55 protein-coding genes and 1 pseudogene are annotated in these 56,512 nt (G+C 74.7%); 34 read left to right on the top strand and 22 right to left on the bottom strand.

Going from position 1 to position 56,512, the window contains the following annotated elements:
* Positions 1–518: 518 nt before the first annotated feature.
* The 6 genes and pseudogenes from glgB to ABD160_RS32680 form a co-directional block, all read right to left on the bottom strand.
* A pseudogene (gene glgB, locus ABD160_RS32705) lies at positions 519–2,756 on the bottom strand (1,4-alpha-glucan branching protein GlgB); the annotation flags it as partial.
* Between the two features lie 103 nt (positions 2,757–2,859).
* On the bottom strand, positions 2,860–3,981 hold the full coding sequence (locus tag ABD160_RS32700) for a glycosyltransferase family 4 protein (protein ID WP_344030437.1): 1,122 nt from the start codon (positions 3,979–3,981) through the stop codon (positions 2,860–2,862).
* Positions 3,978–4,856, bottom strand: coding sequence for an alpha/beta fold hydrolase (locus ABD160_RS32695; protein WP_344030434.1), 879 nt, complete (start codon positions 4,854–4,856; stop codon positions 3,978–3,980). The genes ABD160_RS32700 and ABD160_RS32695 overlap by 4 nt, the downstream gene beginning before the upstream one ends.
* Positions 4,853–6,091, bottom strand: a complete 1,239-nt coding sequence (locus ABD160_RS32690; protein ID WP_344030431.1) for a glycosyltransferase — start codon at positions 6,089–6,091, stop codon at positions 4,853–4,855. Before ABD160_RS32690 ends, ABD160_RS32695 begins: the two co-directional genes overlap by 4 nt.
* Complete coding sequence (locus tag ABD160_RS32685) at positions 6,079–6,762, bottom strand: DedA family protein (RefSeq protein WP_344030428.1); 684 nt, start codon at positions 6,760–6,762, stop codon at positions 6,079–6,081. The genes ABD160_RS32690 and ABD160_RS32685 overlap by 13 nt, the downstream gene beginning before the upstream one ends.
* Positions 6,763–6,837: 75 nt before the next feature.
* The gene (locus ABD160_RS32680) at positions 6,838–8,205 is read right to left on the bottom strand and encodes a maltokinase N-terminal cap-like domain-containing protein (protein WP_344030425.1); all 1,368 of its coding nucleotides are present in this window, start codon (positions 8,203–8,205) and stop codon (positions 6,838–6,840) included.
* A 360-nt stretch (positions 8,206–8,565) separates the two neighbouring features.
* Here ABD160_RS32680 and treS point away from each other — a divergent pair, with 360 nt between their 5' ends.
* Together treS and ABD160_RS32670 are read left to right on the top strand one after the other, a co-directional pair.
* On the top strand, positions 8,566–10,827 hold the full coding sequence (gene treS / locus ABD160_RS32675; RefSeq protein ID WP_344030423.1) for a maltose alpha-D-glucosyltransferase: 2,262 nt from the start codon (positions 8,566–8,568) through the stop codon (positions 10,825–10,827).
* Between the two features lie 31 nt (positions 10,828–10,858).
* Positions 10,859–11,284, top strand: a complete 426-nt coding sequence (locus ABD160_RS32670; RefSeq protein WP_344030468.1) for a TA system VapC family ribonuclease toxin — start codon at positions 10,859–10,861, stop codon at positions 11,282–11,284.
* 67 nt (positions 11,285–11,351) lie between these two features.
* Here the strand turns inward: ABD160_RS32670 and ABD160_RS32665 are convergent, their stop codons facing one another.
* Entirely contained in the window at positions 11,352–13,343 is a 1,992-nt protein-coding gene (locus tag ABD160_RS32665) for an alpha-1,4-glucan--maltose-1-phosphate maltosyltransferase (RefSeq protein WP_344030421.1), read from the bottom strand.
* Positions 13,344–13,592: 249 nt separating this feature from the next.
* Here ABD160_RS32665 and glgP point away from each other — a divergent pair, with 249 nt between their 5' ends.
* Entirely contained in the window at positions 13,593–16,175 is a 2,583-nt protein-coding gene (gene glgP, locus ABD160_RS32660; protein WP_344030419.1) for an alpha-glucan family phosphorylase, read from the top strand.
* Positions 16,176–16,182: 7 nt separating this feature from the next.
* Here the strand turns inward: glgP and ABD160_RS32655 are convergent, their stop codons facing one another.
* The 4 genes from ABD160_RS32655 to glgX all read right to left on the bottom strand — a co-directional run bounded on the left by ABD160_RS32655 (position 16,183) and on the right by glgX (position 20,215).
* A complete protein-coding gene (locus tag ABD160_RS32655) occupies positions 16,183–17,001 on the bottom strand; it encodes a hypothetical protein (protein ID WP_344030417.1) in 819 nt (272 codons plus the stop codon).
* Positions 16,986–17,219, bottom strand: a complete 234-nt coding sequence (locus tag ABD160_RS32650; RefSeq protein WP_344030415.1) for a zinc ribbon domain-containing protein — start codon at positions 17,217–17,219, stop codon at positions 16,986–16,988. Before ABD160_RS32650 ends, ABD160_RS32655 begins: the two co-directional genes overlap by 16 nt.
* A gap of 151 nt (positions 17,220–17,370) precedes the next feature.
* Positions 17,371–18,078: a hypothetical protein gene (locus tag ABD160_RS32645; protein ID WP_344030412.1), complete on the bottom strand. Its 708-nt coding sequence runs from the start codon at positions 18,076–18,078 to the stop codon at positions 17,371–17,373.
* An 88-nt stretch (positions 18,079–18,166) separates the two neighbouring features.
* A complete protein-coding gene (gene glgX, locus ABD160_RS32640; protein WP_425563703.1) occupies positions 18,167–20,215 on the bottom strand; it encodes a glycogen debranching protein GlgX in 2,049 nt (682 codons plus the stop codon).
* A 76-nt stretch (positions 20,216–20,291) separates the two neighbouring features.
* Between glgX and ABD160_RS32635 the strand changes: the two genes are divergently transcribed.
* Positions 20,292–21,062: an ABC transporter ATP-binding protein gene (locus ABD160_RS32635; protein WP_344030465.1), complete on the top strand. Its 771-nt coding sequence runs from the start codon at positions 20,292–20,294 to the stop codon at positions 21,060–21,062.
* A gap of 115 nt (positions 21,063–21,177) precedes the next feature.
* On the top strand, positions 21,178–21,957 hold the full coding sequence (locus ABD160_RS32630) for an enoyl-CoA hydratase/isomerase family protein (RefSeq protein ID WP_344030406.1): 780 nt from the start codon (positions 21,178–21,180) through the stop codon (positions 21,955–21,957).
* 9 nt (positions 21,958–21,966) lie between these two features.
* On the opposite strand, the gene ABD160_RS32625 is transcribed toward ABD160_RS32630, so the two are convergent.
* The gene (locus ABD160_RS32625; RefSeq protein WP_344030403.1) at positions 21,967–22,464 is read right to left on the bottom strand and encodes a Uma2 family endonuclease; all 498 of its coding nucleotides are present in this window, start codon (positions 22,462–22,464) and stop codon (positions 21,967–21,969) included.
* Between the two features lie 160 nt (positions 22,465–22,624).
* On the opposite strand from ABD160_RS32625, the gene ABD160_RS32620 reads away from it, so the two are divergent.
* From ABD160_RS32620 to ABD160_RS32575, 10 genes are all read left to right on the top strand, one after another.
* Complete coding sequence (locus tag ABD160_RS32620) at positions 22,625–23,581, top strand: class I SAM-dependent methyltransferase (protein ID WP_344030401.1); 957 nt, start codon at positions 22,625–22,627, stop codon at positions 23,579–23,581.
* Positions 23,578–24,762 (top strand): MacS family sensor histidine kinase, encoded by a 1,185-nt coding sequence (gene macS / locus ABD160_RS32615; protein ID WP_344030397.1) that lies wholly within the window; start codon positions 23,578–23,580, stop codon positions 24,760–24,762. The genes ABD160_RS32620 and macS overlap by 4 nt, the downstream gene beginning before the upstream one ends.
* Positions 24,759–25,424, top strand: a complete 666-nt coding sequence (locus ABD160_RS32610) for a response regulator (RefSeq protein WP_344030396.1) — start codon at positions 24,759–24,761, stop codon at positions 25,422–25,424. The genes macS and ABD160_RS32610 overlap by 4 nt, the downstream gene beginning before the upstream one ends.
* Before the next feature lie 82 nt (positions 25,425–25,506).
* Positions 25,507–26,115 (top strand): DedA family protein, encoded by a 609-nt coding sequence (locus tag ABD160_RS32605; protein WP_344030394.1) that lies wholly within the window; start codon positions 25,507–25,509, stop codon positions 26,113–26,115.
* Between the two features lie 99 nt (positions 26,116–26,214).
* The gene (locus tag ABD160_RS32600) at positions 26,215–26,835 is read left to right on the top strand and encodes a helix-turn-helix transcriptional regulator (RefSeq protein ID WP_344030391.1); all 621 of its coding nucleotides are present in this window, start codon (positions 26,215–26,217) and stop codon (positions 26,833–26,835) included.
* Positions 26,836–26,844: 9 nt separating this feature from the next.
* Positions 26,845–27,006 carry a hypothetical protein gene (locus ABD160_RS32595; protein ID WP_344030389.1) on the top strand — a complete coding sequence of 54 codons (162 nt, stop codon included), beginning with the start codon at positions 26,845–26,847 and terminating at the stop codon, positions 27,004–27,006.
* 136 nt (positions 27,007–27,142) lie between these two features.
* Complete coding sequence (locus ABD160_RS32590; protein WP_344030387.1) at positions 27,143–27,922, top strand: FadR/GntR family transcriptional regulator; 780 nt, start codon at positions 27,143–27,145, stop codon at positions 27,920–27,922.
* A 194-nt stretch (positions 27,923–28,116) separates the two neighbouring features.
* The gene (locus ABD160_RS32585; RefSeq protein ID WP_344030385.1) at positions 28,117–29,346 is read left to right on the top strand and encodes a dienelactone hydrolase family protein; all 1,230 of its coding nucleotides are present in this window, start codon (positions 28,117–28,119) and stop codon (positions 29,344–29,346) included.
* A 26-nt stretch (positions 29,347–29,372) separates the two neighbouring features.
* Positions 29,373–29,567: a ferredoxin gene (locus ABD160_RS32580; RefSeq protein ID WP_344030382.1), complete on the top strand. Its 195-nt coding sequence runs from the start codon at positions 29,373–29,375 to the stop codon at positions 29,565–29,567.
* A complete protein-coding gene (locus ABD160_RS32575) occupies positions 29,564–30,781 on the top strand; it encodes an NAD(P)/FAD-dependent oxidoreductase (protein WP_344030380.1) in 1,218 nt (405 codons plus the stop codon). The genes ABD160_RS32580 and ABD160_RS32575 overlap by 4 nt, the downstream gene beginning before the upstream one ends.
* Before the next feature lie 14 nt (positions 30,782–30,795).
* Here ABD160_RS32575 and ABD160_RS32570 read toward each other — a convergent pair whose 3' ends face one another.
* From ABD160_RS32570 to ABD160_RS32545, 6 genes are all read right to left on the bottom strand, one after another.
* Positions 30,796–31,620 carry an IclR family transcriptional regulator gene (locus ABD160_RS32570; RefSeq protein ID WP_344030378.1) on the bottom strand — a complete coding sequence of 275 codons (825 nt, stop codon included), beginning with the start codon at positions 31,618–31,620 and terminating at the stop codon, positions 30,796–30,798.
* Between the two features lie 23 nt (positions 31,621–31,643).
* Positions 31,644–32,471: a mycofactocin-coupled SDR family oxidoreductase gene (locus ABD160_RS32565; RefSeq protein ID WP_344030376.1), complete on the bottom strand. Its 828-nt coding sequence runs from the start codon at positions 32,469–32,471 to the stop codon at positions 31,644–31,646.
* Positions 32,472–32,552: 81 nt separating this feature from the next.
* Positions 32,553–33,266 carry a class II aldolase/adducin family protein gene (locus ABD160_RS32560; RefSeq protein WP_344030374.1) on the bottom strand — a complete coding sequence of 238 codons (714 nt, stop codon included), beginning with the start codon at positions 33,264–33,266 and terminating at the stop codon, positions 32,553–32,555.
* Between the two features lie 24 nt (positions 33,267–33,290).
* Positions 33,291–33,536 carry a hypothetical protein gene (locus ABD160_RS32555; protein WP_344030372.1) on the bottom strand — a complete coding sequence of 82 codons (246 nt, stop codon included), beginning with the start codon at positions 33,534–33,536 and terminating at the stop codon, positions 33,291–33,293.
* Positions 33,533–34,051, bottom strand: a complete 519-nt coding sequence (locus ABD160_RS32550; RefSeq protein ID WP_344030462.1) for an aromatic-ring-hydroxylating dioxygenase subunit beta — start codon at positions 34,049–34,051, stop codon at positions 33,533–33,535. Before ABD160_RS32550 ends, ABD160_RS32555 begins: the two co-directional genes overlap by 4 nt.
* An 11-nt stretch (positions 34,052–34,062) precedes the next feature.
* A complete protein-coding gene (locus ABD160_RS32545; protein ID WP_344030370.1) occupies positions 34,063–35,430 on the bottom strand; it encodes an aromatic ring-hydroxylating oxygenase subunit alpha in 1,368 nt (455 codons plus the stop codon).
* A 314-nt stretch (positions 35,431–35,744) separates the two neighbouring features.
* Here ABD160_RS32545 and ABD160_RS32540 point away from each other — a divergent pair, with 314 nt between their 5' ends.
* From ABD160_RS32540 to ABD160_RS32480, 13 genes are read left to right on the top strand one after another with little or no spacing between them, the layout of a single operon-like run.
* Entirely contained in the window at positions 35,745–36,647 is a 903-nt protein-coding gene (locus ABD160_RS32540; RefSeq protein ID WP_344030368.1) for a VOC family protein, read from the top strand.
* Entirely contained in the window at positions 36,644–37,648 is a 1,005-nt protein-coding gene (locus tag ABD160_RS32535) for a dihydrodipicolinate synthase family protein (RefSeq protein WP_344030365.1), read from the top strand. Before ABD160_RS32540 ends, ABD160_RS32535 begins: the two co-directional genes overlap by 4 nt.
* Positions 37,641–38,642 carry an ABC transporter substrate-binding protein gene (locus ABD160_RS32530; RefSeq protein WP_344030364.1) on the top strand — a complete coding sequence of 334 codons (1,002 nt, stop codon included), beginning with the start codon at positions 37,641–37,643 and terminating at the stop codon, positions 38,640–38,642. The genes ABD160_RS32535 and ABD160_RS32530 overlap by 8 nt, the downstream gene beginning before the upstream one ends.
* Positions 38,639–39,850 (top strand): Gfo/Idh/MocA family protein, encoded by a 1,212-nt coding sequence (locus ABD160_RS32525; RefSeq protein WP_344030362.1) that lies wholly within the window; start codon positions 38,639–38,641, stop codon positions 39,848–39,850. The genes ABD160_RS32530 and ABD160_RS32525 overlap by 4 nt, the downstream gene beginning before the upstream one ends.
* A gap of 41 nt (positions 39,851–39,891) precedes the next feature.
* Positions 39,892–41,424 (top strand): aldehyde dehydrogenase family protein, encoded by a 1,533-nt coding sequence (locus tag ABD160_RS32520; RefSeq protein ID WP_344030360.1) that lies wholly within the window; start codon positions 39,892–39,894, stop codon positions 41,422–41,424.
* 3 nt (positions 41,425–41,427) lie between these two features.
* Entirely contained in the window at positions 41,428–41,724 is a 297-nt protein-coding gene (locus tag ABD160_RS32515) for a Dabb family protein (protein ID WP_344030359.1), read from the top strand.
* 52 nt (positions 41,725–41,776) lie between these two features.
* Positions 41,777–42,853, top strand: a complete 1,077-nt coding sequence (locus ABD160_RS32510; protein ID WP_344030357.1) for an ABC transporter substrate-binding protein — start codon at positions 41,777–41,779, stop codon at positions 42,851–42,853.
* Positions 42,854–42,856: 3 nt separating this feature from the next.
* Positions 42,857–43,675 carry an ABC transporter permease gene (locus ABD160_RS32505; protein WP_344030354.1) on the top strand — a complete coding sequence of 273 codons (819 nt, stop codon included), beginning with the start codon at positions 42,857–42,859 and terminating at the stop codon, positions 43,673–43,675.
* Positions 43,672–44,442, top strand: a complete 771-nt coding sequence (locus tag ABD160_RS32500; protein ID WP_344030351.1) for an ABC transporter permease — start codon at positions 43,672–43,674, stop codon at positions 44,440–44,442. The genes ABD160_RS32505 and ABD160_RS32500 overlap by 4 nt, the downstream gene beginning before the upstream one ends.
* A complete protein-coding gene (locus tag ABD160_RS32495) occupies positions 44,439–45,263 on the top strand; it encodes an ABC transporter ATP-binding protein (protein WP_344030348.1) in 825 nt (274 codons plus the stop codon). The genes ABD160_RS32500 and ABD160_RS32495 overlap by 4 nt, the downstream gene beginning before the upstream one ends.
* Entirely contained in the window at positions 45,260–46,090 is an 831-nt protein-coding gene (locus ABD160_RS32490; RefSeq protein WP_344030346.1) for an MBL fold metallo-hydrolase, read from the top strand. Before ABD160_RS32495 ends, ABD160_RS32490 begins: the two co-directional genes overlap by 4 nt.
* Positions 46,087–46,872, top strand: a complete 786-nt coding sequence (locus ABD160_RS32485) for an MBL fold metallo-hydrolase (protein WP_344030343.1) — start codon at positions 46,087–46,089, stop codon at positions 46,870–46,872. The genes ABD160_RS32490 and ABD160_RS32485 overlap by 4 nt, the downstream gene beginning before the upstream one ends.
* Positions 46,873–46,892: 20 nt before the next feature.
* On the top strand, positions 46,893–47,312 hold the full coding sequence (locus ABD160_RS32480) for a TIGR03618 family F420-dependent PPOX class oxidoreductase (RefSeq protein ID WP_344030341.1): 420 nt from the start codon (positions 46,893–46,895) through the stop codon (positions 47,310–47,312).
* A gap of 70 nt (positions 47,313–47,382) precedes the next feature.
* Here ABD160_RS32480 and ABD160_RS32475 read toward each other — a convergent pair whose 3' ends face one another.
* Positions 47,383–48,234 carry an IclR family transcriptional regulator gene (locus tag ABD160_RS32475; RefSeq protein WP_344030338.1) on the bottom strand — a complete coding sequence of 284 codons (852 nt, stop codon included), beginning with the start codon at positions 48,232–48,234 and terminating at the stop codon, positions 47,383–47,385.
* A gap of 78 nt (positions 48,235–48,312) precedes the next feature.
* Between ABD160_RS32475 and ABD160_RS32470 the strand changes: the two genes are divergently transcribed.
* Genes ABD160_RS32470 through ABD160_RS32455 form a run of 4 tightly spaced genes read left to right on the top strand, consistent with a single transcriptional unit; the run spans position 48,313 to position 52,139 of the window.
* Entirely contained in the window at positions 48,313–49,437 is a 1,125-nt protein-coding gene (locus ABD160_RS32470) for a cupin domain-containing protein (RefSeq protein WP_344030335.1), read from the top strand.
* Positions 49,434–50,279 carry a fumarylacetoacetate hydrolase family protein gene (locus ABD160_RS32465; protein ID WP_344030332.1) on the top strand — a complete coding sequence of 282 codons (846 nt, stop codon included), beginning with the start codon at positions 49,434–49,436 and terminating at the stop codon, positions 50,277–50,279. The genes ABD160_RS32470 and ABD160_RS32465 overlap by 4 nt, the downstream gene beginning before the upstream one ends.
* Positions 50,276–50,965, top strand: a complete 690-nt coding sequence (locus ABD160_RS32460) for a maleylpyruvate isomerase family mycothiol-dependent enzyme (RefSeq protein WP_344030329.1) — start codon at positions 50,276–50,278, stop codon at positions 50,963–50,965. The genes ABD160_RS32465 and ABD160_RS32460 overlap by 4 nt, the downstream gene beginning before the upstream one ends.
* A 10-nt stretch (positions 50,966–50,975) precedes the next feature.
* Positions 50,976–52,139, top strand: a complete 1,164-nt coding sequence (locus ABD160_RS32455) for an FAD-dependent oxidoreductase (protein WP_344030328.1) — start codon at positions 50,976–50,978, stop codon at positions 52,137–52,139.
* On the opposite strand, the gene ABD160_RS32450 is transcribed toward ABD160_RS32455, so the two are convergent.
* Positions 52,127–53,083 carry a LysR family transcriptional regulator gene (locus ABD160_RS32450; protein ID WP_344030326.1) on the bottom strand — a complete coding sequence of 319 codons (957 nt, stop codon included), beginning with the start codon at positions 53,081–53,083 and terminating at the stop codon, positions 52,127–52,129. The two genes, ABD160_RS32455 and ABD160_RS32450, sit on opposite strands and share 13 nt — an antisense overlap.
* A gap of 131 nt (positions 53,084–53,214) precedes the next feature.
* Here ABD160_RS32450 and ABD160_RS32445 point away from each other — a divergent pair, with 131 nt between their 5' ends.
* Positions 53,215–54,480: an MFS transporter gene (locus ABD160_RS32445; RefSeq protein WP_344030324.1), complete on the top strand. Its 1,266-nt coding sequence runs from the start codon at positions 53,215–53,217 to the stop codon at positions 54,478–54,480.
* Between the two features lie 9 nt (positions 54,481–54,489).
* Here ABD160_RS32445 and ABD160_RS32440 read toward each other — a convergent pair whose 3' ends face one another.
* Positions 54,490–55,404 (bottom strand): nucleoside hydrolase, encoded by a 915-nt coding sequence (locus ABD160_RS32440; protein ID WP_344030321.1) that lies wholly within the window; start codon positions 55,402–55,404, stop codon positions 54,490–54,492.
* A 16-nt stretch (positions 55,405–55,420) separates the two neighbouring features.
* On the bottom strand, positions 55,421–55,639 hold the full coding sequence (locus tag ABD160_RS32435) for a hypothetical protein (RefSeq protein WP_344030318.1): 219 nt from the start codon (positions 55,637–55,639) through the stop codon (positions 55,421–55,423).
* Between the two features lie 76 nt (positions 55,640–55,715).
* Between ABD160_RS32435 and ABD160_RS32430 the strand changes: the two genes are divergently transcribed.
* Complete coding sequence (locus ABD160_RS32430; protein ID WP_344030315.1) at positions 55,716–56,423, top strand: acyltransferase; 708 nt, start codon at positions 55,716–55,718, stop codon at positions 56,421–56,423.
* Positions 56,424–56,512 lie beyond the last annotated feature (89 nt).

Below are 56,512 nucleotides of genomic sequence, written 5' to 3'. Positions count from 1 at the left end.
GTGCCGGTGTCCGACCGGCCGGTCCCGGAGCTCCCGGTCACGAAGGACCCGTTGCGGACCGCGCGCGCCCCGATCGTCCCGGGCGCCGGGGCCACGCTCTCCGACACCGAGCCGGAGCTGTCGGAGCCCTCGGCACGGCGCGAGTCGTCGGAGCTGACAGTGCCTTCGGTGCCGGGCGGATCGTCGGAGCCGCCTACGGGGCCGTCGCCGGGCGCACCCGTGGAGAGGTCCGGGCTGTCGGCAGCGAGCGGACTGTCGGCAGCGGGAGAGCCCTCGGTGCCGGGCGTGCCGAGCGAGCCGGCGGCGCTGTGGGCGCCGTTGGTCGCCCCGGCCCCGGTGGCCCGGTTCCACGGCCCCGACCGCACCGGATCCGGCGCAGCGGCCCGGTAGCCGTCGTCCGGGGTCGCGGGGGCGTCGACGTCGGTGGTCTCCGGCTCGTCGGGCACCTCACCCGCCGGCAGCGGCGGCGGCACCGAACCGGACACCGCGGCCGGGGCCGAGGTCACCGGCCCGCCGGTCTGCTCCGGCACCAGCCACAGCACGCCCGACGGCGGCAGCTGCAGGACCGCCGACGCCGGCTGGCCGTGCCACATCTGCTGCTCGGCCCGCACCCGGCCCAGGTTGCCCACCCCGGACCCGCCGTAGCTGGACGCGTCGGTGTTCACCAGCTCGGTCCAGTTCCCGGCGAACGGCAGCCCGACCCGGTAGTCCTGCCGCGGGGCGCCGGCGAAGTTCGCGATGCAGGCCAGCACGGTGGGCCGGCCGTCGGCGTCGACGCCGTGCCGCAGGAACGAGAAGACGTTGCCGGTGGCGTCGTTGGCGTCGATCCAGGAGAAGCCCTCCGGCGTGGTGTCGTGCGACCACAGCGCGGAGTGCCCCCGGTAGGCCCGGTTCAGGTCGCCGACCAGTGCGGTGATGCCGCCGTGCAGCGGATCGGTCTCCTGCAGGTGCCAGTCCAGCGAGCGCTGCTCGGACCACTCCCGGGGCTGGCCGAACTCGCCGCCCATGAACAGCAGCTGCTTGCCCGGGTGCGCCCACATGTAGGCGAGCAGGGCGCGGACGCCGGCCGCCTTCTTCCAGTCGTCCCCGGGCATCCGGGTCCACAGCGAGCCCTTGCCGTGCACGACCTCGTCGTGGCTGATCGGCAGCACGTAGTTCTCGCTGAACGCGTACATCAGCGAGAACGTCATCTGGTTGTGGTGGTAGCTGCGGTGGATCGGGTCACGCCCGGTGTAGTCGAGCGTGTCGTGCATCCAGCCCATGTTCCACTTCAGGCCGAAGCCCAGGCCGCCCATGTAGGTGGGGCGGGTGACGCCGGGCCAGGCGGTGGACTCCTCGGCGATCGTGACGACGCCGGGGTGCTCCCGGTAGACGGTGGCGTTCATCTCCTGCAGGAAGGCCACCGCGTCCAGGTTCTCCCGGCCGCCGTGCACGTTCGGCAGCCACTGGCCGTCGGCCCGGGAGTAGTCCAGGTAGAGCATCGAGGCGACCGCGTCCACCCGCAGGCCGTCGATGTGGAACGACTCCAGCCAGTACAGCGCGTTCGCGACGAGGAAGTTGCGCACCTCGTTGCGGCCGAAGTCGAACACCAGGGTGCCCCAGTCCGGCTGCTCGCCGCGGCGCGGATCGGCGTGCTCGTAGCAGGCGGTGCCGTCGAACTTGGCCAGCGCCCACTCGTCGCGCGGGAAGTGCGCGGGCACCCAGTCGACGATGACGCCGTACCCGGCCCGGTGCAGCCGGTCGACGAACCAGCGGAAGTCGTCCGGGGTGCCGAACCGCGAGGTCGGCGCGTAGTACGAGGTGACCTGGTAGCCCCAGGACCCGCCGAACGGGTGCTCGGCCACCGGCAGCAGCTCGACGTGGGTGAACCCGGTGGTGTCCAGGTAGGCGACCAGCCGCTCGGCGATCTCCCGGTAGTCCAGGCCCGGGATCCACGAGCCGAGGTGCAGCTCGTAGACGCTCATCGGCTCCTGGTGCGGCCTGCGGTCCGCGCGCGCCGCCATCCACTCCTGGTCGCCCCACTCGTGCACCGGGGTGGTGACGACGGAGGCGGTCTGCGGCGGGATCTCGGTCGCGTACGCCATCGGGTCGGCCTTGTCCCGCCAGCGCCCGTCCGGGCCGAGCACCCGGAACTTGTAGCGGGCACCGACCCCGACGCCGGGCAGGAAGATCTCCCAGATGCCCGAGCCGCCCAGCGACCGCATCGGCAGCGTCCAGCCGGCCCAGCCGTCGAAGTCGCCGGTCACCCGCACGCCGCCGGCGTTCGGTGCCCAGACGGCGAAGCTGGTGCCGGCCACCGGGCCGGACGCGGTGTCGTACTCGCGCACGTGCGCGCCGAGCACGTCCCACAGCCGCTCGTGGCGTCCCTCGCCGATCAGGTGCAGGTCCATCTCGCCGAGCGTGGGCAGCCAGCGGTACGGGTCGTCGACGATCCGCTCGGCGGCCGGGTCGTCGCCGTGCCGCACGAGCAGCCGGTAGTCGCCGCCGGAACCGGGGACGACCCCGGAGAACAGCCCGGCGTCGTGCACCCGCTCCAGCTCGTGGGCCAGCTCGCGCTCACCGTTCGGCAGCACGGCCACCGAGGTGGCGTGCGGCTGCAGCACCCGGATCACGGTGCCGTCGGCGTGCGGGTGCGCGCCCAGCACCGAGTGCGGGTCGTGGTGGGCCCCGCCCAGCAACCGGTCGATCGTCGCCCGGTCCGGCACGTGCGTCTCCTCCGTCGCCCGCGCCGCCGGGGTCGCTCGCGTCGCTCGCATCTCTTCGGAGGTCACCTGCGGAACCGTACTGGCCTTCGGCAGGAGCCGCCGACCGCGGGGACCCACCGTTGCCCGATCGCAGTGCGGCCGCCTGCGCACGGCGTCAGCGGGGCCCTCCGGCCGGGTGACGCCGACGGGTGACGGTGTCCGTCAGCAGACCCAGCAGGGCGGCCGCGGCGGCGTCCCAGGTCTGGGTCCGGGCGCGCTCCCGCACCGCGTCCGAGCGCTCCGGCCAGCACCCGGCCAGCGAGCGGACGGCGGCGGCGAAACCGGCCGGATCGTCCGGATCGGCGAACAGCCCGGCGTCGCCCGCGACCTCCCGGAAGGCCGCGATGTCGGAGACGACGACCGGGCAGCCGCGGGCCATCGCCTCCAGCACCGGCAGCCCGAAGCCCTCGTCCCGGGAGGCGGACACCAGCGCCGTCGCACCGTCCAGCAGCGCCCGGTAGCCGGCGTCGTCGACACCGTCGTGGAACACCGGGCGGTTCGGGGCGGCCAGCCGGACCAGCTCCTCGCGCACCCCGGGCGGGACCGGCGAGACCAGGTGCAGCTCGTGGTCGTCGAGCAGGGCCGCGGCCCGGGCCAGCGTCGCCACGTTCTTGTACGGCATGAACGACCCGGCGTAGACGATCCGGTTGCCCGCCGGCCGGGTGCGCCGCGGCGTGCCGTCGGGGAGATGGAAGTCGGTGGCGTCCGGGACGACGGCGACCGGCCGCCGGGTGAGCCGGTGCGCGCCGACCAGATCGCCGGTCGCCCGGGACACCACGGCGACCGCGTCGGCCCCGGCCAGCAGCAGCCGCTGCGGCCACCAGGACAGGTGGTAGCCGCGCCACAGCGCGCGGACCGGCGCGGCCAGCCACGGCGGCGGCGTCCGGTGCCGGTAGTAGATGAGGTCGTGCACGGTCAGCACGACGGCGTAGCGCCGCCCGAGCGTGCCCATCGTCTGCATCGGGGAGAACACCACGGTGTCCGGATCGGCGGGTGCACCGCCCGCGCCGCCGAGCAGCCGGTTCACCCGCCGGGCGACGAACGGCTCGCCGGGCCCGGTGGGTGCGGGCAGGGTGTGCGTCGGCCGGTCCGGCAGCCCGTCGCGCTGCCGCGGGTCGGACACCAGCAGCTCGACCGGGTGCAGCCGGTCCAGCGCCCGGACCAGGCCGGTGGTGTAGCGGCCGATCCCGTCCGGCGTGCCGGGCCGGATGTAGCGGCAGTCGACGAGGATCCTCACCGGGGCGATCCGGGGAGCCCGCCGAGGAACCCGGTGATCTCCCGGGCCGCCCACGCCGGGGCCTCGTAGTGCACCAGGTGCCCGGTGCGCGGCAGCAGGACCAGCCGGGCGTCCGGGAACGCGGCGGCGAGCGCGTGCTGCCCGGCGACCGGCGCGACCCGGTCCCGGGCGCCGGCGAGCAGCAGCACCGGGGCGGTCACCCGCGGCGCCCAGGACCGCGCCGAGCCGGAGCCGGCCGCCCGGAACGCCTCCAGCAGCGACCGGACGTCGGCGAAGGTGCCGAACCGGGCCCGGTGCTCGTCGGCGATCCAGTGCCGCAGCAGCGGATCGGTGGTGGTGGCCATGGTGGCCGTCGCGGCGTCGGCGAGCAGCCGGTGCCGCAGCACCCCGTCGAGCCGCAGCCGGGCGGCGCCCTCGTGCAGCAGCGCGGTCAGCCGGGTCCCGGCACCGGTCACCCCGCCCGCCGCGGAGGCGGGCTCGGCGATCGGGTTGAGGAGCACCAGCGCGCGCGGTGCCGCGGTGGCGGCGGTGGCGGTCGCCACGACCGAGCCGAACGAGTGGCCGAGCAGCGCCGCGCCCGGCCCGAGATCGCGCAGCAGCGCGGCCGCCCAGCGGGCGTACCCGGCGACGTCGTGCGCGCGGTCGGTGAACGGCGGCGACGCGCCGAACCCGGGCAGGTCCGGTACGACGACCCGGAGGCCGGGCAGCCGCGCCGCCAGCGGTGCCAGCCCGTGATGGCTGCCGCGCAGCCCGTGCAGCGCCAGCAGCGGCGGCGCCGCCGGGTCGCCGACGGTGTGCACGACGGTCCGGGCGCCGTCGACGGTGCGCTCGGCGCGCCCGGTGCGCGGCGCCCCCACCCGGAGGGCGGCGGTCACCGCCGCGATCCGGTGCGCCGGTCGGCGGTGCGGCGGACCGGCCGCGGGCCGACGATCGGGGCGGCCCGGGAGCGGTACAGCACCTCGAACGCGTCGAGGGTGGCGTCCATCCCGTGCTCGCCGGCGATCCGCAGGCTGGCCTCGCCCATCGACGCGGCGGCGGCCGGGTCGCCGAGCACCCGGACCAGCCGCTCGGCCAGCGCGGGCACGTCGCCGTGCGGGTAGCGGAAGCCGTTCTCGCCCTGCCGCGCCAGGTGCGGCAGCGCGCCGGCGTCGACCGCGACGACCGGCTTCCCGGTCGCCATCGCCTCCAGCGTGACCAGGCTCTGCAGCTCCGCGGTGCCCGCGTTGACGAACACGTCCAGCGCGGCGTAGACGTCCGGGATCTCCTCGTCGGTGATCCGCCCGGTGAAGACGACGGCGTGCCCGACCCCGGCGGCGCGCGCCGCGGCGTGCAGCCGCATCCGCTCCTCCCCGTCACCGACGACGACCAGGCGCGCCTCCGGCAGCGTCTCCCGGACCAGCGGCAGCGCCCGGACCAGCTCGTCGACGTGCTTCTCCCGGTCCAGCCGCCCGACGAACCCGGCGACCGGGGCGGACCCCGGGATGCCGTGGCGGATCCGGAACGCCGTCCCGCGGCCCTCGGTGTCCGGCCGGAACCGGGACAGGTCCAGGCCGTTCGACACCGGCATCACCGGCCCCGGCACCCCGTTGCGCTCGGCCAGCGCCGCGGCCAGCGGGGTGGGGGCGGTGACCAGGCCGGCCCGGGCGAGCACCCGCGCCGCGTCCCGCCAGAACAGCTTCTTCAGCTGCGCCGGTGGCAGGTACAGGAAGCTGATCGCGGGCAGGATGTTCTCCGGGATCATGTGCGTCGTCGCCACCGTGGGGATGCCCAGCTCCTGCGCCGCGGCCAGCAGCGCCCGGCCGAGGATCATGTGGCTCTGCACGTGCACCACGTCCGGCCGGACCCGGGTCAGCAGCCTGCGGGCGGTGTGCCGCAGGGCGAGCGGGACGCAGAGCCGGAAGTCGGGCGGTTTCGGCACCGGGAACGAGCGGATCCGGTGCTCGGTCAGCGGCCCCACCTCCCGGGCGGGCCGGCTGCGCAGGCCGCGGGCGGGTGCCACGACGTGCACGTCGTGCCCGCGCCCGGCCAGCCCGGCGGCCAGCCGGCGGGCGGCGTAGGAGGCCCCGTTGACGTCCGGGACCCAGGTGTCGGCCCCGATCAGGACGCGCACACGTTCTCCTTCCGCGAGGTCGTGGCGCGCACCCACAGTGCGCGCCCGGCCACCAGCCCGAGGCCGACGCCGAGCCCGGCCACCACCAGGATCCACGGCCGGTCCGCCAGCTCGGCGGCGAGCCGGCCGCCGACCGCCCAGCCGATCCCGACCAGCAGCGCTGCCCGGACCACGGTGGCGGGGACGACCCAGGCCAGGAACCGGCGGTAGGACACCCCCGCCAGGCCGGTGGCCAGGAACGCGGGGATGGCTCCGACGTCGACCAGTTTCGCCCCCAGCACCACGTGCCCGAGATTGTCCCCCACCCGTTCCCGCAGCATCTCCCAGCGTCCGCCGGTCAGCCCCAGCTTCACCAGGACGGGTGCCACCCGGGGCCGTCGGCCGGCCCGGCCGAGCAGGTGGAGCGCGGTGTCGGCGACGACGTCGGCGACGACGGCGACCAGCAGCACCGTCCACCAGTCGAGGATCCCGGCACCGGCGAGCGAGCCGGCCACCACGGTGACGACCGGCCCCTCCAGGAACACGCCGACGGCGAGCACCGCGAGGGTCAGGGCGAGCGTGCCCGGCCCGGGCGCGAGCATCAGCCCCAGCACGTCGTCCACGCCCGGGATCATCGGGTCGCCCGGCGTCGTCGTCTCATCGCAGTGTTCCTCCTCTTCGGAGGATTCCACGATCCCGCGACCGTCCGCCCGGGACGTCGGGCGTTGCCCGGGAGACGGGTTCGCGAAGGTCCGGTGGCTACCGGGTTACACCCCCGGCCCGGACGTGGTACGTGCGATCGCGGTCAGCGGGATCGGCAGCCAGGTCGGACGGCTGCGCGTCTCGTAGAGCACCTGGTAGACGGCCTTGTCCAGCTCGAACGCGCGCAGCAGCGCGGTCTGCGCGCGCGGGTCGGTGCCCGTGCGCGCGGCGTAACCGGCGCAGAAGGCGTCCCGGTTGGCGGTCGACCAGGCGTGTGCCGCACGCGACTCCGGAGTGTCCGAACCGAGACCTGCGCCGGGCGTGTCGGAGCTGGAGAGCAGGTGGTGGAAGGCCGCGTACTCGAAGGAGAACAGCATCCCGACGACGTCGCGCACCGCGGCGTCCGGTGCCCGCCGCTCGGCCGGGGTGGCCGCCGGCTCGCCCTCGAAGTCGATGATCAGCCAGCCGCCGCCGGGGGTGCGCAGGGTCTGGCCGAGGTGCAGGTCGCCGTGCACCCGCTGGACGGCGACCGGCTCGCCGAGCGCGGCCACCTCGTCGTAGACGGCCCGGATCGCGGGCACCTGCGGGGCGAGGACCGGGACCTGGGCGGCGACCGTCTCCAGCCGGGACGTCCAGTAGCCGGCCATCGCGACCGGATCGGCCTCGCCGGCGCCGAGCTCGTCGCGCAGCGCCAGGTGCACGTCGGCGAGCGCGCCGCCGAGCGCGCGGGCGTCGTCGGTGAAGTCCCGCCCGTCCCGGACGGCGTGCACGGCGCCCTCCCAGCCGTCCTGCGATCCGGCGGCGAACTCCTGCAGCAGGCCGTAGGTGGCGGGCAGGCCGTCGAGGGTGCCCTCGATCGCGCCCTGCAGCGCGGCGACCGCGCCGACCCCGGCCGAGCGCAGCGCGCGGTGCAGCTCCAGATCGGGGTTCAGGCCGGGGGAGAGCCGCCGGTAGATCTTGAGGATGGACCGCTCGCCCCAGCGGACCGAGGTGTTGGACTGCTCGGCGTCGACGACGGTGCCGGTCTCGGCGGTCGGCAGCGCGGCGCCGGGCTCGGGCACGAACGCGAGCCCGTCCACGGTGCGGCCGGCGGCGATCGCGTCGAGCAGCCAGCCGGTGACGGCCGGATCGTGCAGCCCGTCGTAGAGCAGCACGCCGTCCAGCTCGCCGATCACCGCCGCGGCGGGGCCGCCGCCGGTGCGCCGGGCGAGGTGCAGCTGGTAGTGCCGGTCCGGCCCGTCGGCGAAGGAGACCGCGAGCACCAGCACGTCGAGCCCGAGCAGCCCGGCCGGTGCCGGCAGCGCGGTCCGGGCGGCGATCCGGACCGCCTGCAGCGGCCTGCCCTTCTCGGCGAACCAGCGCCGCCCCGGCAGCCAGCCCCGGAGCAGCTCGGGGAGCGCCGTGAGGTGGTCGGATGCTCCGGTCGGGCCCACGCGTCGTCCCCCTCCCGCCGGAGCGCACGCCCGGCTGTGGTCTCGCTGCGGCACCGTGCGTACCGGCACGTTCCGCGTCCGCCGAACCCTAACCGTGGGCGGCGGTCCGGGCCGGGTGTGCACCCGACCCACTGGTACTGTCCGTCGCGGATGGACCACCCGTCGTCACGGGCGGTCACCGAGCCCCTCTCCCGGGCAGCCCCGTGCCCGGAAACCCATACTGATCCCGGTGCCCCCGTGGGCCCGTGGCGGACCGGCACGTTCCGGCACCGTCCGGTCCGCGGTCGCCGTGCCCGGCCGTGCGAGGCCGGGTGCGCGCGGCACCGACGAGCCCCGACAGCGACCCGGAGGACCGGCGGCGTGAGCGAGCGAGAGCCGATGGCCGAGGACACTGCGACCTCCGGGGTCTCCGGCGAGGAACCCGCCCCGCAGCCGCCGGACGTCAACTTCGCCGAGTACTTCCACGAGGCCCGCCCGCGGACGCTGCGCCACCGCGCCCGGGTCCGGTCGACGGTGCGCCGCCGCTCGGTCGCCCAGGACGGCCCCGCGTCCGGCGAGAACCCGGTGTACGTGTCCTGGCTGCTCGCGCAGTCGATGCTCGGGCACGCCGACGAGCTGGCCCGGCAGTTCTCCGGGCAGGGCTCGATGTGGCAGAACCCGTTCGCCAGCCCCGGCCCGCGGCACGCCGTGGAGACCGCGTCGGTCTGGTTCACCGCCTACCCGATCTCGCTGATCACCCGGCCCGGCGTGTCCTTCCTCGGCGCGCTCGGCGACGAGGAGCTGTGGCAGGCGTTCGAGACGATCGGCATCGAGGGCGTGCACACCGGGCCGGTGAAGCGGGCGGGCGGACTGTCCGGCTGGCAGCCCACCCCGAGCGTCGACGGGCACTTCGACCGGATCTCCAACGAGATCGATCCGGTGTTCGGCACCGAGGACGAGTTCCGCGGCATGTGCGCCACCGCCACCTGGCACGGCGGCACGATCATCGACGACGTCGTGCCCGGGCACACCGGCAAGGGCCCCGACTTCCGGCTCGCCGAGCTCGCCTACGGCGACTACCCGGGGATCTACCACATGGTGGAGATCGAGCCCGCGGACTGGGGCACGCTGCCCGACGTGCCGCCCGGCCGGGACTCGGTCAATCTCGACGCCGCCACCGAGGAGGCACTGGAGAAGGCCGGCTACATCGTCGGGCGGCTGCAACGGGTGATCTTCTTCCGGGAGGGCGTGAAGGAGACCAACTGGTCGGTGACCGGCGAGGTCACCGGGGTCGACGGCGTCGTCCGGCGGTGGGTGTACCTGCACTACTTCAAGGACGGCCAGCCGTCGGTGAACTGGCTGGACCCGACCTTCGCCGGGATGCGGATGGTGATGGGCGACGCCCTGCACTCGCTGGCCGATCTCGGCTCCGGTGCGCTGCGCCTGGACGCCAACGGCTTCCTCGGCGTCGAGAAGTCGGCCGGCGGGATGCCCGGCTGGTCCGAGGGGCATCCGCTGTCCGAGGCGGCGAACCACCTGATCGCGAGCATGGTGCGCAAGGTCGGCGGGTTCACCTTCCAGGAGCTGAACCTGACCGTCGACGACATCAAGGTCACCTCCGAGGCCGGCGCCGACCTGTCCTACGACTTCATCAACCGGCCCGCCTACCACCACGCGCTGGCGACCTCGGACACCGAGTTCCTGCGGCTCACCCTGCGCACCGCTCTCGACCTGGGCGTCGATCCGGCGTCGCTGGTGCACGCCCTGCAGAACCACGACGAGCTGACCTACGAGCTGGTGCACTGGACGGCCGGGCACGCCACCGAGCTGTTCGCCTTCCGCGGCGAGGAGATCACCGGCGGCGAGCTCGCCGACACCATCCGGCGCGACCTGTGCGACCACCTGGCCGGCCCGGACGTCCCGTACAACCTGATCTTCACGACGAACGGGATCGCCTGCACCACCGCGACCGTGATCGCCGCGTCGCTCGGGATCACCGCGCTCGACGACATCACCCCGGACGACGTCGACCGGATCCGCCGGGTGCACCTGCTGCTGGTCATGTTCAACGCGTTCCAGCCCGGCGTGTTCGCGCTGTCCGGCTGGGACCTGCTCGGCATGCTGACACTGCCCCCCGAGCAGGTGTCGGACCTGCTGGCCTCCGGCGACACCCGGTGGATCTCCCGCCCGGCGCACGACCTGATGGGCCACTCGCCGGGCGCCGACCGGTCCTCGGCCGGGATGCCCCGCGGGCGCAGCCTCTACGGCCCGCTGCCCGACCAGCTCACCGACGAGACCAGCTTCGCCCGGCAGATGCAGGCGATCCTGGCCGTCCGCAAGCACAGCGGGGTGGCGACGGCGCGGCAGATCGACGTGCCCGACGTCGCGCACCGCGGGCTGCTGGTGATGGTGCACGCGCTCGACGACGGCCGCACCCAGGCGACCGTGCTGAACTTCGCCGACGAGCACGTCGACGCCGCGGTGCGGTCCGACCACTTCGAGCCGGGATCGCAGGTGGTCGACCTGTTCTCCGGGGAGACCGTCGGGACGGTGGACGACCTGAACGGGTTCCGGGTGGACATGACGCCGTTCCGGGCGACCGCGGTGGTGCTGGAGGCGCCGCCGGTCGAGGACGGGGCCTGACCGCCCGGACCCGTACGCCGAGCATCGACGCATCGACGCGAACGTCCTCCTCTGTGCCTCGGACACGGACAGCCCCCGGCACGAGGCCAACCGGAACCTGCTCGACCGGCTGGCGGTGGGGCCCGGACTGGTGCACGCCTTCTGGCCGGTCGCCATGGCCTACCTGCGGATCGCGACGCACCCGCGGATCTTCACCCGGCCGCTCGACCCGGCCACCGCCCTGGCGAACCTGGAGGACCTGGTGTCGCGGCCGCACATCCGGACACCGGGCGAGGGGGACGGCTTCTGGAGCGCCTTCCGGGACACGGTCGCCGGAGACGTCGTCCGGGGGAACCTGGTGCCCGACGCCCACATCGCGGCCCTGATGCGGGAGCACGGCGTCGCGACCATATGGACGTCCGACCGGGACTTCCGCCGGTTCCGCGACATCACCGTCCTGGATCCGTCCGACGTGTGATCACCGATCCGGAACCGGAACGCCCGCCCGGCGGACGTCCCGGTTCCCGATCCGTGATCAGCGCGGGTCAGACCAGCGGGGTGCGCGCCGGCAGGCGCAGGATGTGCGCGACGTGCTCGGTCGGCACCAGGCGGACGAAGTTGTACTCGCCCCAGCGGAAGGTCTGGCCGGACACCTCGTCGTGCACGTCGACGACGTCGGCGTAGTCCAGGCCCAGCGCCGGCATGTCGAGCTTGAGGGTGCCCTCCCGGGGGGTGAACGAGTCCAGCGTGACGACCACGAGCACCTGGTCGCCGGTCGCCGGGTCCAGCCGCGAGTAGGCGATCAGCTGCTCGTTGTCCACCTCGTGGAAGTGGATCTCGCGCAGCTGCTGCAGCGACGGGTGCTCGCGGCGGATCTCGTTCAGCCGGGTGAGGTAGGGCTCCAGCGACCGGCCCTGGTTGAGCGCGGTCTCGAAGTCGCGCGGCCGCAGCTCGTACTTCTCCGAGTCCAGGTACTCCTCGCTGCCCGGCTTCACCGGGGTGCCCTCGTACAGCTCGAAGCCGGAGTAGACGCCCCAGGTCGGCGACATCGTCGCGGCCAGCGTCGCCCGGATCGCGAACATCGCCGGGCCACCGGTCTGCAGCGACTCGTGCAGGATGTCCGGGGTGTTGGTGAACAGGTTCGGCCGGCACTCGTCGGCGTGCTCGGCGTGCATCGTCGCGAAGTCGGCCAGTCCCTCGGCGTCGGTCCGCCAGGTGAAGTACGTGTAGGACTGGGTGAAGCCGAGCCGGGCCAGGCCGAACAGCCGGGCCGGGCGGGTGAACGCCTCGGCCAGGAACAGCACGTCCGGGTCCCGGCGCTTGACCTCCCAGATCAGCCAGTGCCAGAAGTTCGGCGGCTTGGTGTGCGGGTTGTCCACCCGGAAGATCTTGACGCCGTGCCCGACCCACTTCATGACCACGCGCAGGCACTCGGCGTAGATGCCGGCCGGGTCGCGGTCGAAGTTGAGCGGGTAGATGTCCTGGTAGCGCTTCGGCGGGTTCTCCGCGTAGGCGATCGTGCCGTCCGGCCGGACGGTGAACCACTCCGGGTGCTCGGTGACCCACGGGTGGTCCGGCGCGCACTGCAGCGCCAGGTCCAGCGCGACCTCCAGGCCGAGCTCGCCCGCCTTCGCGACGAACGCGTCGAAGTCGTCGAAGTCGCCCAGCTCCGGATCGATGGCGTCGTGCCCGCCCGCGGCGGAGCCGATCGCCCACGGCGAGCCGACGTCGCCCGGCTCGGCGTGCACGGAGTTGTTGCGGCCCTTGCGGTGCACCGTGCCGACCGGATGGATCGGCGGGAGGTAGACGACGTCGAAGCCCATCCGGGCGACCCGGTCGAGCTCCTTCGACGACGTCGCGAACGTGCCGTGCACCGGCCGGCCGGTCTCGTCCCGGCCACCGGTGGAGCGCGGGAAGAACTCGTACCAGGAGCTGAACAGGGCGCGCCTGCGGTCGACGTGGATCTGGCGCTCCGGGCCGCGGGTGATCAGCTCCCGGACCGGCCGCTCGGTCATGATCGTGACGACGGCGTCGAACAGGGCCGGGGCGACCCGTGCCCGCAGCGGCAGCGCGGTGTCGCGCAGGGCGTTCGCCGCGCCGAGCAGCAGATCGCGATTGTCCTTCTCGGACGGACGCCGGCCCACCCGGGACAGCAGCCGGGCGCCGATCTCCAGGTCGTTGGCCAGCTCGTCGGCCGACTGCCCGGCGGCGATCTTCTTCTCGACGGCCGAGCGCCAGGTCGCCCACGGGTCGCTCCAGGCGTCCACCCGGAACGTCCAGCGGCCCTCGGCGTCGGGCACCACCCAGGCGCCGAACCGGTCGGTCCCCGAGCCCTCGGGCAGCATCCGGACGTAGCGCGGCTCGCCGGGGGTACCGTCGGCGCCGAGCGGGGTGAGGACCACGTTCGCGGCGACCGCGTCGTGCCCCTCGCGCCACACCGTGGCCCGGACCGGGACGACCTCGCCGACGACGGCCTTGGACGGATCACCGGTCTCCACGAACGGCGTCACGTCATCGATTCCGAGCCGACCGGTCATCGGCTGCACCCCCAGGCTCCGCGTCACCGCGGTTCGTCGTCACCGTCGGTAGAAGTCTCGTGCCGCGGTCCGGCGCTCGCCACACCGGCGCCGCCATCCCGCCGACGGCCGGCGTTCGCGGCGGTACGGAACCGATCCGACGTGCACGGACCCGGTCTCCCCCGCGGTCAGCCAACCCTACCGGTGCACGGGCCCCCCGGCCGGGCGGGCCGCGTACGCGTGTCGGTGGTCCCGGCTACCCTCGCCGCCGTGAGAGCCCTCCGCCGTTTCACCGTCCGTGCCCAGCTCCCCGGTCCGCTCGCGCCGCTGCAGACGCTGGCCACGAACCTGCGGTGGACGTGGCACGCGCCCACCCGGGACCTGTTCGCCTCGCTGGATCCGCGTGCCTGGGACGGCTGCGGCCAGGACCCGGTCCGGCTGCTCGGCGAGATCCCGACCGCCCGGCTCACCGAGCTCGCCGCGGACACCGCGGTCACCGAGCGGGTCGCCGAGCTCGACGCCGACCTGCAGCGCTACCTCGACGAGCCGCGCTGGTACCAGGAGGAGGACGCGGCGGGCCTGCCCGGCGCGATCGCCTACTTCTCGATGGAGTTCGGCGTCTCCGAGGTGCTGCCGAACTACTCCGGCGGCCTCGGCGTGCTGGCCGGCGACCACCTCAAGGCGGCGTCCGACCTGGGCGTCCCGCTGATCGCGGTCGGGCTGCTGTACCGCTCGGGCTACTTCCGGCAGTCGCTGTCGCTGGACGGCTGGCAGCTGGAGCACTACCCGGCGATCGACCCGCAGGGCCTGCCGCTGCAGCTGCTCACCGCCGCCGACGGCTCGCCGGTGCTGGTCGAGGTCGCCGTGCCCGGCGACCGCGTGCTCAGCGCCCGGATCTGGCTGGCGAAGGTCGGCCGGGTCCCGCTGCTGCTGCTGGACACCGACATCGAGGGGAACGAGCCGGACCTGCGCGGGGTCACCGACCGGCTCTACGGCGGCGACCAGAACCACCGCATCCAGCAGGAGATCCTGATCGGCGTCGGCGGGGTCCGCGCGGTGCGCGCGTTCTGCCGGACCACCGGGCACCCGGCCCCCGAGGTGTTCCACACCAACGAGGGGCACGCCGGGTTCCTCGGGCTGGAGCGGATCCGGGAGCTGTGCACCGGCTCGGCGGTCGCGTCGAACGGCGCCGGGCCCGCCGCCAGCTCGCCGGCCACGGTCTCCGGCGCCGGGCTGGACTTCGACGAGGCGCTGGCCGCGGTCCGCGCCGGGACGGTGTTCACCACGCACACCCCGGTCCCCGCCGGGATCGACCGGTTCGGCCTGGACCTGGTGCGGCACTACCTGACCGACCGGCTGCTGCCCGGCCTGCCGGTCGAGCGGGTGCTCGCGCTCGGCGCCGAGGAGGACGCCGCGGGCGCCGACCACGGGATGTTCAACATGGCGCACATGGGCCTGCGGCTGGCCCAGCGCGCCAACGGCGTCTCGAAGCTGCACGGGATCGTCTCCCGGGAGATGTTCGGCGGGCTGTGGGCCGGCTTCGACCGCGACGAGGTGCCGATCGGCTCGGTCACCAACGGCGTGCACGGCAACACCTGGGAGGCCGGTCAGGTCGCCGAGGTGCTCGGCGGGCCCGAGTCCGCCCCGGCCGAGGTCTCCGACGCCGACCTGTGGGCGCTGCGCAACACGCTGCGCTCCCGGCTGGTCGACGAGGTCCGCAGGCGGGTGCGCGCCGCCTGGCTGGAGCGCGGCGCGTCCGAGCCGGAGCTGGGCTGGACCGATCACGTCTTCGACCGCGACGTGCTCACCGTCGGCTTCGCCCGCCGGGTGCCCACCTACAAGCGGCTCACCCTGATGCTGCGCGACCCGGAGCGGCTGCGCGGCCTGCTGCTCGACCCGCACCGGCCGGTGCAGCTGATCGTCGCCGGCAAGTCGCACCCGGCCGACGACGGCGGCAAGGCGCTGATCCAGCAGATCGTCCGGTTCGCCGACGACGCCGGCGTCCGGCACCGGATCGTGTTCCTGCCCGACTACGACATGTCGATGGCCCGGTACCTGTACTGGGGCTGCGACGTCTGGCTGAACAACCCGCTGCGCCCGCTGGAGGCGTGCGGCACGTCCGGCATGAAGTCGGCGCTCAACGGCGGGCTCAACCTGTCCATCCGGGACGGCTGGTGGGACGAGTTCTACGACGGCCGCAACGGCTGGGCGATCCCCACCGCCGACGGCGTCGAGGACCCGACCCGGCGCGACGACCTGGAGGCGAACGCGCTCTACGAGCTGATCGCCACCCAGGTCGGGCCCGCCTTCTACGACCGGGTCGACGGCGTCCCGCCGCGCTGGGTGGAGATGGTGCGGCACACGCTGACCACCCTGCGGCCCAAGGTGCAGGCGACCCGGATGGTGCGGGAGTACGTGCAGGACTGGTACGCCCCGGCCGGCCGGGCCGCGGCGGCCGCCGCGGCCGACGACTACGCCGCGGCCCGCGACATCGCCCAGTACCGGGCCCGGCTGAACAAGGCGTGGAACCACGTCCGGGTCACCGGGGTGGACGCGTCCGGGCTGCCGGACACCCCGGTCGTCGGGTCGCCGATGACGGTGCGCGCCGGGGTGGACCTGGCCGGGCTGGAGCCGTCCGACGTGACGGTCGAGGCCGTCGTCGGCCGGGTCGACGACGCCGACGAGCTGGCCGATCCGGTCACCGTCGCGATGGAGCACCGCGGCGACGGCAGCTGGGAGGTCGCGGTGCCGCTGCCGCACGCCGGGCTGACCGGCTACACGGTGCGGGTGCTGCCGCAGCACCCGCAGCTGGCGTCGTCGGTGGAGCTGGGCCGGATCGTGCTGGCCGGGTGAGTGCCGGTCAGCGGCCGCAGACGTCCAGCGGCGGGCGGGCGCCGGGTACCTCGCCGTACTGCGGGAAGTACCAGGTGAGCACCCGGTAGGCGGTCCGCCCGCCGCAGTCGCCCAGGTCGGAGGCGACCAGCGTGGTCGGCTGCGGTGTCGCCGCGGACAGCGGCGCGCCCGGGGCGGCGTAGCTGGCGGTCCCGGTGCCGGTGGCGTGCGGGCCGCCCCAGTCCTGCCAGGACACGTCCCGGACGACGCCGGTCGCGCCGGTCCCGCCGAGGTCGATCAGCGCGGGCCGGGGCTCGCCGAGGCCGCGGGTGTTCGGCCGGCCCGGGACGCCGAGCAGCGGCCCGCCGGTCTCCCCGGCGGACCCGCCCGACCCGCCCGACCCGCCCGACCCGCCCGACCCGCCCGACCCGCCCGCTCCGGCCGACCGGCCCGCCCCGGCGGTGTCGGTCGCGGCCGGTGTCGCGGCGGTGCCCGCTCCCGCGGTGCCGGTGGTGCCCGGTCCGGTCGCCGCGGGCGTGCCGCCGGCGCCGGTGAGCGCGGGCGCCCCCGGACCGGCGGCGGTGGCCGTGCGGGTCTCCGGGGTGCGTTCGGTGAGCCCGGAGCAGGCGGTGAGCAGCAGGGCGCCCAGCAGCAGCGCGACCGCCCGGGCCGGTAGCGGCCGCGGGCCGGAGCGCGGGGCGGCCGGGTCGGTTCGCGGGGCGGCCGGGTCGGTCCGCGGGGCGGCCGGGCCGGGGTGCGGCAGGACCGGGCCGGTTCGCGGGGCGGCCGGGCCGGGGTGCGGCAGGACCGGGCCGGTCCGCGGCGGCGGGATCAGCCGCCGCAGCACCCTCCGCCGCAGCAGCCCCCGCCGCCGGCCGGGGCCATCGCCGGTGGCGGCGCGGCCCGGCCGCCGGCCGAACGCCCACCGAGCGAGACGGTGGAGAGCAGCTTCACGGTGTCCGCGTGCCCGGTCGGGCAGGCCGCCGGATCGGAGGCGGCGGCCATCGGCCGGTCCACCTCGAAGGTCGAGCTGCACTCGCGGCAGCGGAACTCGTAGCGCGGCATGCGCGCAGCGTACGCCGCGGACGCCGGTGCGGCGACGCCCCGGAACCGGCCGGTGCCCGGTGCTCCCCATCGCCGCCCCCGCATCGTCGTCGGTCCTGTGACGATCTCGTCGCGTCGGGACGGTCCGGCGTAACACGACCGGCCGGGGCGGTCAGGTGACGGTCGCGGAGGTGCGCGCGACGTGCTGCTCGCCGCGCGGGGAGACGGTGGTGAGCACCAGCCCGTGGGTGCCGGGCGCGAGCCCGTCGAGGGTGGTGCTCCAGCCGGTGGCGCCGCCGCAGGTGCCGCTCCAGGCGGGCGCGCCGTCGACCGTCAGCTCGCACGGACCGGCGACGTAGGGATCGACCGGCTGCTCCCGGGCCGCGTCGACCCGCACCGCCCCCGGGCCGGTCTGCTCGGCGGAGAGCGACATGTGGATCGGGCAGGGATCGGCCTTGCCGAACTCGGCGAGCACGGTGGGGCCGGTGAGCGGGGCGCCGCCGTGCGGGTCCTGGGTGACCGCGCGCACCGAGAAGGTCAGCGGGCCGAGGCAGCGGTCGCCGCGGACCGGGCCCGCGGTGGTGGCGCGGGTGGCGGCGGAGTGCAGCCGGGCGCCGGTCGCGTCGTGCGCCTCGACGACGTAGTGGGTGCGGATCCCGCCGCCGGTCCCGGCCGGCTCGGTCCAGCTCGCCTCGAAGCCGGTGCCGCGGGCGCCGCCGCCCTCGACCGGGGCGAGCACCAGGTCCCGGACCGGGCCGGGCGGCTCCGGCGCGTCGATCCGCGGCGCGGCGGACACGGCCGCCCCGCCCGCGAGCAGTGCCGCGACGGCGGCGAGCCCGACACCGACCGTCCGGAACGACCGGCTGTATACCCCGCTCATCGTGGATCCCCCGCTTCGACACGCGTCGCGCTCGTCACACGGACGAGTGAACCACGGCCGTTCGGCGGAGCCGCAGGCGGGATCCGGCTCAGTGGCTGCGCAGCAACCGGACCGACCGGGGCGGCAGCACGATCGTCGCGCCGGCGCCGACCGGGGCCGGATCGGCGGGCTCGCCGTCCTCGGTGGTGGAGTCCAGCACCGGATCGAAGCCGTGCCCGGTGGGGAGCAGGCAGTCGACCGGCTCGTCGCCGGCGTGCAGGCACAGCAGCCAGTAGTCGGCGAGCAGCACGACGAGGGTCAGCCGGCCGCCGTCGTGCCAGTCGTGCGGTTCCATCGGCCGCCCCGACGGGTCCCACCAGAGCACCTCGCCGTCGACGTAGAACTGGTCGCGGTGCAGCACCGGCGACTCCCGGCGCAGCGCGGTGACCTTCGCGGTGAACGCCTCCATCGCGGCCGTCTCGTCGGTCGCCGTCCAGTCCACCCAGGACGTCTCGTCGTCGCGGCAGTAGGCGTTGTTGTTGCCGCCCTGGGTGCGCCAGCGCTCGTCCCCGCCGGTGATCATCGGGGTGCCGATGGACAGCAGCAGGGTCGCCATCAGGGCCCGCGCGGTGGACCGCCGGGCGGCCCGGATCCCGGCGTCGTCGGTCTCGCCCTCGACGCCGAAGTTCTGCGAGCGGTTGTCGTCGGTGCCGTCCCGGTTCTGCTCGCCGTTGCCCTCGTTGTGCTTGCGCTCGTAGGAGACGAGATCGCGCAGCGTGAAGCCGTCGTGCGCGGTCACGAAGTTGACCGAGGCCCACGGCCGGCGCCCGGACAGCCGGTAGATGTCGGAGCTGCCGGTCAGCCGGGACGCGAGCTCGGCGACCCCGCCGCCGTGCCCGCGCCAGAAGTCCCGGACGGCGTCGCGGTAGCGGCCGTTCCACTCCGACCAGGCGACGCCGAACCCGCCGACCCGGTAGCCCTCGCCGGTGGCGTCCCACGGCTCGGCGATCAGCTTGCAGCCCGACAGCGTCGGGTCCTGGGCGATCGCGGTGAGCAGCGCGGAGTCCGGGGAGAACGGGCCGGACCGCGGGCGGCCCAGCACCGACGCCAGGTCGATCCGGAAGCCGTCGACGCCGTAGGCGTGCACCCAGTGCCGCATCGCGTCGCAGACCAGCCGGATCACGGTGGGGGAGCCGGCGTCGAGGGTGTTGCCGGTGCCGGTGATGTCGGCGTCGTGCCCGGACCCGCCCAGCGAGTAGTACGCCGGCGCGTCCAGCCCGCGGTAGGACAGCGTCGTCCCGCCGACCCCGCCCTCGCAGGTGTGGTTGGGCACGATGTCCAGGATCACCTCGATCCCGGCGGCGTGCAGGGTGTCGACCAGGTAGGCGAACTCGGCGCACTCGTTGCCCGGGTCGGCGGCGTAGCCGGGGTGCGGGGCGAGGAAGCCGAGCGTGGCGTAACCCCAGTAGTTGCTCGCGCCGCGCTCCAGCAGCGGCGGCTCGGGGGCGTTGGCCTGCACCGGCAGCAGCTCGACGGCGGTGATCCCGGTGCGCTGCAGGTGCGCGATCACGGCCGGATGGGCGAGCCCGAGATAGGTGCCGCGGTGCGCCTCCGGGACCTCCGGGTGCAGCCGCGTCCAGCCCTTGACGTGGATCTCCGAGATCACGGTGTCCGACCAGGGGACGTCCGGCCGGGGCGGGCGCCTGCCGGGCGCGGTGGACTCGACCACCGAGAGCGGGACGCTGCCCAGCGAGTCGACGGTGCTCGGGCCGCCGGTCATCGGGTCGCCGTGCCAGCCGCGGGCGGCGACGACGTCGGTGACCGCGCCGGTGATCCGCCGGGCGTAGGGATCGACGAGGATCTTGTGCGGGTTGCTGCGCAGCCCGGCGAACGGCCGGTACGGCCCGTGCGCCCGGAACCCGTACCGCTGGCCCGGCCGCACCCCGGGCACGTGCCCGTGCCAGACGCCGAAGGTGTGCTCGCGCAGCTCGACCCGCCGCTCGGTGAGCCCGCCCTCGTCCCCGGCGGGGCCGTCGATCAGGCAGACCTCCACCATTTCCGCGCTGGTCGAGGCGACCGCGAAGCGGGTTCCGTGGTCGTCGGGGTGGGCACCGAGCGGGAAGACAGGCACGGTCGGCCAGGATAGGCGGGTGAGCATTCCCGGCACGACGCCCATCGATTCCGAGAGCAGCGGCAGCGGAACGAGTATCGACTCCGAGGACCTGGTGATCGGGATGGACGGCGCCACCGTCCGTCGCGGCGCCGCCACCCTGCTCGACGCCGTGGACTGGCGGGTCGAGCTCGACGAACGATGGGTGGTGCTGGGCCCGAACGGCGCCGGCAAGACCACCCTGCTCCGGCTCGCGGCGGCCGAGCTGCACCCGACGTCCGGCCGGGTGCAGGTGCTCGGCGAGCGGATGGGCCGGGTCAACGTGTTCGAGCTGCGCCCGCGGATCGGGCTGACCTCGGCGAACCTCGGCATCCGGATCCCCGGCGACGAGCGGGTGGCCGATGTCGTCGTGTCGGCCGGGTACGGCGTGCTGGGCCGCTGGAACGAGGACTACGAGAGCGAGGACACCGGCCGCGCGACCCAGCTGCTCGAGCAGCTCGGGATGGGCGCCCTCGCCGACCGGCTGTACGGGACGCTGTCCGAGGGCGAGCGCAAGCGCACCCTGATCGCCCGCGCGCTGATGACCGATCCGGAGCTGCTGCTGCTCGACGAGCCCGCCGCCGGTCTGGACCTGGGCGGGCGCGAGGACCTGGTCGGCCGGCTCGCCGGTCTCGCCGAGGACCCGTACGCGCCGGCGTCGGTGCTGGTCACCCACCACGTCGAGGAGATCCCGCCGGGCTACACGCACGGGATGCTGCTGCGCGAGGGCCGGGTGGTGGCGGCCGGGCTGCTCGACGACGTGATGGCCGACGCGCCGCTCAGCGAGACCTTCGGCCTGGACCTGACCGTCGAACGCCGCCCGGGCGGCCGGTTCACCGCCTACCGCCGGACCTGAGCCGCGCCCGCACCGCCGAGATGCGCAGCAGTGTCCTGCGGAGATCGACTTCTCGCGCTGTGGCGCATCTCGGCGGACGGGGCGCGGGCGCGGCGCGGGGATTAGGGTCCGGGCTGTGACCGAATTCGTGAGCCTGTCCGTGGACGACGGCGTCGGGACGATCCGGATCGACCGCCCGCCGATGAACGCCCTGAACCGCCAGATCCAGGGTGAGCTGCTGGAGGTGGCCGACGAGGCCTCGACCCGCGCCGACCTGCGGGCCGTCGTCGTCTACGGCGGGGAGAAGACCTTCGCCGCCGGCGCCGACGTCAAGGAGATGGCGTCGATGTCCTATGCGGACATGGCGCCGCAGGCCCGCCGGCTCTCGGCCGGGCTGGGCGCGATCTCGACGATCCCGAAGCCGACCGTGGCCGCGGTGACCGGCTACGCGCTCGGCGGCGGCCTGGAGGTCGTGCTCGGCGCGGACCGCCGGATCGCCGGCGAGAACGCCAAGCTCGGCTTCCCGGAGATCCTGCTCGGCATCTTCCCGGGCGGCGGCGGCACCCAGCGGGCGGCCCGGCTGATCGGCGCCCCGCGCACCAAGGACCTGATCTACACCGGCCGGATGGTCGGCGCCGAGGAGGCGCTGGCGATCGGCCTGGTCGACGAGGTCGTGCCGGCCGACGAGGTCTACGCGAAGGCCCTCGCCTGGGCGGCGCAGTTCAAGGACGGCCCGGCGCTGGCCTACGCGGCCGCGAAGAAGGCCGTCGACAACGGCCTGGACACCGACCTGCGGACCGGCCTGGACATCGAGTCGGAGCTGTTCGCCGGGGTGTTCGCCTCCGAGGACGCGAAGGCCGGCATGGCGAGCTTCGTGGAGAACGGCCCGGGCAAGGCGACCTTCACCGGACGCTAGGCCGCTGGCTCAGCGGGCCCAGCCGGGCAGCAGGTCGCGCAGCGCGACGTCGAGCGGGACCGGCTCGTCGGCGACGAGCCGGTCCTCCGGGCCGCCGAGCTCCCGATAGCCGATGGTGCCGACCGCGGCGCCGGGGTCGATCGTGTGGCGGCGGGCCCGGATCGGATCGAGCTCGATCCGCCAGAACGCCGGGATGTCGTGGGCGGAGTAGATCGACGGCGTGACGATCCGGTCCTCGACGAGCGACCCGGGCGACTCGATCTCGACGGCGAGCAGGACCTCGGCCGGGGAGAACCAGTGCCTGCCGGGTTCGGTGGAGCGGACCACCAGCAGGTCCGGGATCCGGGTCAGCTCGGGGCCGAACCGGATCTCGACGGCCTGGGTGACCGCCGGGTCGTCCGGGCAGGCTGCGTCGAGGCGGGCGAACAGCCGCCCGGACACCGCCTGGTGCAGGCTCGAGGGGGAAGGGGACTCGGTCAGCGCTGGGTCCGTCAGCTCGTAGCGCACCAGCGATCCGGCCGACGGTCGAGATCGGCGACCGTCCACCCGTCGACCGGTCGCTCGAGCTGAGGCGGCTCGCTCACCTGGTCCGTCATGGTGCCCGTGGTCTCACCATGACCGAGCCCACCGACAGTTTCGGCCGGTCGGCTCTGCAAGACTCCTACTCATGAGTTCGGACCCGGCGCCCACCCCGCACGCCACCGCCGAGCAGGTCGAGGCGGCCTGGCACGACCCGAAACTCGCCAACGTGCTCTACCACGACTGGGAGGCGGGCACCTACGACGAGAAGTGGTCGATCAGCTACGACGAACGCTGCATCGACTACGCCGTCGGCCGGTTCCGGGCCGCCGCACCGTGGGACGGCCGCCCCTACCTGCGGGCCCTGGAGCTGGGCAGCGGCACCGGGTTCTTCCTGCTGAACCTGATGCAGGCCGGGGTCGCCGAGCGGGGCGTCGTCACCGACCTGTCGCCGGGCATGGTCGGCGCGGCCACCCGCAACGCCGAGCACCTCGGGCTCGACGTCGAGGGCCGGGTCGTCGACGGCGAGCACATCCCGTTCCCGGACGACAGCTTCGACCTGGTCGTCGGGCACGCCGTGCTGCACCACATCCCGGACGTCGAGGCCGCGCTGCGCGAGGTGCTGCGGGTGCTGGAGCCGGGCGGCCGGTTCGTCTTCGCCGGGGAGCCGACCACCGTCGGCGACGCCTACGCCCGCACCCTCGGCCAGTGGACCTGGAAGGCCACCACCACCATCACCAAGCTGCCGCCGCTGCAGGGCTGGCGCCGCCCGCAGGCCGAACTGGACGAGTCGTCCCGGGCGGCCGCACTCGAGTCGGTCGTCGACATCCACACCTTCGACCCGGACGACCTGGAGCGCACCGCCCGGCGGGCCGGCGCCGAGGGCGTCCGGGCGAGCACCGAGGAGTTCAGCGCGGCGATGCTCGGCTGGCCGGTGCGCACCTTCGAGGCCGCCGTCCCGCCCGGGAAGCTGGGCTGGAACTGGGCGATGTTCGCCTACCACGGCTGGCAGCGGCTGTCCTGGGTGGACGAGCACCTGCTGTCCCGGGTGGTGCCGCGCCGCTGGTTCTACAACGCGCTGATCACCGGCACCGCACCGCGATGAGCAGCCTGCCGGAACGGGCCCGCTCGCGCGCCCAGGGCGCGACCCTGGTCGACGTGGAGCATCCGCTCGAACCGTTCTGGCGCGGCATCATCGCCTACCGGCTGCTGACCCTGGTCACCGTGATCGGGGTGACCGCCTACCACCTGCGCACCGGCTACGAGCGGCCGTCGGCGGCCGTCGGCGTGCTGGTCGCGATGACCCTGTGGACGGCCGTCACCTCCTGGGGCTACCTCGGCGGGCTGCCCGGCGCGCCGGACCACCGCGGCCGGCTCGCGCTCGCCGATCTCGCCGTCTGCGTGGCGGTGATGGCGACCACGCCGTGGGTCGTCAGCGAGTCGCTGCTCGACTCCGGCGGTCCCGGGATGGGCTCGATCTGGACCTCCGGCGCGGTGCTGGCCTGCGCCGTCGCGTTCCGGATCCGCGGCGGGATCGGCGCCGCCGCGGTGATCTCGGTGGCGCTGGTGCTGTCCAAGGAGCGGTTCGGCTCGCTGGAGCTGGGCGACATCCAGCTGCTGGTGCTGGCCGGGCTGACCGTCGGGTTCGCGACGCACGTGCTGGAGCGCACCGCGGCCCGGCTGCGCCGGCTCACCGCCGAGCACGCCGCCGCCGCCGAACGCGAGCGGCTGACCCGGTCCATCCACGACGGCGTCCTGCAGGTGCTGGCGCACGTGCAGCGGCGCGGCGCCGAGCTGGGCGGCGGCGCGACCGAGCTGGGCGTGCTCGCCGGGGAGCAGGAGACCGCGCTGCGGGCGCTGCTGACCGGGCCCGGCACCACCGACGCGCGCGGCCGCCGCGATCTCGCCGCGGCGCTGCGGATACTCGCCTCGGACCGGGTCACCGTGTCGGCGCCCGGCCGCCCGGTGGAGCTGGACGCGCCGGTCGTCGACGAGCTGGAGGGTGCGGTGCGCGCCGCGCTGGCCAACGTCGCGGTGCACGCCGGCCCGGCCGCGCGCGCCTGGGTGCTGCTGGAGGAGCTGCCCGGCGCGCTGGAGATCAGCGTCCGCGACGACGGCCCCGGCATCCCGGACGGCCGGCTCGCGCAGGCGCAGGCACAGGGCAGGCTCGGCGTCGCCCGTTCGATCCGCGGCCGGGTGGAGGACCTCGGCGGCACGCTGACCCTGGACACCGGGCCGGAACTCGGTACTGAATGGGTCATCCGGCTGGACAGGGGGGACGCATGAGCGAGGAGACACCGATCCGGGTGATGGTCGTCGACGACCATCCGATCTGGCGGGAGGGGGTCGCCCGCGATCTCGCCGAACGCGGGCTGGACGTGGTCGCCACCGCCCCGGACGCGCCCGCCGCGGTCCGGATCGCCACCGCCGTCCGGCCGGACGTGGTGCTGATGGACCTGAACCTGGGCTCCACCTCCGGGGTCGACGCGATCGCCGAGATCGCGCAGAAGAGCCCGGACAGCCGGGTGCTGGTGCTCTCGGCGTCCGGCGAGCACGCCGACGTCCTGGAGGCGGTGAAGGCGGGCGCGCTGGGCTACCTGGTGAAGTCCGCCGGGGTGGACGAGCTGCTGGAGGCGATCCGGCGGACCGCGCGCGGTGTCGCCGTGTTCACGCCCGGCCTGGCCGGTCTGGTGCTCGGCGAGTACCGGCGGCTCGCGGAGTCCCCGCGGCCGGCCGACGGCTCGCCCGCGGTGCCCGCGCTGACCGAGCGGGAGACCGAGGTGCTGCGGCTGGTCGCGAAGGGGCTGACGGCCAAGCAGATCGCGGCGAAGCTGGTCGTGTCGCACCGCACGGTGGAGAGCCACGTGCAGAACACGCTGCGGAAGCTGCAGCTGCACAACCGCAGCCAGCTGGTCCGCTACGCGATCGAGCAGGGGCTGGCCGACTGACCGGGCACCCGGGTCACGATCGGGTCACGGCGACCGGCAGACTCGGCCCGGTCCGCCCGTCGCCCCCGGCAGGAGATCCTCCGTGACCGACCCGACCACGCTGATCGGGTACCTGCTGGACAGCCCGTGGCTGCTCCCGCTGCTCGCGCTGGCCGTCGTCTGCGACGGGCCGCTGCCGCTGGTGCCCAGCGAGCCGGTGCTGTTCAGCGCGACGGCGTCGGCGCTCGCCGACGGCGACCGCTGGCGGATCGTCGCGCTGTTCGGTGCGGCACTGGTCGGGTCGCTGGTCGGCGACGCGCTGCTCTACGGCGCGGGCCGGTCGTCGAACCGGGTGGTGGCCGGCGTCCGGCGGGACGCCGGCATCGGCGCCTGGGTGCGCAGGCACCTGCACCGCCGCCCGATCGTCGCGCTGGTCGCGACCCGGCTGCTGCCCGGCGGCCGGCTGGCGAGCGTGACGGCGGCCGGCCGGGTCCGGCTGCCGCTGCGCGCCTTCGTCCCGGCGACGGTGGCCAGCTCGCTGGTCTGGTGCAGCTGGATGACCGGCATCGGGGTTCTGGTCGGCCCGTTCACGCACGGCGATCCGCTGCTGTCGATGCTCGCCGGGCTGCTGCTCGCGCTGCTCGTCGGCGGCACCGCGGGCGCCGCCCGGCGCGTGCTGCGCTACCGCAGGCGCGCCCTCGCTCCCGCCTGACGGGAGCGGCCGTCCGGATGCCGGGAGGCCCGTCGTCACTCGAACGGATCATGGCAAGCTGAGCCGTCCGGCCGAATCGGGTGGAACGGGGAACGACGGGTGCTGCACGACACCGACGCGTGGCCGGCCGGTTCCGTGCTGGTGGGCGACCCGCCGGTGCCCCGCGGATGGCCGGTGCTGGGCCGCACCGCGGCCGGCCCCGCGGAGGCGGTGGCGGCCGCCGTCGTCCGGCTCCGGCCGGCCCTGGTGATCGTCGACCTGGCCGGCGCCCGCGATCCGGGACTGGCCGCGGTCGAGGCGGTCGCCGCGCGCGTCCCGGCCGTCCCGGTGCTGGCCGTCGCGGCGCCGGGGGCGGACCACGAGCTGGTCCTCGACGCCGTCCGGGCGGGCGCCACCGGCGTCGCGACCACCGACGACCCGGCCGAGCTGGCCCCGCTCGCCCGGGCCGCGCTGGCCGGGCGGCCGGCGTTCTCGCCGGGCCTGGCCGCGGTCGTGCTGGAGTCGGTGGTGACGCCGGTCCGGCCGGTGCCCGAGCTGAGCCCGCGCGAGTCCGAGGTGCTGCGGCTGGTGGTCGAGGGCCTCACCGCGCGGCAGATCGCCGCCCGGCTGGTGCTCTCGCCGCGGACCGTGGAGAACCACGTGCAGCGGCTGCTGCGCAAGCTCGACGTGCCCGGCCGCGGGGCGCTGGTCCGGTACGCGATCGAGCACGGCCTGGCGTAGCGCCGGCCGGTGCCACCCGGCGCGGCGCGGCGCATCGGCCATCGGCCCGCTCGACGCCGGGTTCTGCCCGGCGACCCGGACACCGCGACCGTCGTCCGCACCGCCGGGCCGGGCTCGCCGTCGAGCCGGGCGCTGAACCTGCCGGCGAGCTGGGCGGCGACCACCGCCTGACCGCGACCGCGGACGCGCCGGGGTAGGATTTCCGTCTGAACGAATGTCTCTTCGGTCAGCAGAGAGATATCGACCGGCGGCGGTCGAAGGTCGGACCTCGTATCGTGGACGACCCGGGACCGGTCGGGAGGATGTCATGGCGGATCGTGCGGACGGCGGGCCCGCGTCGCTGCGCGCGGTGCACCGGATCCGGCCGGCCTACGAGCAGGTGGCCGACCAGATCCGGGCGCTGATCGTCGAGGGCGACCTGACGCCGGGGGACCGGTTGCCGAGCGAGGGCGAGGTCGCGTCGGCGTTCGGGGTCAGCCGCGGCACGGTGCGCGAGGCGATCCGGATCCTGACCGCGGCGAACCTGCTGTACTCGGTGCGCGGGGCGCACGGTGGCACCTTCGTGACCCGCACCGACCCGAGCGTGCTGCGCGACCACCTGGAGACCGGGCTCGGGATCCTCAGCGGCACCGACGCGATCAGCCTCGACGAGCTGCTGGACACCCGGATGCTGCTGGAGGTCCCGGCCGCGCGGCTGGCCGCGCAGCGCCGGACCGACGAGCAGCTCGTCGCGCTGCGGGAGGCGGTCGAGGCGGCGCCGCCGGACGCCGACGTCCGCTACCAGCACCACCGCCGGTTCCACACCGAGCTGCTGGAGGCGTCCGGGAACCGGCTGCTGCAGCTGGTCACCGCGCCGGTGTTCGGCGTCATCCGGTCCCGGTTCGTGATCCCGCCGTCGCGGCGCAAGATCTGGGGCGAGATCGAGGCCGACCACGAGGAGATCCTCGGCCTGGTCGAGGCCGGCGACGGGGACGGCGCCGCCGAGGCGATGCGCCGGCACCTGGTCCGGCTCAACGCCTTCTACCAGTCGATGGGACCGCGGCCGCAGGCCCCGGCCCGGCGCGGCCCGATCTTCCCGGTGCGCTGACCGGCCCCCGGTCCCGGACCGGGCCGGTGCCCTTCCGTCGGACGGCGGGGCCGTGTGCCGCCGAACGGCCCCGATCCGCCGACCGGCCGTGACAAAAGTCCGACCTTGACCGTCCCGTCGTTGACGGTGCCGCGGCGATGGTGCTTGACTCTGCGCATCACAGAGTTGTGTTCTGCACAGAGGAAGTGATTCCAGTGGGTGAACAGGTCGAGATCACGTCCGCGGACGGCGGGGTGTTCCGCGCCTACCTGGCGACCCCCGAGAGCGGCTCCGGCCCCGGCCTGGTGCTGCTGCAGGAGGCGTTCGGGGTCACCGCGTTCATGCGGGCCGACGCGGACCGCTACGCGGCCGAGGGCTACGTGGTCGCGGTGCCCGACCTCTACTGGCGCCTCGAACCCGGCGTCGAGCTGACCGACGCCGACTTCGAGCACGCCATGGGGCTCTACCAGCGGTTCGACATCGACCGCGCGGTCGAGGACGTCGGCGCCACCGTCGCCGCGCTGCGCGACCGGCCCGAGCACACCGGCGGCGTCGGCGTCGTCGGCTACTGCCTCGGCGGCCGGCTGGCCGTGCTCGCCGCCGCCCGGACCGGGGTGGACTGCGCGGTCGGCTACTACGGCGTCGGCATCGACGGCCACCTCGACGAGCTGGAGAAGGTGTCCGTCCCGCTGGCGCTGCACTACGGCAGCGAGGACAGCCACTGCGGGCACGAGGTGGACGCCGTCCGGGCGGTCGTCGACCGGCACGAGAACCTGTCGCTGCACGTCTACCAGGGCGCCGACCACGCGTTCGCGAACGACACCCGGCCCTACTTCGACGCGGCGGCCACCGAGCTCGCCTTCACCCGCACGCTGGCCGTCGTCCGCGGCACCCTCGGGCCGCACTACGACCTCGAGGCCGTGTGGGACCTGCACATGTACCACGAGTTCGTCACCAAGGACGCCGCCGCGGTGCTGGACACGATGGTCGACGATCCCTACGTCAACATCGCGCCCACCGTGATGGGCGGCGTCGGGCACGACATGCTGCTGCGCTTCTACAAGTACCACTTCGTCGACGTGCACCCCGACGACACCACGATGATCCCGGTGTCCCGCACGGTCGGGGTGAACCGGATCGTGCAGGAGCTGGTGCTGCGCTTCACCCACGACCGGGAGATCCCCTACCTGCTGCCCGGGATCGCGCCCACCGGCCGTCCGATGGAGGTCGCGATGGTCGCGATCGTCTCCTTCCGCGGCGACAGGATCTACAACGAGCACATCTACTTCGACCAGGCGTCGGTGCTCGTGCAGGCCGGCCTGATCGAACCGGACGGGCTCCCGGTGGCCGGTGCCGAGGTGGCCCGCAAGGTCCTCGACAAGAACGTCGAGCCGAACCGGCTGATGCCGGGCTGGGCGGCGAGCGCCTCGCTGCCGCTCCGCTGAACGAACCCGATTCCCGAGGAGGGACAGTGCCCGTCGTCCGTGCGGACCTCGACACCTGCCAGGGCTACGCGAACTGCGTGCTGGCCGCCGACGACGTCTTCGACGTCGACGACTCCGGGACCGTGATCCTGCTCCGCGCGCAGTTCCCGGACGCCGAGCGGCCGCGGATCGAGGCCGCCGCCCGCACCTGCCCGGTGGCCGCGCTGGTGGTGGAGGAATGACCCGGCACACCGTCGTCGTGGGGGCGTCGCTCGGCGGCCTGCGGACCGTGCAGGCGCTGCGGGCGGCCGGGTACGCCGGCCGGATCACCCTGGTCGGCGACGAACCGGAGCCGCCCTACGACCGCCCGCCGCTGTCCAAGGGCGTGCTCTCCGGCGACCGCGATCCGGCCGCGGTGGACCTCGCGACCCCCGCCGAGCTGGCGGCGCTGGACGTCACGCTGCTGCTCGGCCGGACCGCACAGCGGCTCGATCCGGCGGCCGCCGGGATCGTGCTCGACGGCGGCGAGCGGCTCGGGTTCGACGATCTCGTCGTCGCCACCGGCACCCGCGCCCGGCCCTCGCCGTGGGGGCTCCCGCCCGGCGCGCACCTGCTGCGCACCCGGGCGGACGCCGTCGCGCTGCGGGCCGACCTGGAACGGGGCGGCCGGCTGGTCGTCGTCGGCGCCGGGGTGATCGGCTGCGAGGTCGCGGCCACCGCCCGCGGGCTCGGGCTGGAGGTGACCCTGGTCGATCCGCTGGACGCGCCGATGGTGCGGGTGGTCGGTCCCGGCGTCGGCGCGCTGCTGGCCGAGCTGCACCGGGCGAACGGGGTGCGGACCCGGTTCGGCTCCCGGGTCGAGGAGCTCGACGGCGACCGCGGCGGGCTGCGCGTGCGGCTCTCCGGCGGAGAGGTGCTCGACGCCGACACCGTCGTCGTCGGGGTCGGCGCCGAACCGAACGACGGCTGGCTGGCCGGATCGGGCCTGGAGATCCGGGACGGCCTGGTCTGCGACGCGTCCGGCCGGGTGGCCGGCGGGACCGGCGTGCACGCGGTCGGCGACGTGGCGCGCTGGTGGCACCCGCGGCGCGGGGAGCACCTGCGGCTCGAGCACTGGACGAGCGCGGGCGAGCAGGCGGGCGTGGTGGCGCACTCGATCGTGCACCCGGACGATCCGCGCACGCTCAGCCCGGTCGAGTACGTGTGGAGCGACCAGTACGGGCGCACCGTGCAGGTCGCCGGGCGGGCCGAGGGCCTGCCCGCCGTGCTGCTGCGCGACGACGCGGAGCCCGGCCGGTTCACCGCGCTGTTCGGCGACCCGGACGGGCCGCTGACCGGGCTGGTCGCGGTCGGCCGGCCGCGCAGCACGATCGTCGGGCGCCGGGGCATCGCGGCCGGGGCGTCGCTGCGGGAGACCGTGCACGCGCTCCGCCCGCGCACCCGCGCAGCGGGCTGACCCGGGCGGCGCGGTCAGTCGGTGGGCGCCGCCGGGAGCAGCTCGGCGGCCTCGTCGACGACCGCCCGCACGGTCGCGCCGATCATCCGCTGCTTGGCCACCGACATCCGGTTGATCGGGGCCGCGACGTTCACCGCGAGCCGGGCCGGCGCCACCCGCGGCGGGAACGCGACCGCGACGGTCGCGACCTCCAGCTCGCTCTCCTGCCGGTTGATCGCGTACCCGCGCCTGCGGACGGTCTCGATCTGGGCCTCCAGCTCGCTGCGCAGCCGCACGCTGTGCTCGGTGAGGCCCTCCAGCTCGCCGTTCGGGTAGAGGGACAGCCGCTCGGCGGGCGTCATCTGGGCGAGCAGTGCCTTGCCCATCGACGTCGAGCTGGCCGGCAGCGACATCCCGAGCCGGGAGGTCACCCGCACCACCCGCGGGCTCTCGATCGCGTCGATGAAGCGGACCATCGAGCCGTCGAGCATGCCCAGGTGCACGGTCTCGCCGAACTCGGTGTGCAGCCGTTCCAGGAACGGGCGCAGCGTGGTCCGGAAGTCGAAGCGCTGCAGGATCGCGAAGGCGACGCCGGTGAGCGCGGTGCCCGGGCCGTAGAGCTTGGTGCGCTCGTTCTGCCGGACGAAGCCGCGGTACTGCAGCATCGCCAGCACCCGGTGCGCCGTCGACGACGCCACCCCGAGGTACTCGCTGACGTCGGTGAGCCGCAGCTCCGAGCGCTCGCCCAGCAGCAGCAGGACCTTGAGCGCGTTGTCGACGGACTCGATCGGGTACTGCGGGACCCGCGACGGGCCCGCGGGTCCCGCCGCGGGCTCCGTCGCGGAGGACTTCTTCTTCACAGCGGAGAGGGTAGTGCGGACGGTCAGAGCCCGGACCCCGCGTCGATCAGCTGGGTCGTCCCGGTGATGTAGCGGCCGCTGTCGGCGACCAGGTGCAGCACCACCTCGGTCACGTCCGCCGGGTCGATCACCGCCACCGGCAGCCGGTTGAGCTGCCTGGCGGCGTCCTCGAAGTCGTCCCGGGTCGGCGCGTCGAGGTCCGGCCGGAACAGCCGGTAGACGGCGTCGTTGAGCACCATCGGCGTCGCGACCGTCGTCGGGTTGACGGTGTTGACCCGGATCCGGTGCCCGGCCAGCTCCTTGGCCATCACCTTCGTCAGCATCACCAGCCCGGCCTTGGTGGCCGCGTAGTGCGCGGTGTGCTCGAACGCCTGCATCGCCAGCGTCGAGCTGGTGACCACGACGGCGCCGCCGCGGCCGCCGGCGACGATGTGCGGCACCGCGGCCTTCAGCGTCCGCCAGCTGCCGGTGAGGTTGACGTCCACCATGTCCTGCCACGCCTCGTCGTCGATCTCCAGCGCGGGCCCGAACCCGACGATGCCGGCGTTGGCGACCACGATGTCCAGCCGTCCGAACTCGGCGATCCCGGCGTCGACCGCGGCGCGCAGCGCGGCCGGGTCGCGGACGTCGGCCTCCCGGGCCACGATCCGCCGCCCGGTGGCCTCGACCAGCCGGACGGTCTCGGCGAGATCCTCGGCGGTCGAGAGCGGGTAGGGCACGCTCCCGATCGTCGTGGTGGTGTCGGTCGCGATGATGTCCGCGCCCTCCTGGGCGAGCCGGACCGCGTGACTGCGGCCCTGCCCGCGGGCCGCTCCGGTGATGAAGGCGACCTTGCCCTCGACCCGTCCCATGGCTGCTCCCGTTCTCCTGTGATGACGACGCCGGGCGACCGTAGGCCGGTGCGCCGGCGGGTTCGGTGTCCTGCGTTCCGCTCAGCCGACCGGTGCGGCCGGGACGTGCCGGTCCAGCCGCCGGACCAGGTACTGCCACAGCTGGTCCAGCGCGGCCGGGTGGTAGATCCGCTCCCGCTTGGCCAGCGACTCCTCGGTCTGCGACCAGGTCGGCAGGCCGCCGTAGCCGACGGTCAGCAGCTGCTGGCGGGCGGCGTCCTCCAGCAGCAGGGCGGCGATCGTCGCGGTCGGCAGGTCCGGCCCGACGGTGACGATCCCGTGGTTGACCAGGAACACCGCCTGGGTGTCGGCGATCGTGGCGGCGACCGACCGGCCGAGCTCGGCGGTGACGATCAGGTCCGCGGTGTCGGTGAACCGGGGCACCGACGGCGGGGTGAAGTAGTTCGCGGCGTGGCTGACCGGGCGCAGCTCCTGCCCGGCCGCGGCCAGTGCGACGGCGTGCGGCGAGTGGGTGTGCACGACGCCGCCGACGTCCGGCCGGGCGGCCATGATCTCGGTGTGGATCGGGTACTCGACGTGCCGCCGGCCGGGGCCGTGCAGGATGCCGCCGTCCCAGTCGAGCAGCTGCACGATGTCCGGGGTGATTTCCTCCAGGCCGTAGCCGCTGGGCTTGATCCACACCCCGCGGCCGTCCGGGTCGCGGGCCGACGAGTGGCCCCAGATGTAGTCGCCGTGCCCGGCGTCGCCCAGTACCCGCGACGACAGCGCCACGGTCTCGGTGACGGGTTCGGTCATGTCTCCTCCGTACGGTGCGGGCGGTCAGTGCTCCTCGGGCCCCAGCGGTTGTTCGAGGAAGGTCGAGAAGAGATCGGGGGACTGCCAGGTCAGGCTCTCCAGCACGACCGGATCGAGCAGGATCCGCTCGCCGAGCTTGAGCGAGTAGACCTCCAGCCGGACGCCGGTCGGGGTGTCGACGATGCGCAGCCGGACCGAGGCGAACTCGTTGCCGATCTCGGCGCCGCCGCGCCAGTCCACGGCGACCGTCCGCTCGCCGTCGCCGCTCACAGGAAGATCGACAATGCGTGCAGGCCCAGGACGGTGCTGTCCAGGCGGACGAGCCGGTCGGCGAGCCGCAGCTCGCCGTCGACCAGGCGGAGCGTGTCGATCCGCTTGCCGGTGAGCACCACCGGCGCCGGATCGCCGCCGTGGTAGCAGAAGACCGCGATGTTGGTGAGCGCGCCGGTCTCCGAGCCGGTGTCGCCGGACGCCGGCTCGCGGCGGCGGATGTTGGTGACCAGCCGCCGGGTGCGGGTCGGCGGCCGCTCGGCCCAGGCGAACTCGGAGTCCAGCCTGCGCACCCGGGTGCGCAGCGTGCCGATGTTCTCCCACAGGAAGTTCGCCCGGTCGGTGAAGTCGGAGTCGTGCGCGGTGATCCCGCGCTCGCGCACCGCGCGCACCGGGATCCGGTACTGCACGTCGGCGGTGAGCAGCGCCAGCCACTCGTGCAGCTCGTTGTCGTCGAGGTGCGCCGCCTCCCGGTGGTAGAAGTCGGCGAGCGCGGCGTCGTCGATGGAGTTCATGTCCACGCCGGTCACTCCCCGTCCGCCGGGCCGGCGGTCATCTGCTCGTACCAGCGCCGGTGGAAGGTCCGCAGACCGCTCTCCCCGGAGTTCGACGGCCACGCCACCCCCGGCCCCGGCCAGTCCTCGATCGGCTCGGCGTCGCCCATGCCGGGCATGCCCATCTGGTAGTTGAACCGGATGCCCTGCAGCTCGGCCGCGACACTGCCGCCGGTGCGGGCCACCCCGCTCCAGACGATCGCGTCGTCCTGCTCGAACGCGCCGGACGGGCTGAAGCTGGCCATCCCGGCCCGGTACATCCGCTCCTTGAACTCCGGCGACGCCTCGCGCGGCGCGAGCAGCCAGCTCCACACCTCCATCCGGCCCGGCCCGCGCGGCTGCCAGGTGCGGATGCTCACGAACGGCGTCGGCGGCAGCTCGATGTCCTCGCGCGCGGAGAACTGGATGAACGACAGGTTCGGGAACACCGTGCCGTCGTGCACCACGCCGCGCCGCACCAGGTCGAGCTGCGGCTCGCTGAGCCCGCCCTCCTCGATCAGGACCTGGAGCTCCTTCGGGTAGTCGAACCAGCGCTCCTCGCCGGGCGCGAGCACCCGCATGCTGATCGCGTGGCCGTCGCACTCGTTGACGTGCAGGCCGTGCGCCTTGCCGGTCTTGCCGGCGCCGGCCTGGTCGGCGATGCCGACCTCCAGCAGCGAGCGGTGCGTCATCTGGGTGTGCGAGCTGTCGCCGGTGAAGTTCTCCGCGCCGGACTTCCAGTCCGCGTCGATCAGCCAGCGGTGCGGCTCGCCGAGCACCTCCATCCCGCCCTCGGTGAGCGCGACGCTCATCTCCAGGTACCAGCGGAACTTGCCGAGGTAGTCGTGCAGCGGCGGGGCGGCCGGATCGAGGGTGGCGAACACCAGCCCGTGGAAGGAGTCCACCTGCGCGGCGGGCAGCAGGCCCCACTGCGACATGTCGAGCGCGCGGTAGCCGTTCTGCCGGGCCGGGACGCCGATCAGCGTGCCGTCGTTCTTGTAGGTCCACGCGTGGTACGGGCACCGGAAGTGCGAGGTGTTGCCCGAGTCCACCCGGCACACCACGCTGCCGCGGTGCCGGCAGCTGTTGAGCAGCACCCGGATCGTCCCGTTCTCGTCGCGGACGAAGACGAACGGGTCCTCGCCGATCCGGCGCACGTGGTAGTCGCCGGGATCGGGCAGCTCCGACTCGTGTCCGATGTAGATCCAGCAGCGGCCGAAGATCCGGCGCAGCTCGCGCTGGTGGACCGACTCGTCGTTGAACACCTCGGCCGGGACCAGGCCGCGGTCGAGGTCCTCGCCCATCCGCTCCAGCAGCACGTCGACCCGCGGCCGGTCCGTCGAGCGCACGTCCGCGCCCATGCGGCCACCTCCTTCTCGTCCGTGGTCGCCCGCCGGTCGCGGGCGCGTTCGGGATGTCTTGACAGTAGAAGTCCTTTCTTTAGAGCGCAATGATGGCGAGGTCGGTCCGGCTCCCGCGCCGCTCAGCGGGCCGGGGGTGACCGGCGTCACTCGCAGTGCCGGGTCCGTACCGCACGCGGCGAAAAGTTGGACCTTTACCCGCGGATCCGGGTGTTGGACTGTTGCGCAGAACTCGGTTCCGGATGTAAGAAAAGCGGCGACGGATCGGGCCGCCGGGCCGTCACCCCGACCGAAGAACTGTGGAGGTGCAGACGATGGGGGACCCCCAGGTCGCCGTGACCGGTCTCGACCACATCGCACTCGCCGTACCGGACCTGGCCGCCGCGCTCGGCTTCTACACCGACGCCTGGGGGCTGGCGCCGGTCGCCGAGGCCGACGGCGAGCACCACCTGGCGGGCCGGGAGTCCCGGCACGCCGATCTCGTCCTGGTGCCGGGGGCCGAGGCCGGCCTGGACCATCTCGCGCTGGGGGTGGCCTCGACCGAGGTGCTGGACCGCCTCGCCGAGCGGCTGACGGCGGCCGGCCACGCCGCGACGCCGGTGCCCGCCGCCGAGCTGCGGCCGGGCCAGACCGCGGCGGTGTCCGTGCCGGACCCGGACGGCAACCGGGTGGAGCTGGTCGTCGGGCCGCGGGACACCGGCCCGCGCACGGCGGGCGACCGCCCGGCGCCGCTGCGGCTCGGGCACGTGGTGCTCGGGACGCCGGACCAGGCGGCGATGGACGCGTTCTACCGGATCCTCGGGTTCCGGGTGACCGACCGCAACGCCACCGGCATGTGGTTCCTGCGCTGCAACGCCGACCACCACAGCCTGGCCCTGGTGCCCGCGGAGCGGCCCTGGCTGCAGCACATGGCCTACGACGTCGGCACCGTCGACGAGGTGATGCGCGGCCTGGGCCTGCTGCGCGAGCACGGCGTCACCCCGGTCTGGGGGCCGGGCCGGCACGGGCCGGGCAGCAACGTGTTCACCTACTACCGCGATCCGGCCGGCTTCTTCGTCGAGTACTACGGCGACCTCGACAAGTTCGACGACTTCGATCCGGCCGCCGAGGTGCCGGTCGTCGAGTGGGGCCCGGAGCACAAGGGCGACGTGTGGGGCATCGCGGGCCGGCCACCGGCCGCGTTCATCGGCGGCCCGGACGCCGGGAGCACCTCGTGAGCGGCACCGACCGCTACGCCGGTCTGCACGCCATCATCCCGACCCCGGCCCTGCCCGGCGCCGAGCGCTGGGATGCCACCGGCACCGTCGACACCGAGGAGACCGCCCGCCTGGTCGACACCCTGATCCGGGACGGCGCCGCCGGGATCATCGCGCTCGGCACCACCGGCGAGTGCGCCACGCTGAGCCCGGACGACTACGACACCGTCGTCGGCTGCGTGGTCGACGCGGCCGCCGGCCGGGTCCCGACCACCGTCGGGGTCACCGCGCTCGGCACCCACGAGGTGGTCCGGCGGCTGCGGCTGGTCGCCGACCGGGGCGCCACCGGCACCCTGCTCGGCCTCCCGATGTGGCAGCCGCTGACCACCGGCATGGCACTGGGCTACGTCGCCGACGCCGCGGCCGCCGCCCCCGGGCTGGACATCATGGTCTACGCCAACACCCGCGCGTTCCGGTACCCGTTCCCGGTCGAGTTCTGGGCCGCGCTGGCCCGCGACGTGCCGCAGGTGGTCTCCGCGAAGGTCTCGCGGGCGCCCGACCTGCCCGAGCTGATCGACGCGACGTCGGGCCGGATCCGGTTCCTGCCCAACGAGATGAAGGTGCACGAGTTCCACGCGATGTCCCCGGACACGACGACCGGGTGCTGGGCCACCGCCGCCGCGATGGGCCCCGAGCCCGCGCAGGCCGTGCTCGACGCGATCGGCTCCGGCGATCCGGCGGCGATCGAGCGGGCCGCCGCCGACATCGCCTGGGCCTGCGAGCCGATCGCGCACCTGCTCGCCGACCAGGAGTTCTTCGCCTCGCACAACATCCAGGTGGAGAAGGTCCGCATCGCCGAGGCCGGCTACTGCCGGCCCGGCCCGATCCGCCCGCCCTACGACGAGATCGACGCCGGCGCCGCCGCCGCCTCCCGCGAGTGCGGCCGCCGCTGGCGCGCGCTGCGCGAGCGGGTCGCGCCGGCCGCGGCGGCCGCCGCGGCCGGCGGGGCGTCCGGTGGGTGAGCGCCGCGGCCTGACGCTGGCCTGCGCCGGGCACCTCTCGGACCGGGTACTCGACCTGTGGACCGGCGCCGTGCGGCCGGCCGGGATCGACCTGCACTACCTGCCGATGTCGCCGCGCGAGGGCTTCCGGCGGCTGCTGCGCGGCGAGTTCCCGGCCGGGGAGATGTCGCTGTCCACCTACGCCACCTCGGTCGCCCTGGACCGCGCCCGGTTCGTCGCGATCCCGGCGTTCCCGTCGCGCACCTTCCGGCACAGCGCCGTCTACCTGCGCACCGACGCCGGCATCGACGGACCGGCCGATCTGGCCGGGCGCCGGATCGGCGTCCCCGAGTACCAGATGACCGCCGCGGTCTGGGTGCGCGGCATGCTGCAACACGACCACGGCGTCCGCCCGTCCGACGTCGAGTGGGTCACCGGCGGCCTGCGCGATCCCGGCCGGCCCGCGCTGGAGCAGGTCGAGGTGCGCGGCGTGAAGGTCGTGCACGAGGACCGGCGCTCGCTCGACGAGCTGCTGCTGGCCGGCGAGATCGACGCGATCGTCGCCCCGCAGGCGCCGCCGTCGTTCACCGCCGGATCGCCGCGGGTGCGCAGGCTGTTCGCCGACCACCGAGCCGCCGAGACCGACTACCACCGGCGCACCGGGCTGTTCCCGATCATGCACACGGTGGTGCTCGACCGCGCGCTGCACGAGGCGCAGCCCTGGGTCGCGGCGAGCCTCTACGAGGCGTTCGACCGGGCCCGCCGCAACGCGCTCGACCGGCTCGCCGAGTACGAGCCGCTACCGGTCTCGCTGCCCTGGGTCGGCGCCGAGCTCGCCCGCACCGTCGAGGTGATGGGCGCCGACTTCTGGCCCTACGGGCTGGAACCCAACGAGCCGGTGCTCGACGCGCTGTGCGGGTACCTCGTCGAGCAGGGGCTGTGCGAGCGCAGGCTGCGGCCGCGCGAGCTGTTCGCGCCGTCCACGCTCGACCTGGCCGGGACGAGGGCGCTGTGAGCCGCCCGCTGCGGCTCGGGATCGTCGGCCTCGGCGGCGCGACGATGTCGATGCTGCCCAGCCTGCTCGCCGATCCGCGGGTGCGGATCGCCGGTGTCGCCGACGTCGATCCGACCGGTCGCGACCGGTTCGCCGCCGACCTGGGCGTACCCGCCCACGACCGGGCCGAGGACCTGGCCGCCGATCCCGGGGTGGACGCGGTCTACCTCGCCACCCCGCACGCGCTGCACGCCGGGCAGGCGATCGCCGCGCTGCGCCTGGGCACGCACGTGCTCGTCGAGAAGCCGCTCGCGCTCACCGTCGAGGACTGCCTGGCGGTGCACGAGGCGAGCCGGGCGAGCGGCGCGCAGGTGGTCGTCGGGCACACGCACGCCTACGACCGGCCGGTGCGGGCGATCCGCGAGATCATCGCCTCCGGCCGGCTCGGCCGGGTCGCGATGATCAACAGCTGGTACTACGGCAGCTTCCTGTACCGGCCGCGCCGCCCCGAGGAGCTCGACACCGCGCGCGGCGGCGGGATCCTGTTCAACCAGGTCCCGCACCAGGTCGACCTGGTCCGGCTGCTCGGCGGCGGCCTGGTCCGCTCGGTCCGCTCGGCGACCTTCGTGCTCGATCCGCAACGCCCCACCGAGGGCGGCCACTCCACCTTCCTGCAGTTCGACGACGGCGCCGCGGCCAGCCTGGTCTACAGCGGCTACGACCGGTTCGACACCGACGAGTGGCACGGCTGGATCGACGAGAACGGCCGGGACCGCACCCCGGAGCACGGCGCCGCGCGGCGCGCGCTGCGGGCCGCCGGCGGCCCGGACGCCGAGCTCGGCCTCAAGGCCGCCCGCGGCTACCGCGGCCTGCCGCAGCCGCCCGCCGACCGCTCCGGGCTGCACCAGCCGCACTTCGGGGTGCTGCTGGTCAGCTGCGAGGGCGGCGACCTGCGGGCCGGGCCGGACGGTGTCGTGGTCTACGACGACCGGGGCGCCCGGACGATCCCGATCCCGTGCGACGGCCCGTTCCCGGACAAGAGCCCGGTGCTCGACGACCTGTACCGGGCCGTGGTGCTCGGCGAGCCGCCGGTGCACGACGCGGCCTGGGGCGCCGCGACCGTCGAGGTGTGCCGCGCGGTGGCGACCTCGGCCCGGGAGCGCCGCGAGGTGCTGCTCGAGCACCAGGTTCCCGTCGATCCCGCGCAGCGCGCCGCGCTCACCGCGTGAGCACCCGACCGTCCCCCACCAGCCCGAAGGAGCCGCACCCGATGTCAGCCACGGCAGCGACCACCGAGTCGACGCCCTACCAGAGTGCCTACGCGGCCCGCCGCGCCGAGATCGACGCGCTGGCCGCCCGCGAGTGGGGCGTCGTCGTCGACGGCACCTCCCGCCCGGCCGCCGACGGGCGGACCTTCGGCACCGTCGATCCGGCCACCGACCGGCCGCTGGCACAGGTCGCCGACGGCGGCGCCGCCGACGTGGACGCCGCGGTGCGCGCGGGGGAGCGCGGCTTCGAGGTCTGGCGGCGGTACTCGCCGCAGGGCCGGGCCGCCGCGGTCCGCGAGCTCGCCGCCGCGCTGCGCGAGCACGGCGAGGAGCTCGCCCTGCTCGACGCGCTGGACGGTGGCAGCCCGATCGCCTCGATGCGCGGCGACGCCCGCTGGGCCGCCGACCACCTGGAGATGTTCGCCGACTGGGCGCTGCTGCTCACCGGCCGGACCTACCCGGCGACCGGGCGCGGCCTGCACTACTCGCGGATCGAGCCCTACGGCGTGGTCGGGCGGATCATCCCGTTCAACCATCCGCTGTTCTTCGCCGCCGGCAAGCTCGGCGCGCCGCTGATGGCCGGCAACGCGGTCGTCGTCAAGCCGCCGCCGCAGGCGCCGCTGTCCGCGATCCGGATGGCCGAGATCGCCGCCGGGGTGCTCCCGGACGGCCTGGTGACCGTGGTGCCGGGTGCCGGGCCGGAGACCGGGGCGGCGATCTCGGCGCATCCGGGCATCCCGCGGATCGCGTTCATCGGCAGCGAGCGGACCGGCCGGGCGATCCAGCGGGCGTCCGCGGACGCCGCGGTCAAGCACGTGACGCTGGAGCTCGGCGGGAAGAACGCGATGGTCGTGCTGGACGACGCCGACCTGGCCGCGGCCGCCGCGGGTGCGGTGTCCGGGATGAACTTCACCGCCAGCCAGGGCGAGTCGTGCGGGTCGAACTCGCGGCTCGTCGTGCACCGCTCGGTCGCCGACGACCTGGTCGCCCGGGTGGTGGAGCTGGTGCGGGCGATCCGGGTCGGCGTGCCGATCGCCGAGGACACCCAGATGGGCGCGCTGGTCAGCCGGGAGCACCTGGACCGGGTCCGGTCCTACGTGGACGCCGGGCTGGCCGAGGGTGCGGTGCCGGTGACCGGCGGCGACCGGCCGGCGCACCTGCCGCACGGCGCGTTCCTCGAACCGACCGTGTTCACCGGGGTCACCCCGGGGATGCGGATCGCCCAGGAGGAGATCTTCGGGCCGGTCCTGTCGGTGATCACCGTCGACGACGACGACGAGGCCCTGCGGGTCGCCAACGACGTGCGGTACGGCCTGACCGCGAGCGTCTGGACCGAGAACCTGCGCCGGGCACAGCGCTTCGCCGACGGGTTCGAGGCCGGCTACGTCTGGGTCAACGACTCCGCCCGGCACTTCCCGGGCCTGCCGTTCGGCGGCTGGAAGGCCTCCGGCGTCGGCCAGGAGGAGAGCCTGGAGGAGCTGCTCGGCTTCACCCGGACCAAGGTCGTCAACGTCCGCACCGACCGGGAGGCGTGAGCGGTGCTGAACCACGTCATCTGCATCCGCTGGGTCGAGGGCGCCAGCGAGGCGGCCAAGCAGTCCGTGATGGACGGCCTGCTCGGCCTGCGCGAGCACATCGACACCATCCGCTCCATGCGGATGGGGCCCGACCTGGGCATCCGGGTCGACAACTTCGACTTCGCCTCGCTGATCGAGTTCGACGACGTCGAGGGCTACCTGACCTTCCGCGACCATCCGGCGCACCAGCAGGTGGTGCGCGAGTTCATCCAGCCGGCGATGGCGGAGCGGGCCGGGGTGGTCTTCACCTCGCCCTGATCCCCCGGTCCGGCTCGACCCGTTCCGAACAGCGTGTCCGAGAGGGAGAACCATGACACCGATCCGCTCGACGACGAGTGCGGTCCGTCGGCCCACACCACCCGGCCACCGGCTGCGGCGGGGCGGCTGGGCGGTCGCCTGCGTGCTGGCCACCGCTCTGCTCGCCGCCTGCTCCGGCGGCGCCGCGGGCGACGCCGGGGCCCCGCTCCGGCTCTCCCTGAGCCACAAGGTCGTCTACGACGTCGCGGTACCCGACGCGGTCGCCCGCGCCGAGAACCTCTACGCCGCCGCCGGGGCGAACGTCGCCCCCGAACCGATCTACCCGTCCAGCTCCGGCGACGCGATCCAGGCGCTGGTGTCGGGCAGCAGCGACATCGCGGTCGGCGTCTCGCTGCCCGCGGTCTACTCCGCGATCCAGCAGGGCGCCGACATCGCGATCGTCAGCGCCGAGTTCCAGGGCTACGGCGACATCGCCTACTACGTGCCCGCCGGGTCGCCGCTGCAGACCCTCGACGACGTCGGTGGCCGCTCCGTCTCCACCAGCGGCCCCGGCTCCTCCACCGACCTGGTCGGCCGCGAGCTGGGCCGGCAGCTGGAGGCCGCCGGCCGGCCGGCGCCCGAGCTGGCCGCGCTGGGCAACCCGTCCGACGTGTTCACCGCGGTGCGCACCGGCCAGGTCGACGTCGGCTGGACGACGCCGCCGTTCTTCCTGGACTCGGTGCAGGACGGCACGCTGCGCCAGATCGGCACCGGCAACGACGTCGAGGAGCTGTCCGGCATCACCTCCCGGGTGAACATCACCCGCACCGAGCTCGTCGAGCAGCGGTTGCCCGACCTGCAGGCGTTCTTCCGCGCCTACGCCGACGCGATCGCCTTCACCGAGACCGACCCGCAGCGGACCCTGGAGATCTGGAAGGAGGTCTCCGAGCTCGACGCGACGCCCGAGGTGCTCGCCGAGGCGCAGAAGGTGTACCCGGCGGCCGACCTGGACCCGCGCCGCCTCGAGGGGCTGGACGTGTCGCTGCGGGTCGCGCACGAGCTCGGGTTCATCAGCGAACCGCTGTCGGAGGAGGAGCTCGCCCCGCACCTCGCCGTCGACGCCGTCTTCGGCACCGCCGATCGGGGCTGACCGGTGACCTCCACGACGACGGCCCCCGCGCCGTCCGCGCCACCGGGTCCCGGGCCGTCCCCGCTCCGCCGCAGGCTGCTCGCGTGGCGGGTGCCCGCGATGCGGATCGGCATCGTGGTCGCCGCCGCGCTGCTGGTGGAACTCGCGGTCGAGCTGCGCTGGGTGACCCCGCTGCAGGTCGCGCCGCCGTCGGTGGTGCTGCCCACGCTGTGGGAGGGGCTGACCGCCGGCACCTACCTGGTGCTGCTCGGCATCACGCTGGCCGAGGTCGGCACCGCGTTCGTCGGGGCCGCCGCGGTCGGCACCACGCTGGGCTACCTGCTGTGGCGCCGCCCGCTCTACGGCCGCGCCTACGAGCCGCTGCTCTACGCGCTGGCGTCCTCGCCGATCGTGCTGCTCTACCCGGTGTCGCTGGTGATGTTCGGGCGGACCCCGGTCGCGGTGGCGGTGCTGGGCTTCGCGGCCGGGCTGTTCCCGGTGCTCATCTCCACCTACCAGGCGTTCCGCAGGCTGGACGACACCTACATCAAGGTCGCGAAGATCATGCGGCTCACCCCGGGGCAGACCTTCCTGCGGGTGCTGCTGCCGGCCGCGCTGCCCTCGGTGCTGGTCGGGCTGCGGCTCGGGCTGACCCTGACCATGCTCACCGTGATCGCGATGGAGTACCTCGCGAACGTCGGGGGCGTCGGGGCCGAGCTGTCGCTGGCCTACCTGCGGCTGCGCGCCGCCGACATGTACGCGGCCCTGCTGCTGATCATCATCCTGTCGGTGACCTTCCTGTTCCTGCTGAACCGGGCGACCCGGATGGTGGTGAAGCGATGAGCCCGCTGGTCCGGATCCGCGTGCTGTCCGTGCTGGCCGTGGTCGTGCTGTGGGAGCTGCTGGCGCTGTCCGGCGCCGGCGCCGACGAGTTCTTCCCGCACCTGTGGACGCTGTTCGCGGCGTTCGGCGACGTGCTGACGGCCGAGTTCGCCGGCGACGTCGGGATCACCCTGTTCCAGCTCTTCTGGGGATCGGCGGCCGGGATCGTGGTCGGCCTGGCCGCCGGCCTGCTGATCGGCACCCGGCCGCTGGCCCGGGAGACCGTCGAGCCGCTGCTGGTGTACCTGTCGACGGTCCCGAAGATCGTGCTCTACCCGGTCTTCCTGCTGTTCCTGTCGGTCGGCACCGAGTCCAAGATCGCGATGGCCGCGTTCGGCGCGTTCTTCCCGGTGGTGCTGCACACCCTGGGCGCGGTCTCCGACGTGCGGCCGGTCTGGCTGAACGCGGCCCGGCTGCTGCAGACCGGCCGGTGGCAGCGGATGCGGCACGTGTACGTGCCCGCGATGGCGCCGACCATGTACGCCGGGGTCCGGCTCGGGATCGCCACCGCGATCATCGGCACCGTGATGGCGGAGAGCAAGGCCGCCGACGCCGGCGTCGGGTACCGGGTCATCTTCTACTACTCGCAGTACCAGATCCCGCAGATGTACGCGGTGCTGCTGCTGGTCTTCCTCTTCTCCGTCCTCGTCGCCGTCGGGCTCGACCGGCTCGGCCGGGCCCTGCGCCTCGGCGGCGGACACCGCTCCGAACAGGAGATCTCGCTGTGAACACCACCGACGCACCGGCACTCGTGATCGACGACGTCAGCAAGAGCTTCGGCGACACCGCGCGGCCGGTGCCCGCGCTCGGCTCGGTGAGCCTGACCGTGGCGCGCGGCGAGTTCGTCTCGCTGATCGGCCCGTCCGGCTGCGGCAAGTCCACGCTGATCAACATCGTGGCCGGGCTGGTCGGCGGCTACGCGGGCCGGGTCTCGGTCTCCGGCGACCCGCTCGACGGGCCGCATCCCAGCATCGGCATGGTCTTCCAGGACGACTCGACGTTCCCCTGGCTGACCACCCGGGCCAACGTCGAGTTCGGGATGCGGATGGCGGGCGTCCCGGCCGCCGAGCGCGCGGACCGGGCGAGCGAGATGCTCGACCTGATCGGGCTGCGCGGCTTCGCCGACCGGTTCCCCGCCCAGCTCTCCGGCGGGATGCGGCAGCGGGTGGCGCTGGCCCGCGCGCTCGCGATGCGCCCGGAGATCCTGCTGATGGACGAGCCGTTCGCGGCGCTCGACGAGCAGACCCGGATGGTGCTGGGGGAGGAGCTGCTGCGGCTGCAGGAGGAGCTGCAGCAGACCGTCGTGTTCGTGACGCACAACCTCGGCGAGGCCGTCCAGCTCTCCGACCGGGTGGTCGCGATGACCGCCCGGCCGGCGTCGATCAAGTCGATCCTGGAGGTCGACCTGCCGCGGCCGCGGGACTCCTCGATCGTCTCCTCGGACCGCTACGGCGAGCTCGTCGCGCACCTGTGGTCGCTGCTGCGCGAGGAGGCGATCATCGCGTTCGAGCAGCAGCGGGAGGCCGTGCCCGCCGCGGCGGCCCGGTGAGCTCGGCGGCCGTCCGGCTCGCCCCCGGCCTGGTCGGGCTGCACCACGACGTCCCGGCGGACGGGTTCGCGCCCTACCCGGCGGGGACGCCGGGCCGGGCCTCGGTCAACCAGTACCTGCTCACCGAGGGCCGGACGTCGCTGCTGGTCGACACCGGGCTGTCGGCGCACGAGGACGCGCTGCTGGCGCTGCTCGCCGAGCACCATCCCGCGGGCGGGCGGCTGGAGGTGCTGCCGCTGCGGCTCGGCGAGTTCGACTCGGTCTGCAACGTGGCGCCGGTGCACGACCGCTTCGGCATCGCCGTGCTGCACGCCGCCCAGCCGGACGGCGCGACCTGGGTCGGTTTCCGGCCCGGCGACGCCGGCCGCACCGACCTGCTCGACGGGGTGCGGGTCACCCGGGTCGGCGCCACCGGCGGGATCACGATCGGGCCGGGCCGGACGGTGACCGCGTTCCGGCCGCTGCTGCGGCTGCTCCCGACGCACTGGCTGCACGACGGCGCCACCGGCACCCTGTTCACCTCGGACGCCTTCACCCACGTGCTGCGCCCACGACCGGACTCGCCGTGGACGGTGACCGCCGACGACGACCCGACCACCCCGGCCGGGCTGCGCGAGCTGCTGCTCGGCGGCCGGTTCTGGTGGCTCGACGGCGCCCGCACCGGCGAGCTGGTGGCCGACCTGGACCGGATCGCCGCCGGCTACGACATCGTGCGGATCGCCCCGGCGTACGGGCGGGTGCTGGAGGGCCGGGCGGTCGTCCGGCGGCACCTGGGGCTGGTCCGGGACGCGCTCACCGAGCTCGGCCGGGTACCGGTGCCGCGATGAGCACGATCGGCCCCGATCCGCTGCCCCGCGAGCTCGCGCCGGGCGTGCACTGGCTGGGCAGCTGCCTGGAGCACCCCTACGGCGACCGGGTGCTGCACGGCTACAACTCGGTGTACCTGGTGTCCGGCGAGCACTCGTCGATCCTGGTCGAGGCGGGTTTCCCGGACGGTCTCGACCGGCTGGAGGGCCAGCTGGCCGGTCTGCTCGCGGCGGGGCTGCCGCCGCTGCGCTACCTGTTCCCGACGCACCAGGAGACCCCGCACGCGTCCGGCATCGGGCGGTTGCTCCAGCGCCACCCGGACGCCGTCGTCGTCGGCGACGTGCGCGACTACCCGCTGGTGTTCCCGCACCTGGCCGACCGGTTCCGGCCGCTGCGCGAGGGCGACGCGCTCGACCTGGGCGGCACCGAGTTCCGGTTCGTCGAGCCGGTGCTGAAGGACCTGCCCTCGACGCTGTGGGGCTTCGACACCGCGCGCCGGGTGCTGTTCCCCGGCGACGGCTTCGCGTTCAGCCACTACCACGAGGACGGGCACTGTGGACGGTTCGCCGAGGAGGCGGGCTCGATCGACCTGCCCGACATGACCGCGCTGTTCGCCGAGCTGGCGCTGCACTGGACGACGTTCGTCGACATGGCACCCTGGCTGCGGCGGCTGGACGGCCTGCTCGACCGGCTCGGTGTGGAGCTGGTCGCGCCCACGCACGGCCTGCCCGTCACCGACCTCGCCGCGACCCTGCCGGAGATCCGGGAGGGGCTGCTGCTCGGCAGCCGCGGCCCGGCCTGACCCGAACCGGAGGACCGCCCGTGCCACCACCACCCGTGCCGGACGACGTGCAGGAGATGCTGCGCCTGCCGAACCCGTGCGTGATGACCTCGCTGCGGCCGGACGGCTCACCGGTCTCGGTGCCGACCTGGTACCTGTGGGAGCGCGACGGCCGGGTGCTGGTCAACATGGCCGCGGACCGGCGGCGGCGCGGGCACCTGACGGCCGAGCCGCGGACCACGCTGACCGTGCTGGACGGGGCCGACTGGAGCGCCTACGTGACGCTGGAGGGCCGGGTCGGGGAGTGGGCGGCCGATCCGGACCTGGCCGTGATCGACCGGCTCGCCCGGCACTACCGGGGGGTGCCCTACCCGTACCGCGACGCCGAGCGGGTGAGCGCGTGGGTGACGGTGCACCGCTGGCACGGGCGTGGGATCGGGACGCTGGGCAAGCCGCGCTGACCCGGGCGCCGGTCGGCCCTGCCCGGTCGGCCCTGCCCGGTCGGCGCTGCCCGGTCCCGGCCGGTCCGGCTCAACCCCGGTCGCGGGTGATCCGCTCGGCGGTGGTGCGGAGCAGCTCCGCCCAGCCGGCCAGCCGGTCGCGGTGGTAGCGGACCGACGGCATCGCGAGGGAGACCGCTGCGGGCAGCGACGTCGGTACCGCTGCGGGCAGCGCATCCGATACCGCTGCGGGCAGCGCATCCGATACCGCTGCCGGCAGCGCATCCGGTACCGCTGCGGGTTGCGCGTCCGGCACCGCTGCGGGCGGCGCGTCCGGGACCGCGCTGCCGATCGCGGTGATGCCGGGCTCGGTGGCGCCGTCGTTGACGGCGAAGCCCTGCCGGCGCACCCGCCGCAGGTCGCGCAGCAGCGCCGGGAGGTCCGTGACCGGGGAGCCGGGCCGGTCGTAGAGATCGCGCAGCTGGGCCGGGGTGCGCCCGGCGAGCACCGCCCGCCCGCCGGACGCCCGGTGCGCGGGCAGCACCCGGCCCTCCCGGTCGCCGACCCGCAGGATCTGCTCGCACTCCACGGTGGCGACGAACCGCACCTGGTCCCCGACCACGACGACCAGGTTCGCGGTCTCCTCGGTGAGCGCGGCGAGTGCCCGCAGGTGCGGCATCGCGGCCCGGCGCAGGCCGGTCACCGACGCGGCCGGGAGCCCGCCGTGGCGCAGCACCGGGCCGGCGAGGTAGCGGCGGTCGTCGTCCTGCACGGCGAAGTCGCGGTGCACCAGGGTCGCCAGCAGCCGGTGCGCGGTGGACGGGGCGACACCGAGCCGGCGGGCGGCGTCGGTGACCCGCAGCGGACCCTCCTGCTGCAGCAGCACGGCGAGATGCAGGGCGTGGTCGACCGACTCGACCCGGTACGCGGGCGGATTCTTCACAACAGAAATCCTACCTGCTCACCAGTGAAACCGACGTAGCGTCGGCGGGGTCCGGGCCACCGTCCACGAGGAGTCCCCATGACCGCCACCGTCTCGCCGGTCAGCCTGCAGGCCGTCGCCGGGCCGGGCAGGCCGGAGCCGACCCCGGCCCTGCACGAGCTGTACCGCGGCTTCGAGCAGGAGCTGCTGGTCCCGCTGTGGACCGAGATCGGCGACCTGATGCCGTCCGCGCCCCGGCCGTCCGCGGTGGCCCACCGCTGGCGCTGGGCCACCCTGCTGCGGCTGGCCGAGCGGGCCGGCGAGCTGGTCCCGGTCGGCCGGGGCGGCGAACGCCGCGCGGTCGCGCTGGCCAATCCGGGCCTGGGCGGGCTGCCGTACGCCACGCCCACGCTGTGGGCGGCGATCCAGTACCTGAATCCGGGCGAGGACGCCCCGGTGCACCGGCACTCCCAGCACGCGTTCCGGTTCGTCGTCGAGGGCGAGGGCGTGTGGACGGTCGTCGACGGCGATCCGGTCGCCATGCGCCGCGGCGACTTCCTGCTCACCCCCGGCTGGCACTTCCACGGCCACCACAACCAGGCCGAGACCCCGATGGCCTGGCTGGACGGCCTGGACATCCCGCTGTCGCACCACATCGGCTCGACCTTCTTCGAGACCGGGCCGGACACCGTCGCCGACCGCAGCACGCCGGACCGCTCGCGCGCCGAACGGCTCTGGGCGCATCCCGGGCTCCGGCCGGTGTCCCGGCCCGGCAGCCTGCCCAGCTCGCCGGTCGCGGCCTACCGCTGGGAGCACACCGACGCCGCGCTGCGCGACCAGCTGGCGCTCGCCGACGAGGGCTTCCCCGGCGTCGTCGGGCCCGGGCACGCCGCGGTCCGGTTCACCAACCCGTCGAACGGCGGTGACGTGATGCCGACGATCCGGGCCGAGATGCACCGGCTCCGTCCCGGCGCCCGCACCGCGACCCGGCGCGAGGTCGGCTCGTCGGTGTGGCAGGTCTTCGACGGCGCCGGGACGGTCCGGGTCGGCGACGACGAGTGGGAGGTCGGCCGCGGCGACCTGGTCACCGTGCCGTCCTGGCAGCCGCTGGGCGTCCGGACCGGCGACGGGCTCGACCTGTTCCGGTTCTCCGACGCGCCGCTGTTCGAACGCCTGCACGCCGACCGCGTGCAGATCGACACCCCCGAGGAGAACCACCCGTGAAGCTCGCGACCCTGCGCACCCCGGACGGCACCCGGGCCGCCCGGCTCGACGGCGACCACTACGTCGAGCTCGACGCGCCCGACGTCGGCGCCCTGCTCGCGCAGCCGCGCTGGCGGGACCGGGCGGCGACCGCGTCCGGCCCGGCGCATCCCGCCGCGTCCGCCGAGCTCGGCCCGGTCGTCCCGCGCCCCGGGAAGATCATCTGCGTCGGCCTGAACTACCGCTCGCACATCCTGGAGATGGGCCGCGAGCTGCCCGAGCACCCGACCCTGTTCGGCAAGTTCGCCGAGGCACTGGTCGGCCCCACCGATCCGGTCGCGCTCGATCCGGCATCGGCGGCGGTGGACTGGGAGGCCGAGCTGGCCGTCGTCGTCGGCTCACCGGTCCGCGGGGCGACCGCGGTCGAGGCGGCGGCCGCCGTCGCCGGGTTCGCCGTGCTCAACGACGTCACCATGCGCGACTGGCAGTACCGCACGCTGCAGTGGTTGCAGGGCAAGACCTTCGAGGCCAGCACGCCGTTCGGCCCGCACCTGGTCACCCCCGAGGAACTGCCCGGCGGCACCGCACCGGCACTGGACCTGAGCTGCGTCGTCGACGGCGAGACCGTCCAGTCCGCGAACACCTCCGACCTGGTCTTCGGCCCGGTCGCGCTGATCACCTACATCTCCCGGATCCTCACCCTGCAGCCCGGCGACGTGATCGCCACCGGCACCCCGGGCGGGGTCGGGCACGCCCGCGACCCGAAGCGCTACCTCACCGACGGCGCCGAGCTGGTCACCGCGATCGACGGCCTGGGCGAGCTGCGCAACCGGGCCCGCGCCGTCAGCGTGGTGCCCGCGTGACACCGCTGCGGGTCGGCAGCTCCGGGACCCGGGCCTGGGCCGACGCCGGGACCCGGCTGCTGCTCGAGGCCACCGACCGGCTCACCGACGCCGAGCTGGACCGGCCGTGCGCGCTGCCCGGCTGGTCCCGCCGGCAGCTGCTGGCGCACGTCGCGTCCAACGCCGAGGCGATCGGGCGGCTGCTGAGCTGGGCCCGCACCGGGGTGGAGACCCCGATGTACGCCTCGCCGCAGCAGCGCACCGCCGACATCGACACCGGCGCGGCCCGCCCGGACCTGCGCGAGTGGGTCCGCGACTCGGCCGCCGAGCTGGGCAGGCAGCTGGACACGCTGCCCGCCGACGCCTGGTCCGCGCAGGTGGTGACCGCGCAGGGCCGCACCGTGCCCGCCTCGGAGACGCCCTGGATGCGGGCCCGGGAGACCTGCGTGCACGCCGTCGACCTGGCGGCCGGCGCCGGGTTCGCCGACCTGCCCACCGGGTTCCTCGCCGCGCTGCTCGACGACGTCGCCGCCTGGCGGTCCGCCCGGCCCGGGCCCGCCGTCCTGCTGACCACCACCGATACCTGCCACGAGATCACCGGCGACGGCGAGCCGGTCCCGGTCGAGCTGCCGCTGCCGGTCGCGGCCGCCTGGCTGGCCGGCCGGCACGCCGCACCGGACCTGCCGACCCTGCCGCGCTGGCTCTGAAGGAGAGATCATGAACGTGCCCGATGTGGACGTCGTCGTCGTGGGGGGCGGCATCGGCGGCCTGGGTACCGCGCTGGCGCTCACCCGCTCCGGGCGCTCGGTCCGGGTGCTCGAACAGGCCCCCGCGTTCGGCGAGGTCGGGGCCGGCCTGCAGATGGCGCCGAACGCCACCCGGCTGCTGCGCTCCTGGGGACTGCTCGACGAGGTGATCGGCCGCGGCTACCTGCCGCGCCGGCTGGTGATGCGCGACGCCGTCGACGGCAGCGAGCTCACCCACCTCGACCTGGCCGACGCGCAGCGCCGGTACGGGGCGCCGTACGTGGTGATCCACCGCAGCGACCTGCACGCGGTGCTGCTGGACGCCTGCCGCGCGGCCGGCGTCGACCTGGTCACCGACGCCGCCGTCACCGGCGTCGAGACCGGCGCCGGCGGGGCGACCGCGGTCGGCACGGACCGGTCCGACTCCGGGCACCTGGTGGTCGCCGCCGACGGGCTGGGCTCCCGGCTGCGCGGCCGGCTCAGCGACGACGAGCCGGTCAGCTCGGCCTACGTCGCCTACCGCGGCGCGATCCCGATGTCGGACCTGGCCGACACCTCGGAGCTGGCGCTCGACGACGTCGTGGTGTTCGTCGGGCCGGGCTGTCACCTGGTGCAGTACCCGCTGCGCCGGGGCGAGATGTTCAACCAGGTCGCGGTGTTCCGCTCGCCCCGGGCGCTGGCCGGGGAGGCCGACTGGGGCACCCCCGACGAGCTCGACGCGGCGTTCGCCGGCACCTGCGACCGGGTCCGGGGCGCGCTGGGGCACCTGTGGCGGGACCGCTGGTGGCGGATGTTCGACCGGGAGCCGATCGGGCGCTGGGCGGACGGGCGGATGGTGCTGACCGGCGACGCCGCCCATCCGATGCTGCAGTACCTCGCCCAGGGTGCCTGCCAGGCACTGGAGGACGCCGACGAGCTGGCCGGGCAGCTGGACAAGACCGGCGGCGACTGGGACCGCGCCGTCGCCGGGTACGCCGAGGTGCGGACGGCGCGGACCGCCCGGGTGCAGCGCACCGCGCGGCGGTGGGGCGAGCTGTGGCACTGCGACGGCCTGTTCCGCGACACCCGCAACGCACTGCTGCGCGACCGGGACCCGCTCGACTACCGGCACGTCGACTGGCTCTACGCGAGCTGAGCCGGCCGCGGATCGGCGCCCGCCCGGCGGGCGGTGAACATCTCGTGCACCGCGTCCCGGATCTCGCGCAGCAGCCGCTCCTGCGGCGGGGTGAACCGCTTCCCGACCCGGTGCACGAGATAGAGCCGGTCGCGCAGGTCGGTGCCGGGCACGGTGATCTCGCGCAGCGTCCCGGCCGCGATCTCCGGCGCCACCGAGTGCCGCCAGGTCAGCGCGACGCCGAGGCCGGCGGCGACGGCCTGCTTGACCGACTCGGTGCTGCCCAGCTCGATCTCGACCCGCCTGCCGTGCACGCCGACCGAGGCCAGCGCGAGGTCCTGGCTGCGCCGGGCCGCGAGCCGGGCCGGCGGGCAGACGTAGGGCAGGTCGGCCAGCGCCTCCGGGGCCAGCCGGTCCGGCACGGTGTCGTCGCCGGCCGCCGCGACCAGCGCGAACGGCGGCTCGGCGACCAGCTCGGCGGAGAACACCCCGGTGTCGGGCGGGGTCGGCGTCGTCACCAGGCAGAAGTCGTTGATCCCGGAGAGCGCACCGGCGAGTGCCGCCTCGATCGTGCACACGTCCATCGTGACGGCGATGCTCGGGTTGGCCCGGCGGAACCGGATCAGCGTCCCGGGGAGCACGGTGTTGCCGACCGCCTGGCTGGCCCCGATCGACACGGTGCCGGTCGAGCCGGTGGACAGGTTGCGCAGCAGGGTGTCCAGCTCGGTGCGGCCGCGCAGCACCTCGCCCGCCCACAGGTGCACGGCGCGTCCGGCCTCGGTGAGGTGCAGGCTGCGGCCCTGCCGGTAGAACAGCTTCGCCCCGATCCGGCTCTCCAGGGAGCGCAGGTGCTCGCTGACCACCGGCTGGGACACGTACAGCGACTCGGCCGCCCGTCCCACCCCGCCCGCCTCCACGACGGCGCACAGGACCTCGAGCTTCTGCAGCGAGATGTGGTTGTCCACGGTGACCGGCACCTCCCTGTCAGATAGCCGTCCGGCTATCCGTGCACGTCGGACTTCCTGTTGGAGATTCGTTAATCGAAACTTTACCGTTTTCCGACACGTTCGGTAGCCGACCTCACAGGGGAGAGTCCATGAGCGCACCGTCCGGAACGGCCGACCACGACCAGGGGACCGGAGCGGAGTTCCGCCGGAACTGGGCGGCGCTGGTCGCCTGCACCGTCGGCCTCGGGCTGGGTGTGGGCGCACTGCCGTTCTACACCAACGGCCTGTTCGTCCCCGAGCTCGAAGCGGAGTTCGGCTGGTCGCGCACCCAGCTGTCGTCGTTGCAGCTCGTCGGGTCGCTGGCGCTGATCGTGACGGCGCCGGTGGTCGGCGCGCTCGTCGACCGGATCGGCGTGCGGATCCCGGCCACGATCTCGCTGGTCGTGCTCGCGCTGGCCTACTTCCTGCTCTCCGCGAGCGGCCCGGTCTTCGTGCTCTACCTGGTCGTGTGGGCGTCGATGTACCTGTTCGCGTCCGGATCGACGGTGGTGTCGTTCACCCGCACCGTGAACGAGAAGTTCGACCGCGGCCGGGGACTCGCACTGGGCATCGCGCTGGCCGGCACCGGCCTCGTCGCGTTCCTGGTGCCGATGCTGCTCGGCGCGCAGATCGCCGAGGACTGGCGCGGCGCCTACCGGATCCTGGGCATCGCGGTGCTGATCGGCGCCGTCCTGGTGCTGCTGATGCTGCCGCGCCACTCGGCCGGGACCGGCCGCGCCGCCACCGCGGTGGTGGCGCCCCGGCAGCCGGTGCTGGAGCTGCTGCGGACCGGCCTGTTCCTGCGGCTGACGCTCGCGTTCATGGCGATCTCGCTGGCCGTCGGCGGGCTCACCGTGCACCTGGTGCCGATGCTGCGCGACGCCGGGGTGGCGCCCACCTCGGCCGCCGCGATCGCCGGTGCGGTCGGCGTCTCGGTCGTCGTCGGGCGGATCGTGGTCGGCATCCTGATCGACCGCTTCTTCGCGCCGCGGGTCGCGGTGCTCGTGCTGGGCCTGGCGGCCGCCGGGTACGTGCTGCTGCTCGTCGGCGGCGCGCCGCTGGCGCTCGCCGCGGCGATCGGGGTCGGCTTCGCGCTCGGCGCCGAGGTCGACCTGATGGGGTACCTGACCGCCCGCTACTACGGCCTGGAGCGCTACGGGCGGGTGTTCGGCGTGCTCTACGCGGTGTTCGTGCTCGGCGTCGGCGCCAGCCCGCTGCTGATGTCCTGGCAGCGCGACCTCACCGGCGGGTACACCGTGCCGCTGATCGTCTCGGTGGTGCTGCTCGGCGTCGGGGCGGCGTTCATGCTGGCGCTGCCCCGGTTCCCGGTCGCGGCGCCCGCACCCGCCCCGGCCACCGAGGCCGCCGGTTCCTGACCGCCCGGCTCACCCGCGCAGCCGGTCCAGCACGGCGTCCAGCACCGCCGGGACGTCCGGCGCGGACAGCACGTCCACCGCGGCCGCCGGCCCGGGCCCACGGTCCGGGACGGTGGCCCCGCGGGCCGGGCCGAATCCGGTGTCGACGGCCAGCCCGACCGGCTCCGCGGTGAGCGAGCCGGGGGCGACGCAGTCCAGCAGCGCGATCGCGTCGTGCAGCGCGACGGCGTCGCTGCCGGTCCGGTCCAGGTAGCCGCCGAGCATCGCGGCCAGCTCGGCGCAGGCCGGGTCCGCCGCGGCCAGCGCGGCCACCCAGTCCGGGCCGGCCGAGCAGGCCAGCGTCGTCCCCAGCGGGACCAGCGCCACCGGCACCTCGGCCTGGGTGAACACCCGGTGCGCCGCCTCCGGATCGGCGTGCACGTTGAACTCGGCGGCGCCGGTGACGTTGCCGGCGCCGATCGCGCCGCCCATGACGACGATCCGGCCGATCCGCTCTGCCAGCTCCGGATGGGTGGCCAGCAGCAGCGCGGTGTCGGTCAGCGGCCCGATCGCGGCGATCGTCACCGGCTCGGTGGCCTCCTGCAGCACCCGGGCCATCAGCGCGATCCCGGAGCCGGGCACCGGGCCGACCGGGTCCGGCAGGTGCGCGGCCCGGCCGCCCAGCCCGTCGACGCCGTGCACGTGCGTGGCGCGCTGCTCCAGCCGGTGCACCAGCGGCCGGTCCGCGCCGGTGCCGAGCGGCACGTCCGGCCGCCCGGCCAGCGCGAGCAACCGGCCCGCGTTCGGCAGTGTCCGGTCCAGCGCGACGTTGCCGTAGGACGCGACGACGGCGCGGACGTCCACCTCCGGGCTGCGCAGGGCGAGGACGATCGCGACGGCGTCGTCCACGCCGGGGTCGGTGTCGATGATCAACGGGCGAGGCACCCCGGCAGCCTACGACTCACTCGCTGCGGGTCGGCTCGTCCTCGTTCTCCTCGGCCAGCTCGCGGGCCGCGGCCTCGGTGGCGCCCGCGTCGTCGGTGCCCGACCCGGAACGCGGGTTGCCCGCATGGTCGCGGTCCCGGGCCGTGCCGGCGCCCGCGGCGCCCGCCCCGTCGCCGGAGGTCAGCTCACCGGTGCCGACGTCGGTGCCGTCGTCCGGTTCTCTCCTGTCGCCCACGTGTCTCGCTCCGATCGTCGGGGTACCGGTGGAGGTACCCGCCGCGACCGCCCGGCACACCCCTAGGGTCGGACCCGTGCGACCGCAGGACGATCCGGAGCAGGCCCGGCTGTTCACGCTCACCTCGCTGCGCTGGATCCTGCGCCACCGGGCTTTCACCCCGTGGTACCTGCTGCGCTACTGGCGGCTGCTGGTGCTGCGCATCCGGCAGCCGCACGTCGTGCTGCGCGGCATGGTGTTCCTCGGCAAGGGGGTGACGATCGAGGCCCGGCCCGGCTTCGGTCGCCTGGAGATCGGCCGCTGGGTGCACATCGGCGACGGCACCGCGCTGCGCTGCCACGAGGGCTCGATGCGGATCGGCGACAAGGTCGTCTTCGGCCGGAACAACACCCTCAACTGCTACCTCGACGTCGAGGTCGGGGCGGCCACTCTGGTCGCGGACTGGGTGTACGTGACCGACTTCGACCACCGCACCGAGGACGTGCACCGGCCCATCAAGGACCAGGGCATCGTCAAGGCGCCGGTCCGGATCGGCGAGGGCTGCTGGCTCGGCGTGAAGACGTCGGTGCTGCGCGGCACCCGGATCGGCTCCGGCGTGGTGCTGGGCGCGCACGCCGTCGCACGCGGGGAGATCCCGGCCGACACGATCGCCGTCGGCACGCCGGCCCGGGTGGTGCGCGACCGGCGCGCCGACTACGACGCCGCCGCCGCCGAACGTGCCGCGGTCGCCGACATGGCCCGCAAGGCCGACCGGGCCCTGCGGACCCGGCTCGACCGGGCCTGACCCGCCCCGCCCCGCCTAGCCGCGCCTCGCCGCGCCCCGCGCCCCGCGCCCCGCGCCCCGCTGCGCGCCGCGCCCCGCCTCGCACCCCG

It is taken from the genome of Pseudonocardia kongjuensis (assembly GCF_039526905.1).
Taxonomy (GTDB): domain Bacteria; phylum Actinomycetota; class Actinomycetes; order Mycobacteriales; family Pseudonocardiaceae; genus Pseudonocardia; species Pseudonocardia kongjuensis.
Note: the sequence above shows the minus strand (reverse complement) of the source record. Positions and strands in the feature narration are given on the sequence as shown.

Coding starts and splice junctions, on each gene's coding strand:
- ABD160_RS32565 (WP_344030376.1), bottom strand. CDS start 32,471: ATGGGACGGGTCGAGGGCAAGGTCGCCTTCATCACCGGAGCGGCCCGC.
- ABD160_RS32520 (WP_344030360.1), top strand. CDS start 39,892: ATGTCAGCCACGGCAGCGACCACCGAGTCGACGCCCTACCAGAGTGCC.
- ABD160_RS32590 (WP_344030387.1), top strand. CDS start 27,143: ATGGCGGATCGTGCGGACGGCGGGCCCGCGTCGCTGCGCGCGGTGCAC.
- ABD160_RS32620 (WP_344030401.1), top strand. CDS start 22,625: ATGAGTTCGGACCCGGCGCCCACCCCGCACGCCACCGCCGAGCAGGTC.
- ABD160_RS32560 (WP_344030374.1), bottom strand. CDS start 33,266: ATGACCGAACCCGTCACCGAGACCGTGGCGCTGTCGTCGCGGGTACTG.
- ABD160_RS32510 (WP_344030357.1), top strand. CDS start 41,777: ATGACACCGATCCGCTCGACGACGAGTGCGGTCCGTCGGCCCACACCA.
- ABD160_RS32575 (WP_344030380.1), top strand. CDS start 29,564: ATGACCCGGCACACCGTCGTCGTGGGGGCGTCGCTCGGCGGCCTGCGG.
- ABD160_RS32635 (WP_344030465.1), top strand. CDS start 20,292: ATGGACGGCGCCACCGTCCGTCGCGGCGCCGCCACCCTGCTCGACGCC.
- ABD160_RS32485 (WP_344030343.1), top strand. CDS start 46,087: ATGAGCACGATCGGCCCCGATCCGCTGCCCCGCGAGCTCGCGCCGGGC.
- macS (WP_344030397.1), top strand. CDS start 23,578: ATGAGCAGCCTGCCGGAACGGGCCCGCTCGCGCGCCCAGGGCGCGACC.
- ABD160_RS32545 (WP_344030370.1), bottom strand. CDS start 35,430: ATGGGCGCGGACGTGCGCTCGACGGACCGGCCGCGGGTCGACGTGCTG.
- ABD160_RS32550 (WP_344030462.1), bottom strand. CDS start 34,051: ATGAACTCCATCGACGACGCCGCGCTCGCCGACTTCTACCACCGGGAG.
- ABD160_RS32540 (WP_344030368.1), top strand. CDS start 35,745: ATGGGGGACCCCCAGGTCGCCGTGACCGGTCTCGACCACATCGCACTC.
- ABD160_RS32650 (WP_344030415.1), bottom strand. CDS start 17,219: ATGCCGCGCTACGAGTTCCGCTGCCGCGAGTGCAGCTCGACCTTCGAG.
- ABD160_RS32610 (WP_344030396.1), top strand. CDS start 24,759: ATGAGCGAGGAGACACCGATCCGGGTGATGGTCGTCGACGACCATCCG.
- ABD160_RS32500 (WP_344030351.1), top strand. CDS start 43,672: ATGAGCCCGCTGGTCCGGATCCGCGTGCTGTCCGTGCTGGCCGTGGTC.
- glgX (WP_425563703.1), bottom strand. CDS start 20,215: ATGCTCACCCGCCTATCCTGGCCGACCGTGCCTGTCTTCCCGCTCGGT.
- ABD160_RS32455 (WP_344030328.1), top strand. CDS start 50,976: ATGAACGTGCCCGATGTGGACGTCGTCGTCGTGGGGGGCGGCATCGGC.
- ABD160_RS32645 (WP_344030412.1), bottom strand. CDS start 18,078: ATGAGCGGGGTATACAGCCGGTCGTTCCGGACGGTCGGTGTCGGGCTC.
- ABD160_RS32445 (WP_344030324.1), top strand. CDS start 53,215: ATGAGCGCACCGTCCGGAACGGCCGACCACGACCAGGGGACCGGAGCG.
- ABD160_RS32470 (WP_344030335.1), top strand. CDS start 48,313: ATGACCGCCACCGTCTCGCCGGTCAGCCTGCAGGCCGTCGCCGGGCCG.
- ABD160_RS32665 (WP_344030421.1), bottom strand. CDS start 13,343: ATGACCGGTCGGCTCGGAATCGATGACGTGACGCCGTTCGTGGAGACC.